This window comes from Duganella sp. 1224, assembly GCF_013408245.1.
GTDB lineage: Bacteria > Pseudomonadota > Gammaproteobacteria > Burkholderiales > Burkholderiaceae_D > Rugamonas.
In genome coordinates, this window is sequence record NZ_JACBYS010000007.1 from 170,675 (window position 1) to 227,106 (window position 56,432).

51 protein-coding genes and 1 tRNA gene (2 of these 52 running past the window's edge) are annotated in these 56,432 nt (G+C 65.3%); 16 read left to right on the forward strand and 36 right to left on the reverse strand.

The annotated features are described in order from the left end of the window. Nucleotides 1–425 carry the 5' portion of a YqaA family protein gene (locus FHW58_RS23470; protein WP_179675703.1) on the reverse strand. It extends 67 nt beyond the left edge of the window, so the window shows 425 of its 492 coding nt (coding positions 1–425); its start codon is at nt 423–425; its stop codon lies off the left edge, out of view. 255 nt (nt 426–680) lie between these two features. On the opposite strand from FHW58_RS23470, the gene ilvA reads away from it, so the two are divergent. From ilvA to queF, 3 genes are all read left to right on the forward strand, one after another. Beyond that, the gene (gene ilvA, locus FHW58_RS23475; protein WP_179675606.1) at nt 681–2,216 is read left to right on the forward strand and encodes a threonine ammonia-lyase, biosynthetic; all 1,536 of its coding nucleotides are present in this window, start codon (nt 681–683) and stop codon (nt 2,214–2,216) included. 76 nt (nt 2,217–2,292) lie between these two features. Then, entirely contained in the window at nt 2,293–2,943 is a 651-nt protein-coding gene (locus FHW58_RS23480; RefSeq protein WP_179675607.1) for a zinc ribbon domain-containing protein, read from the forward strand. Nucleotides 2,944–3,026: 83 nt separating this feature from the next. Continuing rightward, nucleotides 3,027–3,860, forward strand: coding sequence for an NADPH-dependent 7-cyano-7-deazaguanine reductase QueF (queF, locus tag FHW58_RS23485; RefSeq protein WP_179675608.1), 834 nt, complete (start codon nt 3,027–3,029; stop codon nt 3,858–3,860). A gap of 17 nt (nt 3,861–3,877) precedes the next feature. Here the strand turns inward: queF and FHW58_RS23490 are convergent, their stop codons facing one another. Continuing rightward, nucleotides 3,878–4,714: an SDR family oxidoreductase gene (locus tag FHW58_RS23490; RefSeq protein WP_179675609.1), complete on the reverse strand. Its 837-nt coding sequence runs from the start codon at nt 4,712–4,714 to the stop codon at nt 3,878–3,880. A gap of 91 nt (nt 4,715–4,805) precedes the next feature. On the opposite strand from FHW58_RS23490, the gene FHW58_RS23495 reads away from it, so the two are divergent. From FHW58_RS23495 to rapZ, 4 genes are all read left to right on the forward strand, one after another. Further along, nucleotides 4,806–5,723, forward strand: a complete 918-nt coding sequence (locus tag FHW58_RS23495) for an AraC family transcriptional regulator (protein WP_179675610.1) — start codon at nt 4,806–4,808, stop codon at nt 5,721–5,723. A 285-nt stretch (nt 5,724–6,008) separates the two neighbouring features. Continuing rightward, nucleotides 6,009–6,491, forward strand: a complete 483-nt coding sequence (locus tag FHW58_RS23500) for a PTS sugar transporter subunit IIA (protein WP_179675611.1) — start codon at nt 6,009–6,011, stop codon at nt 6,489–6,491. A gap of 55 nt (nt 6,492–6,546) precedes the next feature. Continuing rightward, nucleotides 6,547–7,482 carry an HPr(Ser) kinase/phosphatase gene (gene hprK / locus FHW58_RS23505; RefSeq protein ID WP_008444515.1) on the forward strand — a complete coding sequence of 312 codons (936 nt, stop codon included), beginning with the start codon at nt 6,547–6,549 and terminating at the stop codon, nt 7,480–7,482. Nucleotides 7,483–7,752: 270 nt separating this feature from the next. Next, a complete protein-coding gene (rapZ, locus tag FHW58_RS23510) occupies nt 7,753–8,613 on the forward strand; it encodes an RNase adapter RapZ (RefSeq protein WP_179675612.1) in 861 nt (286 codons plus the stop codon). Nucleotides 8,614–8,746: 133 nt separating this feature from the next. Here the strand turns inward: rapZ and FHW58_RS23515 are convergent, their stop codons facing one another. The 10 genes from FHW58_RS23515 to FHW58_RS23560 form a co-directional block, all read right to left on the reverse strand. After that, on the reverse strand, nt 8,747–9,811 hold the full coding sequence (locus FHW58_RS23515) for an enoyl-CoA hydratase/isomerase family protein (RefSeq protein ID WP_179675613.1): 1,065 nt from the start codon (nt 9,809–9,811) through the stop codon (nt 8,747–8,749). A gap of 10 nt (nt 9,812–9,821) precedes the next feature. Continuing rightward, nucleotides 9,822–10,727, reverse strand: coding sequence for an alginate lyase family protein (locus tag FHW58_RS23520; RefSeq protein WP_179675614.1), 906 nt, complete (start codon nt 10,725–10,727; stop codon nt 9,822–9,824). Nucleotides 10,728–10,737: 10 nt separating this feature from the next. Next, a complete protein-coding gene (locus FHW58_RS23525; protein WP_179675615.1) occupies nt 10,738–13,632 on the reverse strand; it encodes a TonB-dependent receptor in 2,895 nt (964 codons plus the stop codon). Nucleotides 13,633–13,831: 199 nt separating this feature from the next. Next, nucleotides 13,832–14,188: a ribosome hibernation-promoting factor, HPF/YfiA family gene (gene hpf, locus FHW58_RS23530; protein WP_179675616.1), complete on the reverse strand. Its 357-nt coding sequence runs from the start codon at nt 14,186–14,188 to the stop codon at nt 13,832–13,834. 76 nt (nt 14,189–14,264) lie between these two features. Further along, entirely contained in the window at nt 14,265–15,737 is a 1,473-nt protein-coding gene (locus FHW58_RS23535) for an RNA polymerase factor sigma-54 (protein WP_179675617.1), read from the reverse strand. Between the two features lie 7 nt (nt 15,738–15,744). Beyond that, on the reverse strand, nt 15,745–16,497 hold the full coding sequence (gene lptB, locus FHW58_RS23540; protein WP_179675618.1) for an LPS export ABC transporter ATP-binding protein: 753 nt from the start codon (nt 16,495–16,497) through the stop codon (nt 15,745–15,747). A 1-nt stretch (nt 16,498) separates the two neighbouring features. Then, complete coding sequence (gene lptA / locus FHW58_RS23545) at nt 16,499–17,095, reverse strand: lipopolysaccharide transport periplasmic protein LptA (protein WP_308937282.1); 597 nt, start codon at nt 17,093–17,095, stop codon at nt 16,499–16,501. Nucleotides 17,096–17,108: 13 nt separating this feature from the next. After that, a complete protein-coding gene (lptC, locus tag FHW58_RS23550; protein WP_179675619.1) occupies nt 17,109–17,702 on the reverse strand; it encodes an LPS export ABC transporter periplasmic protein LptC in 594 nt (197 codons plus the stop codon). A gap of 15 nt (nt 17,703–17,717) precedes the next feature. Beyond that, complete coding sequence (locus tag FHW58_RS23555) at nt 17,718–18,245, reverse strand: HAD family hydrolase (protein WP_179675620.1); 528 nt, start codon at nt 18,243–18,245, stop codon at nt 17,718–17,720. Further along, complete coding sequence (locus tag FHW58_RS23560) at nt 18,245–19,234, reverse strand: SIS domain-containing protein (protein ID WP_179675621.1); 990 nt, start codon at nt 19,232–19,234, stop codon at nt 18,245–18,247. Before FHW58_RS23560 ends, FHW58_RS23555 begins: the two co-directional genes overlap by 1 nt. Before the next feature lie 127 nt (nt 19,235–19,361). On the opposite strand from FHW58_RS23560, the gene FHW58_RS23565 reads away from it, so the two are divergent. Continuing rightward, nucleotides 19,362–21,338 (forward strand): monovalent cation:proton antiporter family protein, encoded by a 1,977-nt coding sequence (locus FHW58_RS23565; protein ID WP_179675622.1) that lies wholly within the window; start codon nt 19,362–19,364, stop codon nt 21,336–21,338. Nucleotides 21,339–21,482: 144 nt separating this feature from the next. Here the strand turns inward: FHW58_RS23565 and FHW58_RS23570 are convergent, their stop codons facing one another. The 4 genes from FHW58_RS23570 to FHW58_RS23585 form a co-directional block, all read right to left on the reverse strand. Continuing rightward, complete coding sequence (locus FHW58_RS23570; protein ID WP_229265473.1) at nt 21,483–22,601, reverse strand: major royal jelly family protein; 1,119 nt, start codon at nt 22,599–22,601, stop codon at nt 21,483–21,485. 104 nt (nt 22,602–22,705) lie between these two features. Continuing rightward, nucleotides 22,706–23,875 (reverse strand): diguanylate cyclase, encoded by a 1,170-nt coding sequence (locus FHW58_RS23575; protein WP_179675624.1) that lies wholly within the window; start codon nt 23,873–23,875, stop codon nt 22,706–22,708. Nucleotides 23,876–23,942: 67 nt separating this feature from the next. Then, nucleotides 23,943–24,794, reverse strand: a complete 852-nt coding sequence (locus FHW58_RS23580; RefSeq protein ID WP_179675625.1) for an MOSC domain-containing protein — start codon at nt 24,792–24,794, stop codon at nt 23,943–23,945. A 4-nt stretch (nt 24,795–24,798) separates the two neighbouring features. Beyond that, nucleotides 24,799–26,394, reverse strand: a complete 1,596-nt coding sequence (locus tag FHW58_RS23585) for an NYN domain-containing protein (protein ID WP_179675626.1) — start codon at nt 26,392–26,394, stop codon at nt 24,799–24,801. Between the two features lie 240 nt (nt 26,395–26,634). On the opposite strand from FHW58_RS23585, the gene FHW58_RS23590 reads away from it, so the two are divergent. Both FHW58_RS23590 and FHW58_RS23595 read left to right on the forward strand, forming a co-directional pair. Continuing rightward, entirely contained in the window at nt 26,635–27,405 is a 771-nt protein-coding gene (locus tag FHW58_RS23590) for an alpha/beta fold hydrolase (protein ID WP_179675627.1), read from the forward strand. Nucleotides 27,406–27,432: 27 nt separating this feature from the next. Further along, complete coding sequence (locus FHW58_RS23595; RefSeq protein ID WP_179675628.1) at nt 27,433–28,239, forward strand: acetoacetate decarboxylase family protein; 807 nt, start codon at nt 27,433–27,435, stop codon at nt 28,237–28,239. 154 nt (nt 28,240–28,393) lie between these two features. On the opposite strand, the gene ychF is transcribed toward FHW58_RS23595, so the two are convergent. Beyond that, complete coding sequence (ychF, locus tag FHW58_RS23600) at nt 28,394–29,485, reverse strand: redox-regulated ATPase YchF (RefSeq protein WP_179675629.1); 1,092 nt, start codon at nt 29,483–29,485, stop codon at nt 28,394–28,396. Nucleotides 29,486–29,629: 144 nt separating this feature from the next. On the opposite strand from ychF, the gene FHW58_RS23605 reads away from it, so the two are divergent. Together FHW58_RS23605 and FHW58_RS23610 are read left to right on the forward strand one after the other, a co-directional pair. Continuing rightward, the gene (locus FHW58_RS23605) at nt 29,630–30,067 is read left to right on the forward strand and encodes a thioesterase family protein (protein ID WP_229265474.1); all 438 of its coding nucleotides are present in this window, start codon (nt 29,630–29,632) and stop codon (nt 30,065–30,067) included. Between the two features lie 76 nt (nt 30,068–30,143). Beyond that, entirely contained in the window at nt 30,144–31,958 is a 1,815-nt protein-coding gene (locus FHW58_RS23610) for a DUF885 family protein (protein ID WP_179675630.1), read from the forward strand. A gap of 15 nt (nt 31,959–31,973) precedes the next feature. On the opposite strand, the gene FHW58_RS23615 is transcribed toward FHW58_RS23610, so the two are convergent. The 8 genes from FHW58_RS23615 to FHW58_RS23650 all read right to left on the reverse strand — a co-directional run bounded on the left by FHW58_RS23615 (nt 31,974) and on the right by FHW58_RS23650 (nt 39,256). Next, complete coding sequence (locus FHW58_RS23615; RefSeq protein ID WP_179675631.1) at nt 31,974–33,242, reverse strand: amidohydrolase; 1,269 nt, start codon at nt 33,240–33,242, stop codon at nt 31,974–31,976. A 9-nt stretch (nt 33,243–33,251) separates the two neighbouring features. Further along, on the reverse strand, nt 33,252–33,833 hold the full coding sequence (gene pth / locus FHW58_RS23620; protein ID WP_179675632.1) for an aminoacyl-tRNA hydrolase: 582 nt from the start codon (nt 33,831–33,833) through the stop codon (nt 33,252–33,254). Nucleotides 33,834–33,998: 165 nt separating this feature from the next. Then, nucleotides 33,999–34,589: a 50S ribosomal protein L25/general stress protein Ctc gene (locus FHW58_RS23625; RefSeq protein ID WP_179675633.1), complete on the reverse strand. Its 591-nt coding sequence runs from the start codon at nt 34,587–34,589 to the stop codon at nt 33,999–34,001. Between the two features lie 134 nt (nt 34,590–34,723). Then, nucleotides 34,724–35,674 (reverse strand): ribose-phosphate pyrophosphokinase, encoded by a 951-nt coding sequence (locus tag FHW58_RS23630; RefSeq protein ID WP_179675634.1) that lies wholly within the window; start codon nt 35,672–35,674, stop codon nt 34,724–34,726. A 150-nt stretch (nt 35,675–35,824) separates the two neighbouring features. Continuing rightward, nucleotides 35,825–35,901: transfer RNA gene (locus tag FHW58_RS23635), tRNA-Gln, on the reverse strand. Nucleotides 35,902–35,977: 76 nt separating this feature from the next. Then, entirely contained in the window at nt 35,978–36,847 is an 870-nt protein-coding gene (gene ispE, locus FHW58_RS23640) for a 4-(cytidine 5'-diphospho)-2-C-methyl-D-erythritol kinase (protein WP_179675635.1), read from the reverse strand. A gap of 9 nt (nt 36,848–36,856) precedes the next feature. Continuing rightward, complete coding sequence (locus FHW58_RS23645; RefSeq protein ID WP_179675636.1) at nt 36,857–37,456, reverse strand: outer membrane lipoprotein LolB; 600 nt, start codon at nt 37,454–37,456, stop codon at nt 36,857–36,859. Further along, nucleotides 37,457–39,256 carry a tetratricopeptide repeat protein gene (locus FHW58_RS23650; RefSeq protein ID WP_179675637.1) on the reverse strand — a complete coding sequence of 600 codons (1,800 nt, stop codon included), beginning with the start codon at nt 39,254–39,256 and terminating at the stop codon, nt 37,457–37,459. A gap of 123 nt (nt 39,257–39,379) precedes the next feature. Here FHW58_RS23650 and mutM point away from each other — a divergent pair, with 123 nt between their 5' ends. The 3 genes from mutM to mutY are packed head-to-tail and all read left to right on the forward strand — an operon-like array spanning nt 39,380 to nt 43,299. Beyond that, a complete protein-coding gene (mutM, locus tag FHW58_RS23655; protein ID WP_179675638.1) occupies nt 39,380–40,213 on the forward strand; it encodes a bifunctional DNA-formamidopyrimidine glycosylase/DNA-(apurinic or apyrimidinic site) lyase in 834 nt (277 codons plus the stop codon). 13 nt (nt 40,214–40,226) lie between these two features. After that, nucleotides 40,227–42,155: a dynamin family protein gene (locus tag FHW58_RS23660; RefSeq protein ID WP_179675706.1), complete on the forward strand. Its 1,929-nt coding sequence runs from the start codon at nt 40,227–40,229 to the stop codon at nt 42,153–42,155. A gap of 13 nt (nt 42,156–42,168) precedes the next feature. Continuing rightward, the gene (gene mutY, locus FHW58_RS23665; RefSeq protein ID WP_179675639.1) at nt 42,169–43,299 is read left to right on the forward strand and encodes an A/G-specific adenine glycosylase; all 1,131 of its coding nucleotides are present in this window, start codon (nt 42,169–42,171) and stop codon (nt 43,297–43,299) included. Here mutY and FHW58_RS23670 read toward each other — a convergent pair. The 11 genes from FHW58_RS23670 to FHW58_RS23720 all read right to left on the reverse strand — a co-directional run bounded on the left by FHW58_RS23670 (nt 43,296) and on the right by FHW58_RS23720 (nt 54,378). Next, nucleotides 43,296–43,547 (reverse strand): hypothetical protein, encoded by a 252-nt coding sequence (locus tag FHW58_RS23670; RefSeq protein WP_179675640.1) that lies wholly within the window; start codon nt 43,545–43,547, stop codon nt 43,296–43,298. The two genes, mutY and FHW58_RS23670, sit on opposite strands and share 4 nt — an antisense overlap. Before the next feature lie 88 nt (nt 43,548–43,635). Then, the gene (locus tag FHW58_RS23675) at nt 43,636–43,899 is read right to left on the reverse strand and encodes a hypothetical protein (protein ID WP_179675641.1); all 264 of its coding nucleotides are present in this window, start codon (nt 43,897–43,899) and stop codon (nt 43,636–43,638) included. A 9-nt stretch (nt 43,900–43,908) separates the two neighbouring features. Then, nucleotides 43,909–44,190: a hypothetical protein gene (locus FHW58_RS23680; RefSeq protein ID WP_179675642.1), complete on the reverse strand. Its 282-nt coding sequence runs from the start codon at nt 44,188–44,190 to the stop codon at nt 43,909–43,911. A gap of 90 nt (nt 44,191–44,280) precedes the next feature. Beyond that, on the reverse strand, nt 44,281–45,417 hold the full coding sequence (locus tag FHW58_RS23685) for a deoxyguanosinetriphosphate triphosphohydrolase (RefSeq protein ID WP_179675643.1): 1,137 nt from the start codon (nt 45,415–45,417) through the stop codon (nt 44,281–44,283). 11 nt (nt 45,418–45,428) lie between these two features. After that, entirely contained in the window at nt 45,429–47,072 is a 1,644-nt protein-coding gene (gene aroKB / locus FHW58_RS23690; protein ID WP_179675644.1) for a bifunctional shikimate kinase/3-dehydroquinate synthase AroKB, read from the reverse strand. 13 nt (nt 47,073–47,085) lie between these two features. After that, nucleotides 47,086–49,257 carry an Ig-like domain-containing protein gene (locus FHW58_RS23695; protein WP_179675645.1) on the reverse strand — a complete coding sequence of 724 codons (2,172 nt, stop codon included), beginning with the start codon at nt 49,255–49,257 and terminating at the stop codon, nt 47,086–47,088. 25 nt (nt 49,258–49,282) lie between these two features. Beyond that, nucleotides 49,283–51,472: a type IV pilus secretin PilQ gene (gene pilQ / locus FHW58_RS23700; RefSeq protein ID WP_179675646.1), complete on the reverse strand. Its 2,190-nt coding sequence runs from the start codon at nt 51,470–51,472 to the stop codon at nt 49,283–49,285. After that, nucleotides 51,469–52,014 carry a pilus assembly protein PilP gene (locus FHW58_RS23705; protein WP_179675647.1) on the reverse strand — a complete coding sequence of 182 codons (546 nt, stop codon included), beginning with the start codon at nt 52,012–52,014 and terminating at the stop codon, nt 51,469–51,471. The genes pilQ and FHW58_RS23705 overlap by 4 nt, the downstream gene beginning before the upstream one ends. Further along, a complete protein-coding gene (locus FHW58_RS23710) occupies nt 52,011–52,685 on the reverse strand; it encodes a type 4a pilus biogenesis protein PilO (RefSeq protein ID WP_179675648.1) in 675 nt (224 codons plus the stop codon). Before FHW58_RS23710 ends, FHW58_RS23705 begins: the two co-directional genes overlap by 4 nt. Next, the gene (locus FHW58_RS23715) at nt 52,685–53,302 is read right to left on the reverse strand and encodes a PilN domain-containing protein (protein ID WP_179675649.1); all 618 of its coding nucleotides are present in this window, start codon (nt 53,300–53,302) and stop codon (nt 52,685–52,687) included. The genes FHW58_RS23710 and FHW58_RS23715 overlap by 1 nt, the downstream gene beginning before the upstream one ends. After that, a complete protein-coding gene (locus FHW58_RS23720) occupies nt 53,302–54,378 on the reverse strand; it encodes a pilus assembly protein PilM (protein ID WP_179675650.1) in 1,077 nt (358 codons plus the stop codon). The genes FHW58_RS23715 and FHW58_RS23720 overlap by 1 nt, the downstream gene beginning before the upstream one ends. Before the next feature lie 328 nt (nt 54,379–54,706). Here FHW58_RS23720 and FHW58_RS23725 point away from each other — a divergent pair, with 328 nt between their 5' ends. Further along, a protein-coding gene (locus FHW58_RS23725; protein WP_179675651.1) for a penicillin-binding protein 1A crosses the window boundary here: on the forward strand, nt 54,707–56,432 show its 5' portion. Its footprint extends 641 nt past the window's final position; only the first 1,726 of its 2,367 coding nucleotides appear in the window; the start codon lies at nt 54,707–54,709; its stop codon lies off the right edge, out of view.

The following is a 56,432-nucleotide window of genomic DNA, read 5'->3' on the forward strand; positions in this document are numbered from 1 at the left end:
GTGAGGTAGCGCAGGCCCTTGCCGATGGCCATGTAGGCCACGCTGGGCCAGAACGGCAGGCGCAGCCAGCCGCCCAGCGTGCACAGCGGATCGCCGATGCCGGGCAGCCAGGCCAGCAGCATGGTCTTGGCGCCATAGCGCTCCAGCCAGTGGAACCAGCGGCTCTGGCGCTCCTTGGCGAAGGTCTGCTTGGCCTGCCAGCCCATGTAGTAATCGATGGCGCCGCCGATGGTGTTGCCGAGGGTGGCCACGGCGATGACGCTCCAGAACAGTTCCGGATTGGCCTTGATGACGGCGAACACCGCCGGCTCCGAACCGAGCGGCACCAGCGTGGCCGAGACCAGGGCGATGATGAACACCGACGTCAGCCCCACCTCCGGCGCGGCGAGGAGGTGCAGCAGCCAGGCAATTGCAGATTCGATCATCGGTGTGTTGGGGATACGGAAAGCTGCCATTATAATGATCCGCACACCGCACGATTGAACAGTCCGGTCCCGGCCCATCCCGCCGCGACCAGCGCCCTGCTCCACCCGGTCACCCGCCGGCTAGTTAGCATCGAAGATCCGGGGTCAGGTCCGCCATTTCTACACGGGCTCTGCTGTAGCCATGGCTACAGCAGAGCCCGTGTAGAAATGGCGGACCTGACCCCGGAGTTGCCCGATTCACTTTGCTTGCATACCATGACGACCGACTATCTGAAGAAAATCCTGACCGCCCGCGTCTACGACGTGGCTGATGAAACCCCGCTGGAACTGGCGCCGACGCTGTCGCAGCGCTATGAGAACCGCATTTATTTCAAGCGCGAGGACATGCAGAGCGTGTTCAGCTTCAAGATTCGCGGCGCCTATAACAAGATGGCCCACTTGAGCGACGCGCAACGCAAGCGCGGCGTGATTTGCGCCTCGGCCGGCAACCACGCCCAGGGCGTGGCGCTGTCCGCCGCCAAGCTTGGCTGCCGCGCGCTGATCGTCATGCCGACCACCACGCCCCAGGTGAAGATCGACGCCGTCAAGGCGCGCGGCGGCGCCGACGTCGAGGTGGTGCTGCACGGCGAGTCCTATACCGACGCCTACAACCATGCGCTGACCCTGGAGAAGGAGCAGGCGCTGACCTTTGTCCACCCGTTCGACGATCCCGACGTCATTGCCGGCCAGGGCACCATCGGCATGGAGATCCTGCGCCAGCATTCCGGCCCGATCCACGCCATCTTCGTGGCCATCGGCGGCGGCGGCCTGATTTCGGGCGTGGCCGCCTACGTCAAGGCGATCCGCCCCGACATCAAGATCATCGGCGTGCAAACCCTGGATTCGGACGCCATGGCGCGCAGCATCAAGGCCGGCCAGCGCGTCACGCTGACCGATGTCGGCCTGTTTTCAGATGGCACGGCGGTGCGCCTGGTGGGCGAGGAAACCTTCCGCCTGACCCAGCAATACGTGGACGACATCATCATCGTCGACACCGACGCCATCAGCGCCGCCATCAAGGATGTGTTCACCGATACCCGCAGCATCCTGGAACCGGCCGGCGCGCTGGCCATCGCCGGCGCCAAGGCCTATGTCGAGCGCGCCGCGCTGACCAAGGATCCGATCAGGAACGAAACGCTGATCACCATCGCCTGCGGCGCCAACATGAACTTCGACCGCCTGCGCTTCGTGGCCGAGCGCGCCGAGCTGGGCGAGGCGCGCGAGGCGTTGTTTGCCGTCACGCTGCCGGAGCAGCGCGGCAGCTTCAAGCGCTTGTGCCAGCTGGTGGGCGCGCGCAACGTCACCGAGTTCACCTACCGTATCTCGGACAAGGACGACGCCCACGTGTTCTGCGGCGTGCAGATCGCCGACCGCAACGAGTCCGGCGCCCTCGCCCGCCGTTTCGAGGAGCACGGCTTCAAGGCACTCGACCTGACCCACGACGAGCTGGCCAAGACCCACCTGCGCCACCTGGTCGGCGGCAAGAGCCCGCTGGCCCACAACGAGTTGCTGTACCGCTTCGAGTTCCCCGAGCGGCCGGGCGCGCTGATGCGCTTCCTCGATTCGATGGCGCCCAACTGGAATATCTCGCTGTGCCATTACCGCAGCCAGGGCGGCGACGTCGGCCGCATCGTCATCGGCCTGCAGGTGCCGCCGGAGGAAATGAGCGATTTCGCCCAGTTCCTGGCGACGCTGGGCTACCGCTATTGGGACGAAAGCAGCAATCCGGTCTACCAGCTGTTCCTCGGTTGAGCACCGCGCACGGTTGAAAACGGCTCCCTCGAAAATTAATATAATTGCATGTTGATTATGTTGGGGCGGGGGAGCCATGTCGACCGAAATGCAGTTTTCCAGCAATTACGCAGATCTCAGCAATTCTTCCGGCGTCGATGCCGGGTTCCAGTTCGAGTTTTACTGCCAGCGCTGCAACGACCGCTGGCGCACCCGTTTTGAGCCGTATCGCAGCGGCCAGGCGTCCGGCTGGGTGCAGAAAGGCGCCAGCCTGTTCGGCGGCCTGCTGGGCAGCGCCAGCAGCGTGCTGAACGGCGTGGCCGAGGCCGGCTGGCACAGCGCCCGCGACGAGGCCTTCACCAAGGCCGTGGCCGACGGCAAGGCGCACTTCAACCGCTGCGGCGATTGCCACCGCTATGTGTGCGGGCCGTGCTTCGACGGCGCCAACGGCCTGTGCTTCCATTGCGCGCCCAACGTCAACGTCGCCATCACGCAGGCCCGCGCCCAAGGCGAGGTGTACGCCGCGCGCGAGGCGGCCACCGAGGAAGGCCGCGCGCGCGGCGCCCAGCGCCCGGTCACGCAGGCGATGCAGCTGGTCTGCCCGCAGTGCCGTACCGAAACCCACGGCGCCAAGTTTTGCCCCGAGTGCGGCCACAAGATGGCGCAGCAGGTGGCGTGCGGCGCCTGCCAGACCAGGCTGGAGCCCGGCACCCGCTTCTGCACCGAGTGCGGCCAGCGGCAGACCTGACCGGCAGCGCACGGCGCGGCGCGGCGGCGGGCCCGGCCCGCCCGCGTTACAATGGCGCTTACTTCATCTCCGTCCCACGCACCATGACCAATACCGCCGACCAGTCCCCGCTGGGGAAAACCTCCGCCTACCGCACCGATTACGCGCCGGAACTGCTGTTCCCGATTCCGCGCCAGGGCAAGCGCGATGAGCTCGGTCTGAGCGGCACCATGCCGTTCTTTGGCGTCGACATCTGGAACGCTTACGAAATCTCGTGGCTGAACCCGCGCGGCAAGCCGCAGGTGGCGATCGCGCGCGTCACCTTCCCGTCCGATTCGCCCAACATCATCGAGTCGAAGTCGTTCAAGCTGTACCTGAACTCCTTCAACCAGACCAAGCTGGACAGTGTGGTGGCGCTGAAGGCCTTGCTGCGACAGGACCTGTCGGCGGCGGCCGGCGCCAACGTCCACGTCACGCTGACCCAGCCGGAAGAGTTCGGCATGATCGCCATGGGCGAGCTGGACGGCCTGCTGCTGGACCGCCTGGACATCGAGGTCGACAACTACAGCCCATCGCCGGACATCCTGAAGGCCGCGCACGACGAGGAGCCGGTCGAGGAAAAACTGGTGTCGCACCTGCTGAAGTCCAACTGCCTGGTCACCGGTCAGCCGGACTGGGCCAGCGTGCAGATCCACTACAGCGGCCCGCAGATCGACCAGGAAAGCCTGCTCAAATACCTGATCGGTTTCCGCGAGCACAACGAGTTCCACGAGCAGTGCGTCGAGCGCATCTTCGTCGACATCCTGCGCCAGTGCCAGCCGCAGCAACTGGCGGTGTACGCGCGCTACACCCGCCGCGGCGGACTGGACATCAATCCGTGGCGCAGCAACTTCAGCACCGCGCAGAAACCGCCCAATCTGCGCGGCGCGCGCCAGTAATCACGCCACGCGGTCGGTCAGGCCGCGCAATCGGTCGAAAACGCCGCGTCCTTCTGCGCCTCCAGCTCGGCCAGCCGCGCCGCCAGGCTGCGCTGCATGGCGGTCCACGCGTCGCTGCCCAGCGCCAGCCGTTTCGGCGCCGGCTGCTGGTCGACGCTGGCGATCATCAAGGCCACCATCCGGGCCGGATCGCCGATCGGCACCGCCGTGCGCTCTTCCAGCATGCGCCGCGCCATGCTGGCCGGCGTGCCGTCATACGCTGCCATGCGCGGACCCAGCTGCGAGCCGCCATAACGGAATTCGGTACGCGCGCCGCCCGGCTCGACGATCGTAATGTCGATGCCAAAGCCCGCCACTTCCTGCTGCAAGGCGTCCGCAAAGCCTTCGATGCCCCACTTGGACGCGTGGTACAGCGACGCGCCGGGAAACGCCGCCTGCCCGCCCACCGTCGATAGTTGCAGGATGCGGCCGCCGCCCTGGGCGCGCAGATGCGGCAGCGCCGCCCGCGCCACCTGGATCGAGCCGATCAGATTGGTCTGGATCTGCCGCACGATCTGCTCATCGGTCACCTCCTCCGCCGCGCCGAACAGGCCGTAGCCGGCGTTGTTGACGACCACGTCGATGCGGCCCAGCGCGGCGAACGCGGCGTCCACGGTGCGGCGCACGGCGGCGGTGTCGGTCACGTCCAGCTGCGCCAGCCACAGCTGGTCGCCGTAGCGCGCCTTGAGGTCGTCGGCGGCCGCCAGCTTGCGCACGGTGCCAGCCACGCGCTCGCCGCGCGCCAGCAGTTGCTCGCTCATGTGACGGCCGAAGCCGCTGCTGATGCCGGTGATCAGCCAGGTACGTTGGGTCATGTTGCGCTCCTTTCAAAACCACCACGATAGCGGCCTGCTTCTGGATTTTGAATACTTGAACGTCTGCTTTTCATGCGCAATAATCTGAGGCATGAGCGATCCTTTATCCGATGTACTGCGCCTGGTGAGCGCCCACTCCGTCGTCTCCGGCGGGCTGGTCGCGGGCGGCGCCTGGGCGATGGCCTTCCCGGCGGTCGGCACCATCAACTTCTTCGGCATCCTGCGCGGCGAGTGCTGGCTGATCGACCAGGACCGGCCGCCGCAGCGCATCGGCGCCGGCGATATCTTCCTGCGCTCCGCCCACCGCCAGCTGATCCTGTGCAGCGACCTCGACACCACGCCGGTCGACCTCTACACGGTGGTCGCCGACAAAAAGAACGGCCTCAGCCATATCGGCCAGGGCGACGAATTCTTCATGCTGGGCGGGAAAGTGGCGCTGGACGCGGCGGCCGGCAAGTTGCTGCTGGACGCGCTGCCGGCCACGCTGCGCATCCCCGCCAGCTCGCCGCACGCGGCCGGCATGCAATGGCTGCTGCGCCAGATCGTGCACGAACAGACCTCCGCCCTGCCCGGCACACAGGCCGCCTCGTCGCAACTGGCGCACCTGCTGTTCATCCAGATCCTGCGCGCCTATCTGGAGCAGGCCGGGCCGGAAGCGGCCGGCTGGCTGCGCGCCGCCAGCGACCGGCGGCTGGCGCCGGTGCTGGGCCTGCTGCACGCGGAACCGGGACGCGCCTGGCAGCTGGGCGAACTGGCGGCGGCGGCCGGCATGTCGCGCGCCAGCTTCGCCGCCTACTTCAAGGCGGTGGCCGGGGTCGCGCCGCTGCGCTATCTGGCGCAGTGGCGCATGCGCCTGGCCGAGCGGGCGTTGCGCGGCGAGGCGGTGACGCTGGCGGTGCTGGCGCAGCGGCTGGGCTACGGCTCCGAAAGCGCCTTCAGCAACGCCTTCAAGCGGGTCACCGGCATGGCGCCCAAACACTACCGCCACGCCGCCCAATCAGGCGTATGATGTGATCTACAACGTCTGTTGCCACGCTGTTTAGTCCGCTCTGGCGCGAAAACGACAAAAAACGGCAAAACGCCCCCGCTTCTAGCGAAAAACCGGCATTTTTCCGGATTTGTAAGCAGAAATAGCGATTCTTTTCTTTGGTGCATTTTTATCAGCTGACGGATGGGTCCGGGACGGGCGCAAACGCAACGGCTGTGCGATCGATTTCATGTTACATGGCGCGCAAACCAGCCTATAATTCTGCTCGCATGCCACCCTTGTGCGATGCAACATTACCTTCGTATTATGAATAACCTGAGCAAAATACTGTCGCTGGAGAATGTGCAGCTGGATCTGGAAGTCTCCAGCAAGAAGCGCGCTTTCGAGCAAGCCGGCCTGATTTTCGAAAACAACTGCGGCATCGCCCGCTCCACCGTCTCGGACAATCTGTTCGCGCGCGAGCGCCTCGGTTCGACCGGCCTCGGCCATGGTGTTGCCGTGCCACACGGCCGCATCAAGGGCATGAAGAGCCTGAAGACGCCGCTGGCCGCCTTCGTGCGCCTGGCCGAGCCGATTCCGTTCGAGTCGCCGGACGGCAAGCCAGTCAACCTGCTGTTCTTCCTGCTGATTCCCGACCACGTGACCCAGCAGCACCTGGAAATCCTGTCCGAGATCGCCGAGATGTTCTCCGACGACGCCTTCCGCGCCGCGCTGAGCACCGATCCCGATCCGAAATCGGTCCATTCGCGCATCATCAACTGGCTGCCGAGCCTGCAGGCCGCTGGCTGAGCGACACCGATAGGGTTACACTTAGGTTAGATCAACTAACCGGGTGAACTGTTCCATGCTGCAAACTCCGCTGACGATACAAAGGCTTTACGACGACAATCGCGAAAGTTTGCAGCTTGGGTGGTTCGCCGGTTTTCCCGGCGGCGAGCGCCTGATCTCCGGCGACGTCGCCTCGGCCGCCGACCAGGTGGGCCACCTGAACACCATCCACCCGGGCCGCATCCAGGTCTTCGGCCACCAGGAAATCAACTACTACCAGCGCCTGAAGTCGCTCACGCGCGCGCACGTCATCGGCGAGCTGATCGCCGGCGGGCCGCCGGCGCTGATCATCGCCCAGGGGCTGGAAACGCCGCCCGACATTCTCGCCATCTGCGACGAGAAAAACATTCCGCTGTTCTCGACGCCGCTGCCGGCGGCGCAGGTGATCGACTTCCTGCGCGTCTACCTGTCCAAGAAGCTGGCCCAGCGCATCATCATGCACGGCGTGTTCATGGACGTGCTGGGCGTGGGCGTGCTGATCACCGGCGATTCCGGCCTCGGCAAGAGCGAGCTGGGCCTGGAGCTGATCTCGCGGTCGCACGGGCTGGTGGCGGATGACGCGGTCGAGTTCTCGCGCATCGCGCCCAATATGATCGAGGGCCGCTGCCCGGCGCTGCTGCAGAATCTGCTGGAGGTGCGCGGGCTGGGGCTGCTGGACATCAAGGCCATCTTCGGCGAGACGGCGGTGCGCCGCAAGATGCGGCTCAAGCTCATTGTGCACCTGGTGCGGCGCGGCGCCGCCGACGAGGAAGTGGAGCGCCTGCCGTTCCAGTTCCCGACCGAGGACGTGCTGGGCCTGCCGATCCGCAAGGTGGTGATCCCGGTGGCGGCCGGCCGCAACATCGCGGTGCTGCTGGAAGCCGCCGTACGCAACACCATCCTGCAACTGCGCGGCATCGACACCTTGCAAGAATTCATGGAGCGGCAACGACAAGCCATGAGCGGGGACTAGCCCCGCCCACGGCTTCATGTTGCCAAGGAACCGCGCCTTGCAAGGCGCGGCCGTTCCGCGGGCGCGGCGCTGCGCACCGCGAATTCCCCGCTCCACCAACGACAAGCCATGAGCGGGGACTAGCCCCGCCCATGCCTTCATGTTGCCAAGGAACCGCGCCTTGCAAGGCGCGGCCGTTCCGTGGGCGCGGCGCTGCGCACCGCGAATTCCCCGCTCCACCAACGACAAGCCATGAGCGGCGACTGACTACCGATGGTATCATCGGCGATTATGCGCATCGTCCTCATTACTGGTATCTCCGGTTCCGGCAAATCCGTCGCCCTCAACGTCCTCGAAGACACGGGGCATTATTGTGTCGACAACCTGCCGCCGGCCCTGCTTTCCCACCTGGTCAGCACGCTGACCGACGAAGGCCTGCAGGCGCTGGCGGTGGCGGTGGACGCCCGCAGCGCCGAGTCGCTGGCCTCGCTGCCGGGCGACGTCCAGCGCCTGCGCGAGCAGGGCCACGACGTCAAGGTCATGTTCCTGACCGCCAACACCCATTCGCTGGTGGCGCGGTTCTCCGAGACGCGCCGCAGCCATCCGCTGTCGCACGAGCTGCGTCCTGGCCAGAACCCGGCCGCGCGCCGCACGCTGATCGAATGCATCATGGAGGAGCGCGAGCGCCTGTCGGCGATCGAGCAGCTGGGGCATGTGCTGGATACGTCCGAACTCAGCGCCAACAAGCTGCGCGCCTGGGTCAAGGATCTGGTGCTGACCGCACACGCGCCGCTGACCTTGTTCTTCGAGTCCTTCGCCTTCAAGCTGGGCGTGCCGATGGATGCGGACTTTGTGTTCGACGTGCGGGCGCTGCCGAATCCGTATTACGACCTGGCGCTGCGTCCGCTGACCGGGCGCGATGCGCCAGTGATCGAGTTCCTCGACGCCCAGCCGAGCGCGGGCGAAATGCTGAACGATATCCGCGCGTTTGTGGAGAAATGGCTGCCGTCGTTCAAGAGCGATAACCGCAGCTATCTGACGGTGGCGCTGGGGTGTACTGGCGGGCAGCACCGGTCGGTGTATATGGCGGAAAAACTCGCCGCTTACTTCAACCCCACGGAACGCGTGGTGTTGCGCCACCGCGAACAATAGCGGGGTGGCGACCGCGCGGCGTGTTGGCGGACGCGTCTCTTCAATGCGTGCTTTCACCCCCAAGCGGCGCGCCGCCGTCGGGGTCTGACCCCGTACGGGGTCAGACCCCTTTGTGGCCCTGCGGGGTGCGGCGTCAGAGGTGTCGCAACGGGTGCGCGTAGTCGGGCCAGACGGGCTGGAACATGGCCTGCACCATCTCCTCCGTGACTTCCGCCAGACTGGCGGGCCGCCATTGCGGCTGGTTGTCCTTGTCGATGACCAAGGCGCGGACGCCTTCGATGACCTCGCCATGTTCAAAGTTGCGCCGCACCAGCGCGCGTTCCATGCGCAGGCAGCCGGCGACGTCCAGCCCGGCACCGCGCTTGATCAGTTCGTGCGTGACACACATCATCAGCGGCGAGCGCGTGGCCATCACCCGCAACGTCTTGGCCGCGAAGTCGCCGCCGTCAGCTTGCAGCGAGGCGACGATGGCCGGCACGGAACCGGCGCTGAAGTGCCGGTCGATGGCGGCGCGGTCGGCGGCCAGCTGGCTGGCGCCGGCGTCATGCGCGCCGGCGTAGCGGGCGATGGCATCACGCAGCTGCGCGCCGGACGTGGCGGCCAGCAAGCCGTCCAGCGCAGCCCGGTCAGACAACGGCGCATAGTGATCAGCCAGGCCGGCATACAGCGCATCCGCCGCGCCGATCGTCACGCCGGTCACGCCGAGGTAATAGCCCAGCGCGCCCGGCGCCCGCGACAGGAAATAACTGCCGCCCACGTCCGGAAACAGGCCGATGTTCACCTCCGGCATCGCCATCCTGGTCTTGTCGGTAACAATCCGCACGCCGCCCTGCGCGATGCCCATGCCGCCGCCCATCACCACGCCATCCATCAGCGCGATATACGGCTTGGGATAAAAATGAATCAGGTGATTCAGCGCATATTCCTCGGTGAAGAAATCCTCCACCAGCGCGCTGCCGCCCTGCGGCGTCGACCGCCCCGTCTCGTAGAAAAAGCGGATGTCGCCGCCGGCGCAAAACGCCTTCTCGCTGCTGCTGCGCACCAGCACGGCGGCCACGCGCTGGTCGTCGCGCCAGTCCAGCAGCGCGCGGGTGAGCGCGCGCACCATGTCGAGGGACAGGGAATTCAGGGCTTTCGGCCGGTCCAGCACGATCACGCCCGTGCCGTCGCTCACGCTGGTATGGATGGTTTCGCTCATGCGAACTATTCTACTGCAGATGCTCCAGCGGGTTCGGCACCTCAAGCGATCCGCCCAGGCGCGGTTGCCACAGCGCCTTGCCGGCCGGCGGCGGCGCCTTGCCGACGTGGCGGTTGTAGATGGTCGTCACCTCGCGGCTGCCCACCGGCTCCTGCTCGACACCGGTCCGTTTGGCGATGCCGGACGGGTCCGCCGAACCGGCCACGGTGAACGCCACCAGCGTGTCCAGACGCGGATCGCGCACGTCCAGAATCGAGGCCATCATCACCAGCGGCGTGGCCGCGTACACCTGGTAGTGCAGCGCCTTGCCGGCCCGCTCCATTTCGGCCGGCAGCGCCCCATCCGCCTCCATCTGTCCCAGCGCGTGCTGCAGCACCTTGCGGCCCCAGTCCAGATAGCGCGCCTCGCCGGTGACGCCGCCCACCGCCGTCACTGCCACGCCTTCCCAGTAGTAGTGGTTGTTGCGCGTGCCGGTCTTGGCGTCCGAGTGCGCCATGGTGGCGTCCGCCAGCGCCTTGAACCAGCCCTCGATGACAACGCGTTGCGCCGGCGTCGCCTGCGGCTGCACGCGCGCGTAGTTGAGCGCCATGCCGCTCAGCGTCCACTTGCGCACGTAATACGCCTGCTCGCTGGACATCTTGCCCAGCATGGCTTTCTGCTCGCCCCAGCTGGCCAGCCAGGTCAGCGCGCAGGCGGCGTCGCGGCCGTTGGCGTCCTGCGCCACGTGCGACAGGAAGTCCTCGATCGGCTTGGTATTGGCGATGTTCTGCGCCCGCTTCACCGGATCGATCACCGAATGGTGCTTGTCCGAGTAGTAGCTGTTGGCTTCAATGTCGCTGCGCGCCGGCGGCGGCGCGTCGCAGGCCTGGGCCAGCGGGACCGCCAGCGCCAGCAATAACGGTATCCATGATTTCATGATGCTCCTGTCAGAAAGTAGTGCTCAGCTTGATCTGGTAAGTACGCCCATCCACGTCCAGCCGACGCGGCTTCAGGTACGATACCTCGTATTCCTCGCGCACCGCATTGGTCATATTGAAGGCGTCGAAGGAAATCTTGATGTTGTTGGTGAAGGTGTAGCTGGCCGACATGTCCAGCTGGCCGCGCGCCTTGACCGAGCGCGCCGCGCCGTTGAAGGTGCCGCCGGCCGCCAGATCGTAATCGTCGCGGTAGTTGTACACCGCGCGCACGCCCCAGGCCTTGGTCTCATAGTAGGCGATCAGGTTGTAATTGTTGCGCGACACGCCGGGCAGCGTCGCCGCCGAGCCATCATCGTTCTTGCCCTTGATGGTGGTGTAGGCGTAGTTGAAGGCGCCGCCCAGGTTGTTCCACGGCGCCGGCAGCCAGTCCAGGTTCTGCTGCACGTTGAATTCCACGCCCTGCACCTTGATCTTCTGCTGGTTGGTCTGGCCGGTGATGACCACGCGCGCCGGCTGCAGCGACGGCGCCTCCGCCGTGCCGACGTTGACCAGGATGTCGCTCAGGCAGTTGCTGCCGACGATGCTCAGGTGGCCCAGTCCCAGCGCCGTGGCGTCAGCCGGGCACAGGCGGTTGACGTCGCGCACCGGACCGACCAGGCCCTTGACGTCTTTCTGGAACACGGTCAGCGCCACCAGCCCGTTCGGCCGGTTGTACCACTCCAGCGCCAGGTCGAAGGAATTGGCGGTGTACGGCTTCAGGTCGGCGCTGCCCAGCACCACGTTGTAGGTCGGCGTGGCGGTGCCGGTGGCCGGCTCGGTCACCACCGTGGACGGCGTGATGTCGCGCGGCTGCGGCCGCACGAAGGTACGGTAGGCGGCGCCGCGCAGCGCCAGCTTGTCGCTCAGGTCGGCCTTGGCCACCAGCGACGGCAGGAAGTTGCGATAGCTCTGTTCGAACGTGCGCGGCGTCTTGGTGGTGACCACCTTGGTGCCGCCGGGGATGGCGACGGTGAGGTTGCTGGTGTCCACCGAGTCCACGGTTTCGCGCGTGCTTTCGTAGCGCGCGCCCAGATTGCCCTTGAGCGGCACGCCCCACACGCTGGTGCCCCAGATGCTCGACACGTAGCCGGAGGCGATCTTGTTGCGCACCGCAAAGTTATACGACGAAAAGCCCGGATCGGCGTCGTTGTTGACCAGGCCGTATGGCGTCAACGTCTGGCCTGGCAGCACCGTCACCGGCTTGACCGCGTTCAGCACGGCCGGAATGTCCACCGCCACCCAGTTCTTGGTGTAGCCCGGAATGTAGCCGCCGCCAAAGGTGTCCAGGTAAGGATTGGCGATCGCCAGCGAGGGCTGGATGGCGGCGAAGTTGATGCCCTGCGCGGTGTTGCGCGTGCCGCTCGACACGAAGTCGTTCGTCTCGGCGCGCAAGCCAGCCTTGACCGACTTGAAGAAGCCGTCCTCGAAGCTGCGCTCGGCGAAGGCCTGCACCGCGTCCACCGAGGTCAGCGCGCGGCCGTTGGTGCCGGTGACGCCAAAGCGGTCGTTGCCGTTGTTGCGCGCCTGCGTGACCGAGGTACCGGGGCGCTGGTCGTAAGGCCCCGGATTGATGTGGCTGGTGGTCGGCGTGAACAGCGTTAGCACTGACTGCGCCAGGTCGGTGCCGCCCGAGTAGTAGTGACCGTAGGTGCCGTTGGAGCCCGGCAGCGTGCGCGCCGATTGCACAATGTCGATCGACAACTGGTCCTGGCGGTTTTCCGCGCGCGAGCTGTGCACGGCGCCGTTGAAGTGCCATTCGTCGTTTTCCCAGTCGACGTCCGCCGTCAGGCCGTGCGTGCGCTGGCGTTGCGGCGCCGAGCGCAGCGAGTCGGTGATGCTGGCGTTGGCGTAATCGTAGGAATTGATCATCGCCTGCTTGCCGGTCGGCGTGTCGATGGTGAAGATCGGCCCGAGGTTGGTGATCGGCGAATTGGCGGTCGGATCGATATAGTTCAGGTACTGGTTGGACGAGCCCAGCTTGCGATCGCTGTAATAGCCGGTCAGGTTGAAGCGCGTTTCGCCGTTCATGCGCCAGCCGACGCCGGCGGCGGCGCTGTGCGTGTCGCCGGTATTGGCGGTGACGGTCTGGCGGATCTGGCCGGGGAACAGGATGCCCTTGGCATAGTCCGCCTTCGGATAGCGCGCGTCGAACTGCGCCTGCGTGATGCCGAGGTTGGCGGCGGCCAGCTGATCGTAATCCTGCACCTGCGTCGAGTCGCGGCGGAAGTCTTCCTTCTTGTACGCGTAGACGCCGAACACCGCCAGGTCCTTGCCGAAGTGCTTGTTCCACGAGGCGCTGGCGTTCGGCGTGCTCAGGCGGCCCAGCTCGTCGTACTCGTCGCCGATGGAAATGCTGCCGCCGTCCTTGCGCGCCAGCGCCGAGGTGATGCGCAAATCGATGTTGCCGCTCAGGCCGCCCGGCTGCTCGGCCGCCGTCGGGCTTTTCAGCACGGTGATGGCGCTGAAGATGTCCGAGTTGAAGGCGCCCAGCGGCGTCGAGCCGTTCAGCACCGGCTGCGCGAACGACATGCCGTTGATGGTCGTCAGCGCGAAGGTGCCGGGCAGGCCGCGCAGGTTGATGGTGGCGTTGCGCGAGCCGGCCTCGCGGTTCAGCTGCACGCCGGGGATGCGCTGGATCGCCTCGCCCACGTTCAGGTCCGGGAAGCGGCCCAGGCCGTCGGAGGAAATGCTGTCGGTGATTTCCAGCGTGTCGCGCTTCATGTTGACGGCGTCGGCGTAGGATTTGCGGATGCCGGACACCACCACGGTGTTGGCGTCGGCGGGCGCTGCATCCTGGGCCCAGGCATTGCTCAGGCACAGCAAGGCAATGGCCGCGCTGAGCGGCCGGATGGTCAGCTTGTTCATGTGGTGTCTCTCTTTATCGTTATTTGGAAAACGTTTAACTATTACAATTAAATCATTTCCGCTTCAAGAGCACTACATGGATCTACGGCATGTTGCGTTAACGCCAACGCAGCTTGCGCATTTTTAGGAAATCGTTTATCAAGCCAGGGGCAAAAAAGGGCGCCCTCATGCGCCCTTTCGTTGCGGCTGCGGCCGGTTATCAGGCGGCGGCAGCGGGTTCGAAGCTGTCGGGGATGTGTTTGATCGCGTCGCGATCATGGCCCTGCACCTTGGCTTTGTATTTCATGACCTGCCGATCCAGCTTGTCGATCAGGGTGTCGATGGCGGCGTACAGGTCTTGCGACAGGCTCTCCACGTACACGGTCTTGCCGGACATGCGCAGGTTGATTTCAGCCTTCTGGCGTTTCTCTTTCTCTTTAAGGTTATCTACGGTCAGGATGACAGCAATATCAATCACTTGATCAAAGTGGCGGATGACCCGTTCCAGCTTGTTCTGCACGTATTCGCGAATCGCTGCGGTCACTTCGAGATGATGTCCACTGATGGTGAGATTCATACACACTCCTAAAGATAAGTCGCTTCTGACGGTTAGTGCGGTGCCCATTGCGGCCGGGCGCGCAGGAACCAAGTAACTACAAAGACTTGCGGAGGCTGACTGGCGGAATCTTGAGGGCTTCGCGATATTTGGCAACAGTCCGTCGCGCAATCACCATGCCCTGTTCTCCCAGCATGTCCGCAATCTTACTGTCGGATAAAGGATTTTTCGGGTCTTCAGCTCCTGTGAGTTGCACTATCAAGGCACGTATCGCCGTCGAACTTGCTTCCCCGCCAGCTTCGGTGGCGACATGGCTACCAAAGAAATATTTCAACTCAAACATGCCGTGCGGGGTCAGCATATATTTTTGAGTTGTTACGCGAGAAATTGTGCTCTCGTGTAAACCCAGTGTATCAGCAATTTCGCGAAGCACAAGGGGCCGCATGGCTACCGCGCCGTGCGAGAAAAAGTTCTTTTGTCGTTCTACTATCGCCTGCGCCACGCGCAAAATGGTGTCGAAGCGCTGGCGCATATTCTTGATCAGCCACTTGGCTTCCTGCAGTTGCGCGCCCATCGCGCCCTCGCCCTTGCCCTGCTTGAGCAGGTTGGCGTACATGGCGTTGACGCGCAGGCGCGGCATGACGTCGTTGTTGAGGCTGACCTGCCAGCCATTGCGCGACTTCTTGACGATCACATCCGGCACCACGTAGTCCGACACGTCCGACGCGAAGGCCGCGCCCGGATGCGGATTGCACTGGCGGATCACGGCCTGCGCCTCGCGCAAATCCTCGTCATCGCACACCAGGGCTTTTTTAAGCTTGTTGAAATCGCGCTGCGCGAACCAGGCCAGGTGGTGTTCAACGATGGCCAGCGCCATGCGCCGCGTCACCAGCGGCACGCCGGGCAGGCGGCGGATCTGGATCGCCAGGCACTCGGCGGCATTGCGCGCGCCCACGCCCACCGGGTCGAAGCTTTGCAGCAGCTTCAGGGCCGTCTGCAATTCTTCGATTTCCACATCGAGCTCCGCCGGCAGGCGCGCGTGGATCTCTTGCAGCGATTCCTCCAGGTAGCCGTTCTCGTCGAGCGCGTCGATGATCAGTTCCACCAGCGCGCGGTCGCGCGTTTCCAGCACCGTCACGCGCATCTGTTCCATCAGATGGTCGCGCAGTGTGCAGTGGTGCGCCTCCAGCTGCGGGCGCGCTTCCTCGTCGTCGTTGTTCTTGCTGCGGCCCGAATCGCCCCAGTCGATGTCGGCGTCGGGCGTGGTGCTGTCGGTGTCGGCGGCGGGCGCGTCGTAGCTGTCGGCCTCGGCGGCGGGCGCCTCGGCGGCAGGGCCTTCGGCCGGCGCTTCCCCGGCCGGCGCCTGCTGGCTGATGGCGCCGTCCGCCAGCAGGCGCAGCGAATGATCCAGCGGATCGTCGAGACGCTCCAGCAGGGGGTTATCAATCAGCAGCTGTTCCAGTTCCTGATGCAGCTCCAGCGTCGACAGTTGCAGCAGCCGGATCGACTGCTGCAGTTGTGGCGTCAACGCGAGATGCTGCGACGTGCGCAGTTGCAAAGACTGTTTCATGTAAGGCTTACATACGGAAGTGTTCACCCAGGTAAACGCGACGCACCGATTCGTTGGCGATGATGTCGTCCGGACGGCCTGATGCCAGCACCGAGCCCTGGTTGATAATGTAGGCGCGGTCGCAGATGCCCAGCGTCTCGCGCACATTGTGATCGGTAATGAGGACGCCGATATTGCGTTCCTTGAGGAAGCGCACGATGCGCTGGATCTCAATCACGGCAATCGGGTCGACCCCGGCGAATGGTTCGTCGAGCAGCACGAAGCGCGGGTTGGTGGCCAGCGCGCGGGCGATCTCCACGCGGCGGCGTTCGCCGCCGGAGAGCGACAGCGCCTGGTTCTCGCGCAGCTTCTCGATTTGCAAATCGGCCAGCAGGGTGTTCAGCCGTTCTTCTATGTCAGCCTTGGATAAAGGCTTGCCGTCCACTTTTTGAATTTCGAGGACGGCGCGGATATTTTCTTCCACCGTCAGCTTGCGGAACACCGACGCTTCCTGCGGCAGGTACGACAGGCCCAGCGAGGCGCGGCGGTGGATCGGCAGCGACGAGATGTCGGTGCCGCTGATGTCGATGCTGCCGGCGTCCGACGGCACCAGGCCAACGATCATGTAAAACGAGGTGGTCTTGCCGGCGCCGTTGGGCCCCAGCAGGCCGACCACTTCGCCGCACTCGACCTGCAACGACACGTCATGCACCACCTGGCGCTTGCCGTAGGTCTTCTGCAAGCCTTTGACGATCAGGGTGCTACCGCAGGATGGCTCCATCTTATTTCCCCGGTGCTGGCTGGGTGGTCGGGACCGGCGCCGGCGCGGCCTGCTTGTTGGATGGCTGGATCACCATCGTGCTCTGGCCGCCGCCGACCTTGCTGTCGCCGCTGGACGTGTTCTTCACCGCGAACATTTCCTTGCGGCTGTCGTAGGAAATGAATTCGCCATCGACCTGGCTGGCCACCTTGGCTGCCTCCAGCTTCTTGATCTGGGCCTTGGAAAACAGCTTGACCAGCTCGGTCTTGCCGTCGTATTCGATGCGGTCGGCCTTGCCCTCGACCCACTGGTCGCCCGGGCCGTCCAGCTTCTGGCGGAAGTTGGCCTGCACCCCGGCGCCGCTGGTCAGCACCACGTACTGGTAGCCCTCCGGGTCCTCGGTGACCACCGCCTTCGGCGACTTCATCAGCAAGGTGCCGCGGGTCAGCACGACATTGCCGGTGAAGGTCTTGATCTGCTTGACGTCATCGGCGTCCAGCTGGTCGAAGGTGATCTGGGTCGGCTTGCTGGAGTCGGCTTTTTCGGCGTGGGCCGCGCCGGCGGCGGCCAGCAGCAGCGTGGCGGCCAGCATCAGTTTGTTCATCTTGAATGCGTTCATGTTTCTCGTTCCTTCAATGTGCCGCGCGCGGCGGCAGCGTAATTGTTCCGCGGCCGCCCAGCGTGATCTGGCGGGTGGCGTTGTTGGCCGTCATGCCGGTGCCGGTGGCGGTCGAGCGGCCGGACAGCATGTCCACCTTGGCGGTGGTTTCCATCCGTTCCTCGTCCGGGTACACCGTCAGCGTGCTGGTCTTCAGGCGCAGTTCCTGCGCCTGTTTGGTGGCGGGCCGCACCACATCGACGTTGCCGGTCAGCTTGACGCGCGTATTGCCCTGGTCGATAAACCCGGTGTCCGCGTGGATATTCATCGGCGGCTGTTCGCCGCCCAGGCTGTGCACGTACGGCTTGTCGATCAGCGACGAATCATCGGTGGGATGGTGGGTCAGCTTGTCGCCGGACACGATGTACGACGGCTGGCCCTTGTCATTCATGCGCACCAGGCTGAAGCGGTCGATGATGTAGTCCGGCTCGTCGCGGAACTTGTCGGCCTGCGCCTGCTGGCCGGCCTGGTCCACCACCTGCACCAGCCAGAAGCTGCCGACGGCCACGAACACGCCGACCATCATGATCAACGTCAGTTGCCAGCGGTGGGCTGTTCTTTTACGCATGACTGAAATCCTCGTTCAAACCAGGAATTGTGCCATCACGCGCGCGTAGCTGCCTTGCGCATGCATCAGCAGTTCGCACACTTCCCGCACAGCGCCCTTGCCGCCGTAGGCCACGGTGGTGTGGTGCGCCAGCTCCAGTACTTCCTTGCGGCCGTTCGGCACCGCCACCGCAAAGCCGACCCGCTTGAGGATCGGCAAATCGACCACGTCGTCGCCGATGAAGCCGACCTGCTCGGCTGTCAGGCCGGTCTTTTCCAGCAGCGCGTTGAACGGCGTCAGCTTGTCGTGGCCGCCCTGGTGCAGATGGCTGATGCCCAGGTCGGCCGCGCGGCGTATCACCTGCGGCGACGTGCGCGCGCTGATGATGGCGGTCTGGATGCCGGCTTCCTGGATCAGCTTGATGCCCAGGCCGTCCTGCACGTTGAACGTCTTCAGCGCCTCGCCGTCGGCGCCGTAGTGCAGGCTGCCGTCGGTCAGCACGCCGTCGACGTCGAAAATCATCAGCTTGACGCGCGCCGCGCGTTCCAGGTACGTCATGCTCATCAGATCACCTTGGCGCGGGTCAGGTCGTGGATGTGCAGCGCGCCCACCAGCTTGCCGTCGGCGTCGGTCACCAGCATCTGGTTGATGCGGAACTGCTCCATCACGGCCACCGCGTCCACCGCCATTTTCTCAGGCGAGATGGTGCGCGGGTTGGCGTGCATCACATCGCCGATGATTACCTTGCTGAAGTCCTGCACTTTTTCGATCATGCGGCGCAGGTCGCCGTCGGTGAACACGCCGATCGGCTTGTGGTCGGCGTCGACGATGGCGGTCATGCCCATGCCCTTCTGGGTGATTTCCAGCAAGGCGTCGGTCAGCTTGACGTCGGCGCTGACGCTCGGCACGGCGTCGCCGCTGCGCATCACGTCCTTGACGTGGGTCAGCAGGCGGCGGCCCAGCGCGCCGCCGGGATGCGAGCGGGCGAAATCTTCTTCCTTGAAACCGCGCAGGTCCAGCAGCGCCACGGCCAGCGCGTCGCCCAGCGCCAGCGTGACGGTGGTCGAGGTGGTCGGCGCCAAATTCATCGGGCAGGCTTCCTTGGCCACGGCCACGTTCAGGTGAACGTCGGCGATGGTGGCCAGGCTGGAGCCCGGCTTGCCGGTGATGGCGATGACCTTGCTGCCCATGCGCTTGACGACCGGCAGGATGGTCATCAGCTCCGAGCTTTCGCCGGAATACGAAATGGCAATAAACGCGTCATCGGCAGTCACCATGCCGAGGTCGCCGTGCGCGGCTTCGGCCGGGTGCACGAACAGCGCCGGCGTGCCGGTCGAGGCCAGCGTGGCGGCGATCTTGCGGCCGATGTGGCCGGACTTGCCGATGCCCGACACCACCACGCGGCCGGTGCAGTTGAGCAGCAGGGAAATGGCTTGCACCACGCTGTCGTCGTCCGCCAGGCGGGCATTCAGCGCATTGATGGCGTCCGCTTCGTTTTGCAGCGTGTCTTGGGCAAGCCGCAGTGCCGTTTTTGCATCAAAAACTTTCAGCATTGTTTTTTCATGGGTTACACTCATGCCCAAGTATAGCCGAATTGGGAAAGCAAAAAACTTGCCAGTCACAACATAACGCGCCAAAGCGCACCGCAAACAACGAACTTCACTCACTGGCGCCGTTGAAATGACGTTTTCACCCCTCGAATTAACATTGTTGCTGCTGGGAAGCGCCGTGCTCGGCGTGGTGGCGTTCCGCATGCTGCATTTGCCGCCGATGCTGGGCTACCTGACGGTCGGCATCCTGATCGGCCCCCACGCGCTCGGCCTGGCCGAGCAGAGCGAAACCACGCATGGCCTGGCCGAGTTCGGCGTGGTGTTCCTGATGTTCTCCATTGGCCTGGAATTCTCGCTGCCCAAGCTGAAGGCCATGCGCAGCATCGTGTTCGGGCTGGGCATGGCGCAGGTGGTGCTGACCATCATCGCCACCATGATCTTTGGCTGGACGCTGGCCACCCAGTTGCCGCCCAATCTGCACATCAGCTGGCAGGCCTCGTTTGCGCTGGGCGGCGCGCTGGCCATGTCCTCCACCGCCATCGTCTCCAAGATGCTGACCGAGCGGCTGGAGCTGGAAAGCGAACATGGCCGCAAGATCATCGGCATCCTGCTGTTCCAGGACCTGGCGGTGGTGCCGCTGCTGATCCTGATCCCGTCGCTGGGCGAGCGGCCCGAGGCGCTGGCCGAGACGCTGGCCTGGGCCAGCCTGAAGGCGGTGGTGGTGCTGGCCCTGCTGTTCGTGGTCGGCCACAAGGTCACGCGCCGCTGGTTCACCATCGTGGTCAAGCGCCAGTCGCAGGAATTGTTCATGCTGAACCTGCTGCTGGTGACCTTGAGCGCGGCCTGGATCACCGAGCGCGCCGGTCTGTCGCTGGCGCTCGGCGCGTTCGTGGCCGGCATGCTGATTTCCGAAACCGAGTTCAAGCATCAGGTGGAAGAGGACATCAAGCCGTTCCGCGATGTGCTGCTGGGCCTGTTCTTCATCACCATCGGCATGCTGCTCAACCTGCGCATGGTGCTGGACAACTGGTGGCTGGTGCTGTTGCTGCTGTGCGCGCCGGTGCTGCTGAAGTTTGCGCTGATCGCCGGCCTGGCCAAGGTGTTCGGCTCGTCGGATGGCGTGTCGATGCGGGTCGGCCTGGCGCTGGCGCAGGCGGGCGAGTTCGGCTTCGTGCTGCTCAACCTGGCGGCCGATCATCATCTGATGGAGTCCTACCTGGTGCAGGTGGTGCTGGCGTCGATGGTGCTGTCGATGCTGCTGGCGCCGTTCATCATCGCGCAGTCGGACAAGATCGTGATGAAGTTCTCCAGCAACGAGTGGATGATGCAGTCGCTGCAATTGACCAAGATCGCCAGCCGCGCGATGTCGACCAACAAGCACGTGATCGTGTGCGGCTTCGGCCGCAGCGGCCAGCGCCTGGCCACCTTGCTGGCCGAGGAAAAGATCGATTACCACGCGCTGGACATGGACCCGGAGCGGGTGCAGGAGGCGCAGACGGCCGGCGCGCAGGTATCGTACGGCGATGCCGGGCGGCGCGAGAGCCTGGTGGCGGCCGGCATCTACCGCGCCAGCGCGGTGGTGATTTCGTATGCGGACACGGCGTCGGCGCTGCGCGTGCTGCGCCAGGTGAACGAGCTGACGCCGGCCATGCCGGTCATCGTGCGCTCGTATGACGATACCGATCTGGACCGGCTGAAGGCGGCCGGCGCGGCCGAGGTGGTGCCGGAGATCATGGAGGGCAGCCTGATGCTGGCCTCGCACGCGCTGGTGATGCTGGGCGTGCCGCTGCGGCGCGTGGTGCACCGGGTGCAGGCGGCGCGCGAGGAGCGGTATGCGTCCTTGCGCGGGTACTTCCCGGGCATGACGGATGTGGAGGAGGAGACCGATCCCGAGCGGCTGCACACGGTCACGCTGACCGGCGGCGCCGGCAGCGTGGGGCGGTCGCTAGGGTCGCTGGATCTGGACGGGGCCGAGGTGGCCAGCATCCGCCGCGGCAAGGGCGGCGTGGAAGTGGCGCCGGAGACGGTGCTGCAGGCCGGCGACGTGGTGGTGCTGCGCGGCGCGGCCGACGCGGTCAACCGCGCCGAGCAGCGGCTGTTACGCTGACGCTCAACCCCGCAGGGCCACAAAGGGGTCTGACCCCGTACGGGGTCAGACCCCGGCGGCGGCGCGCCGGTTGGGGGTGAAAGCAAGCGACCAAGTTGGCGCCAACGCCGCGTTGTTCCGCATGCTGTCACCCCGACAGTCACGCTACCGGGTTGGCGCCGGCCTGGCATCAATCTTCACGCGGAACAAGCCATACGTTTTCTCGCGCAAGTCCCTGCCGCCATGGAAGCCGGCCTGCCGGTGCAGCTGGTTGGCCGTGAAGTACAAATACCCGTCCGGCCCGATCGACAGGGTATCCGGCCACAACAACCGCCCATCGCTGGCCAGCGTGCTCCAGCTGCCGTCCGGCGCGCGCTTGCGGATGCTGTTGTGCTCGTAATCGCTGGCATACACCGCGCCATCCGCATCCGCCTCCAGCCCGTCCGACGCGCCCTTCTCGCCCAGATCCTTGACCGCCGCCGCCAGTTGCGCCTCGCTCACCGCCGGATCGCGCAGCAAGGCGGTCGGCACCGCATACAGATGCCGGCTGGACAGCGCGCTGTAATACAGGGTCTTGCCGTCCGCCGACAAGGCGATGCCATCCGACGCCACCGTGAACGGCTGCGTGCTGCCATCCGCATTGCGCACCTGCATGCTCTCGCCCTCCACCACCGGCACAAACGCCGGGTCCGGCGACGTCGACGCATGCCCGCTCAAGCGCCGCAGCGCCTTGCCGCTGGCCAGGTCCAGCACGATGATGGCGCCCGGCCCGCTCAGCGACGAGTCGGTCACATACGCGGTGCCGGTGCGGAAATCAAAACGCACGTCATTGACATAGGTGGTCGGCAAGATCACGTTGGACGGAAACACCACCGTCCGCGCCACCTGGTTGGTCTTCAGGTCCACCGCCACCAGCTTGGGGCCGCCTGGCTTGGGCGCCGCGAAGCCCGGCGCCGCCGTGTCCAGCACCCACAGCTTGCCCTGGCCATCGGCCACCACGCTCTGCACGCTGAGGAAGTCGCGGTTGGCCTCGGCGCTCGGATAGGCGACCACGCGGCCATCGCGGATCTCGCCGACGCCGAACGGCACCTCATCGCCCCACTGCGGGAAATTGACGAAGATGCGGCCGGTCTCGGAGACGCTGACGCCGGTCGGCATGGCGCCGGTGAACGCGAACACGCGCTCGGCGTGGCCGATCGGCCGTTGCTGCGGCACCGGCTCGGCGGCGTGGACATGGAGGGAAAAAGCCAGCGCAACAGCGGCGGCAAGGCGGAGGGGGTTCATGGCATGCCTTTCAAGAAGTGAAGTTGCAGCCATGTTATTGCCTGGGTTAATGCAGATAAAGCACCCGCATGCATTAACTCTTTCAACGAAATCCAGAAAATCGCCTAGGCGGCGCGGTAGCTGACCACCCGGTTGCGGCCGCCTTCCTTGGCGTCGTACAGCAAGCCGTCGGCGCGTTCGATCAGGTTGCGGCCGATGGCCTCGGGCTCGCCGTCGGCCGTGCCCACCTCCAGGCAGGCGACGCCGATCGACACCGTGACCGACAACTGCAATTCCGGCGACAGCGCGATCATGCTGCCGGCCACGCTGGCGCGGATGCGCTCGGCCACGAAGGCCGCGCTTTCCAGGTTGGCGTCGATCAGCAGCACGACGAATTCCTCGCCGCCGAAGCGCGCCAGCGCGTCCGACGCGCGCAGCTCGTTCTTGATGCGCGCCGCCACCTCGCGCAGCACTTCGTCGCCGCCGCCGTGGCCGACGGTGTCGTTGACGCGCTTGAAGTGGTCGATGTCGATGTACATGAAAGAAATCGGATACTGCTGGCGGCGCGCGCGGGCGATCTCTTCCAGCAGGCGGCGGTCGATATAGCGGCGGTTGTAGACGCCGGTCAGCGAGTCGGTCAGGCCGATGTACTTCAGCATCTCGTTGCTGATGACGTTTTCCAGGCAGATGGCGATGATGGACGCCATGTGCTCGATGAAGTCGGTGCCCAGGCTGGGCGTGAAGCGGGTCGGATCGCAGCTGCCCAGGTTAAGGCTGCCGATGATGCGCTTGTTGCGCAGCAGCGGCACCAGCGCCACGCTCTGCAGCCCGGCCGGGGCGTGGGGGAAGGACGGCGCGTGGCGCAGCTTGTCGTACATGCCCAGCAGCGGCTTGGGCGTCGGCGAATAGGCGCTGCGGCGGCCGAGGTCGAAGCCCAGCTCGTCCAGCCCCTCGACGAAGATCAGGTCGGGGAAGTCCTCGAACACCACGTCCAGCTTCAGCATCACGGTGCGGATGTCGGCGTCCTCGTCGACCAGCGTCAGCGTCACGCTGTCGAGCTCGGAGATGACGGGCAGTACGCGGAAGATGGTGCCGATCAGCTCGGGGAAGTTGCTGGCGCCGACGATCTCCAGGTCGAACGCCTGGTGCCGCGTCATGATCGAATGGTTGCGCTCGGCCTGCTCCAGCAGGTAGGCCATGCGGGCACGCAGAGCCCGGTTTTCGGCCGCCAGATCATGCGCCGTGGCGGCGTGATCGTTCTGGGGCGGAAGTTTTCCGGTGGCGGTCTGCGTCATGAGTGGCCTTTCGTGCGTACTCCGTCACCTTACGCCAAGTTGCGCCGCTTGGGAATGCTTTGGCGTGTCAAAACGCCAAGGGAACTTCAATTTCTTGTCCGACGCGCACAACTTGATCCTCTCCGGCAATCAAAATGGCATTCATGCCGAAGCACAGCGCGCCTTCCACCTCGGGCTTGGCGCGGTAGCTTTGCATGATGTCCATCGGATCGGGGCCGATCTGGCCGGTGGCCTGGTCGATCGACGGCATCGGGCAACGCGGACAGGGCTTGACCGGCTTCAGCGTCACCGCGCCGATCTGGTAGCTGTCGGCGTAGTCCTCCTCGAAGGCCTCGATGCCGTCGATGACCAGGTTGGGACGGAAACGGTTCATCGGCAGCGCCTGGCGGCCGGCCGCCACCAGTTTCTGGTTCAGGTCGTCCAGCGAGGCGGTGCTGGCCACCAGCACCGGGTAGCCGTCGGAAAACATGGTGCTGGCCTGGACGCCGCCGGTCCACTTGGTGCTGACCGGGCGCTCGGCGTGGGCGTGGAAGCGCACCAGGCGGCACGGCACGCCGATAAATTTGCTGAACCATTCGGCGGTCAGCCCGTCGCAGTCGTAGGCCAGCACGTGGTCGTCCCAGATGTGCGTGGTCAGCGCCGGCGCGGTGGCCGGGTCCGGCAGGCCGAGCGGGATTTCCAGCCGCAGCATGCCGGGCGCGTGGACTTCCAGCGTGGCGGCCTTCAGCGTGGGCTGGATCAGCGCCATGCGCGGATGCTCACGCTGGGTCAGGCAGGCGCCGTTGGCGTCCACCACCATCCATTCGCGATCGTAGATCTGCTCGGTCATCAGGCCGAGCGTGGTCAGCGTAACCTGCTGCAGTGACAGGCCGGCGCAGGACTTGATCGGATATAGCGTGATGGCGGACAGCGTCGGCATCGGCTTACTCCTCGCTGACCGGCGTCGCTTTAGGCGGACGCGGCGCGCGTGGCGCGGCCGGCTTGCGCGGCGTGTTTGCCGCGGCCGGCTTGCGTGGCGGGTTTGCCGGGACCGGCTCGGCGGCTGGCTTGGTGGCCGGCCTGGCCTTGGGCTTGCCTTTGGCGGCGGCCTTGGCTGGCTTGGCCGACTTGGCAGCGCCCGCGTCCGCAGCGGCCGACGCCTCTGCGGCCGGCGCGGCGCCGGCAGCGCCAGCAACGGCCCGCACCTCGACGCCAGGCGCGGCGGCTGGCGCAAGCGGCGCGACGTCTGCGGCGGCCGTGGTATCGCCGTCCGCCGCCTGGCCCTTCTTGGCAGCCGTCTTCAGCTTGCGCGCAGGCGGCTTGGTGCCATTCTTTTTCCTGGCCGGCGCCGCAGCGCTCGCGGCCGACGCGGCTGCTTCCACCGGCAACTCGACGGCCGGCTCCAGCACGACCGGCGCAGCGTTGACCGGCGCGTTATCCGCCAGCGCAGCGTTGACCGGCGCGTTATCCGCCAGCGCAACGTCAACCGGCGCGACCTCAGCCAGTTCATCGGCAACCACCTGCTCGCCCGCCGCATCGGATGCGGACTGCGCCGGGCGCTGCTGCTGCGCCAGACGCTGTGCCTGACGCTCGGCAAACCGCTCCGCCGCCGTACGGCCACGATTGCGGCTGCGGCGCGACTCCTGCTGTCCACCTTCCGGCGCGGCCACCGGCGCCACGCCCTCCACGCCCACCGGCGCCTCGCTGACCGGCTGCGGCACACCGCTGCCACGATACACATACGCGCCCGACTTCTCGTCGCGGCCAAACTCCAGGTGGCCGCGCGCCTTGCACTCCTCGATCAGATTGCCGAAGGTGCGGAAACCGTAGTACGACTCGCTGAAATCCGGCTTGCGGCGCTTGATCGCCTCCTTCAGCACCGAGGCCCAGATCTTGCCGCTGTCGCCGCGCTCCAGCACCAGCGCCTCGAAGGTATTGACGGCGATCTCCACCGCCTGGTTGCGGCGCTTCTCCATCTCCTCGCGGCGCGCGCGTTCCTCCTCCGGCGTGCGCTTGACCTGCGTCTTGTTGTCGGCACTGGCCTCGCGCTTGACGCGGCGGCTCTCGCGCACCAGGTCATCGTAGAAGATGAACTCGTCGCAATTGGCCACCAGCAGATCGGACGTCGACTGCTTGACGCCGACGCCGATCACCTTCTTGGCGTTCTCGCGCAGCTTGGACACCAGCGGCGAAAAATCGGAATCGCCGGAAATGATGACGAAGGTGTCCACGTGCGACTTGGTGTAGCACAGGTCCAGCGCGTCCACCACCATGCGGATGTCGGCCGAATTCTTGCCCGACTGGCGCACGTGCGGAATCTCGATCAGCTCGAAGTTAGCCTCGTGCATCGACGCCTTGAAGGACTTGTAGCGGTCCCAGTCGCAATAAGCTTTCTTGACCACGATGCTGCCCTTGAGCAGCAGGCGCTCCAGCACCGGCTTGATATCGAACTTGTCGTAGTTAGCGTCACGCACGCCGAGCGCCACGTTCTCAAAATCGCAGAACAGCGCCATGCTGACGTTTTCGTTGGAAGAAGCCATGAAGAGTATTTTCTATGTAGAGGTAAGGCAGGCAATCCGGCGATTATACCTTGCCGCGCGGCGCCGCCCGCGCCCGCCTTGCAGCCGGGGCTCATACCAAAGTATCAGGCACCGTACCGACGTATGATTTCGCCAATAACCCTGATGGACTACGCTGGGATCTGCCATCTCGGCGTTGTCGGCACGGCCGGCAACATTCACGTAGCGCAACCTGGAAGGATGTCCATCATGAAACGCCGCATGTTTACCTCCGCCCTTGCCGCCAGCGCGGCAACCCTGCTGGTGTCCGTCACCAGCTTCGCCCAGACCACGCCGGTGCAGAAAGCCAGCACGGTCGCCCACAACGTCGTGCTGGTGCACGGGTTGTACGCCGATGCCTCCAGTTGGTCCGAGGTGATCCCGCTGCTGCAGAAAGCCGGCCTGCACGTGACCGCCGTGCAAAATCCGCTGACCTCGCTGGCCGACGACGCCGAGGCCACGCGCCGCATCCTGGCGCTGCAGGACGGCCCCACCGTGCTGGTGGCGCACTCCTACGGCGGCATGGTGATCAGCCAGGCCGGCATCGATCCCAAGGTGACGGCGCTGGTCTACGTGGCGGCACGCGGCCCCGACGCCGGCGAAGACTACGGCGCGCTGGCCGCGCGCTTCCCGGCCGCGCCCGCCAGCGCCGGCCTGATCAAAACGCCCGACGGCTTTGCCCAACTCAGCGAAAAAGCCTTCCTCAACGATTTCGGCGGCGACCTGCCCACCGCCCGCGCGCTGAGCCTGTACGCGGTGCAAGGCCAGGCCTCGCAATCGATCTTCTCGGCCCGCACCACCCAGGCCGCGTGGCGCGTCAAGCCGACGTGGTACGCGGTGTCGACCCAGGACCGCACCATCAACCCCGACCTGCAACGCTTCATGGCAAAGCGCATGGGCGCCCAGACCATCGAACTGGACTCCAGCCACCTGTCGCTGATTTCGCATCCGCAGGAAGTCGCCAACCTGATCCTCAAAGCCGCCGGCATGTAAGGCCAACCTCACCTCAAGGAACGCATCATGCTACAAGGCTTTCACTATCCGCGTACTCCGGGCGGCATCGCCTCGCTGAACCAGGCGCCGCCGTGGCACTACTCGTCCGACTTCCTGGCCATCGAATTCTGGGCCGATCCGGCGCAGGTGGCCGCCCTGCTGCCGCCGGGCCTGGCGCCCGACACGCAAGCCAACGGGCGCGCGGTCGGCTACTTCTACGACTGGCAGTTCACCGGCGAGCACGACGAATTCCTCGACCCGGCGCGCTACCAGTACCGCGAGTTTTTCATCCTGGTCGACGCCCTGCTGGATGGCCAGCCGGTGTCCTACTGCCCCTACATCTTCGTCGACAACGACGCCGCGCTGGCGCGCGGCTGGTCGCAAGGCTATCCGAAACGGCTGGGCCAGGTATTCCAGACGCGCCTGCACGCCGCGCCCAGCAAGGCGGCGCCGCAACTGGTGGCGGGCGCGCGCTTCGCCGGCAGCATGAGCGCCAACGGGCAGCGCCTGGCCGAAGGCGTGGTGACGCTGGCGCAGGAGTTGACCAATCCGGCGGCGCTGGAGCAGCGCCCGGTGGTCAACCTGCTGTACACGCCGCGCCTGGCGGCCGGCCAGCATGATCAGCCGGCGGTGAATGAACTGGTGATGAATGTGCCGCGCGATGTCCACATCGCGCAGGCCTGGGTCGGCCAGGGCACGCTGCGCCTGCCAGCGGCGGCGGGCGAGGAAATGTCGGCGCTGGCGCCGCTGCGTTGCGGCACCGGCATCCGCGCTTCGATGTCGTACATCGTCGACGACCTGCGCACGGTCAAGCCGCTGAAACCCACGGCCTGAAACAACCAGGCCCGCAGTGGCGGAATACCGTTCAGTCAGCGTTTGATCTGTCATTCCGGCGCAGGCCGGAATCCATACGCCGCATGTGTCATGGCTTGCAAGCGTTCTATGGGTTCCGGCCTACGCCGGAACGACATGCTTCACTGAAGTGTTTTTACACGTTGAACAGGAAGTTCAGCACGTCGCCATCCTTGACCACGTACTCCTTGCCCTCGGCGCGCATTTTGCCAGCTTCCTTGGCGCCGGCCTCGCCCTTGTACTGGATGTAATCGTCGTAGGCGATGGTCTGCGCGCGGATGAAGCCGCGTTCGAAGTCGGTGTGGATCACGCCGGCCGCTTGTGGCGCCGTGTCGCCGATGTGGATGGTCCAGGCGCGCACTTCCTTCACGCCGGCGGTGAAGTAGGTTTGCAGACCCAGCAGCTTGTAGCCGGCGCGGATCAGGCGGTCCAGGCCCGGCTCTTCCATGCCCATGTCGGCCAGGAAGGCGGCCTTGTCGGCGTCGTCCAGGTCGGCGATCTCGGCCTCGATGGCCGCGCAGATGGCCACGATCGGCGCGTTCTGGGTGGCGGCGTAGGCGGTCAGCTGGTCCAGCAGCGGGTTGTTGGTGAAGCCGTTTTCCGCGACGTTGGCCACGTACATGGCCGGCTTGGCAGTGATCAGGCACAGCGGCTTGATCAGCAGCATCTCGGCCTCGTCCAGGCCCAGCGAGCGCACCGGCTTGGCTTCGTTCAGGTGCGGCACCAGGCGCTCCATCAGCGCCACCAGCTTGATCGCGTCCTTGTCGCCCGAGCGGGCTTTCTTCTGCTCGCGGTGGATGGCTTTTTCCACGGTGCCGAGGTCGGCCAGCGCCAGCTCGGTCTGGATCACCTCGATGTCGTCCAGCGGGCTGACCTTGCCGGCCACGTGGATCACGTTCTCATCCTCGAAGCAGCGCACCACGTTGACGATGGCGTCGGTTTCGCGGATGTGCGACAGGAACTGGTTGCCCAGTCCCTCGCCCTGCGACGCGCCCGCCACCAGGCCGGCGATGTCGACGAATTCGACAATGGCGTTGACCAGGCGCTCCGGCTTGACGATCTCGGCCAGCTTGGCCATGCGCGGGTCCGGCACTTCGACCACGCCAACGTTCGGCTCGATGGTGCAGAACGGATAGTTCTCGGCCGGGATGCCGGCCTTGGTCAGGGCGTTGAACAGGGTGGACTTGCCGACGTTAGGCAAGCCGACGATGCCGCATTGGAGACTCATGAAAAACCTTTAAATATCAATATGGCCGGCAAGCGGCTGGTGAAAACGGCCGCGGGGGGCGTTTTTGGGTATTCTTGCTGTTTACAGCGTTCAAGGGTCCATTGTACCTCCCTTGCCCAGACTCTTCAAAAAACAGGAGACAGCATGACGGTGCGCGACGCCGGGCGGGACCAGTTCCGCCACTTCCTCACCATCCCGACCCGGTGGATGGATAACGACATCTATGGCCATGTGAACAATGTTGTCTATTACTCGTACTTTGATACGGCGGTGAACCAGTTCCTGATCGCGGCGGGCGTGCTGGACATCCACAACGGCGAGGTGGTGGGGTTTGTGGTCGACAGCGGCTGCGCCTACTTCGCGCCGATCGCGTTTCCGGACACGGTCCACGCCGGCATCCGCGTGGCCAAGCTGGGCAACTCCAGCGTGCGCTACGAGATCGCCCTGTACCGCAACACCGATCCCCTGCCGGCCGCCGCCGGCCACTTCGTCCACGTCTACGTCGAACGCGCCGGCAACCGCCCGGTGCCGATTCCCGATGCCGTGCGCAAGGTGCTTTCCGCCCTGGTCATCAGGCCATGACATCCCGGCAAGCTGATGTTGCAGATGACTTGTTTGGTGCTAGACTCTTTCGCCATCACATCTTTCAGGAAAATTTATGTCTCGTCTGCGTACTTCGGTTCTGATTGCCAGCCTGATGCTGGCGGGTGCTCACACGTTGCCGGTGCAGGCGAAGGCGCCGGTGGCGGCGGCCAAGGCCGGGCAGGCGCAGAAGCAGCTGGCGAAGATCGCGGCGGCCTTCCACACGGCCCGCTGCAAGTTCGATCCGCTGCTGTTTGCCACCGCCAACGGCGACAGCCGCTACGATGACCAGCTCGGCCTGGCGATTTCGCCGAAGGTGCGCGCGGCGCAGTTCACGCTGTACCGCACGATGCAGAAACAGCTGATGGCGGTGCACCGCGACCAGCTCGGCGCGCAGGATCAGCTGACCTACGATCTGCTGACCTATGAGCTGAACAACGCGATGCAGATGGAGTCCTTCCCCGAGCATCTGCTGCCGCTGAACCAGTTCGACAACGTGCCGAGCACGCTGGCCAATTATGCCGGCGGCACCGGTTCGCAGCCGCTGCAAACGGTCAAGCAATACCAGGCCTACCTGAGCCGGCTGAACCAGCTGCCGGGATGGATCGACCAGGCCATCGCCAACATGAAGGAAGGCATGCGCAGCGGCCTGGTGCAGCCGAAGGCGATCACGGTTGCCATGCTGCCGCAATTCCAGAACCTGCGCGCGGCCACGCCGGAAACCAGCGTCTATTATTCGCCGGTGACGCGCTTCCCGGCCTCGTTCTCGGACGCCGAGAAAAAGCAACTGACCGCCGGCTACCTGAAGGCGGTGGACAAGGGCATCGCGCCGGCGCTGACGCGCCTGGTCAACTTCCTGCAGAACGAATACCTGCCGGCCAGCCGCGCCAGCACCGGCTGGAGCGCGCTGCCGAACGGCGCCGCCTGGTACGCGGCCCACATCAAGGACAGCACCAACCTGCCGTTGTCGGCCGACGAGGTGCATGCGCTGGGCCTGAAGGAAGTGGCGCGTATCCAGCAGCAACTGACCGTGCTGGGCCCCAAGCTGGGCTTCGACGGTCCCGAGAAACAGCTGCCGCAGTGGGTCGGCGCGCAGACCAAGTACAACATCTTCACCACCGACGAGCAGGTGCTGGACGCGTACCGCGCCATCTATGCGCAAGTGCAGGCCAAGCTGCCCACCTACTTCAGCCTGATCCCGAAAGCCAAGCTGGAGCTGCATCTCGAGCCCGAGCTGACCCGTGCCACCGCTTCCGACCATTACACGCCGCCGGCGGCCGACGGCTCGCATCCGGGCGTGTTCTGGCCGGTGGTCAACGATCCGAAGAAGTACAGCCGTGTCGACATGGTCAGCCTGTTCCTGCATGAGGGCGTGCCGGGCCACCACCTGCATGCGGCCTTGCTGAAAGAGTTGGACCTGCCGGACTTCCGCAAGTTCAGTACCGAAAATCAGAACAGCGCCGCCTATACCGAGGGCTGGGCCTTGTATTCGGAAACGCTGGGCAAGGAGATGGGCCTGTACGATGACCCGGTGGCCTACTACGGCCACTTGAACGCGGAGATGCTGCGCGCCGCGCGGCTGGTGGTGGACACCGGCATGCACGCCAAGGGCTGGACCCGCGAGCAGGCGATTGCCTATCTGGCCGATACGCTGGGCTGGCCGGAGGCGCGTGCCCGCAATCAGGTCGAGCGTTACATGGTGTGGCCGGCGCAGGCGTTGAGCTACAAGATCGGTTCGCTGAAGATTCTGGAACTGCGCGCGCGGGCGCAGCAGGCGCTGGGCGACAAGTTCAGCTACCAGAAATTCCACGAAGTCGTGATCGGCGATGGCACCTTGCCGCTGCCGATTCTGGAGCAGCGCGTCGACCGCTGGATTTCTAGCGCCAGATAACCGCGCGGCGCCAGCTTAAGGCTTGGCGGCTGCTGCGCTCATCACGTTCAGCACCGCCAACGTCATCGCCTGAGCAGCGGTCTTGATCGACGGTTCCGGCACCGGCGCGTAGTACGGCGAGTGGTTGAAGGCGACCGGCTTGCCGCCCTTGTCGGCCGCCGCCACGTCTTGCGGAGCGTACACGCCGGTGAAGAAGAACATGCCCGGCACGCCCTGGTTGACGTACTGCGAGAAATCCTCGCTGGCCGTCATGGCCGGCATGCGCGAGACGTTGGCGTCGCCGAAGGCTTGCTTCAGCACGCCCTCGGTGCGCGTCACCAGCGCGTCGTTGTTGTCGATGGCGAGGCCGCCCGGAATCAGTTGCACGTCCGGCGCCGGCGCGTCGGCCATGGCCGCCGAGGCATTGGCGACGCGGCGTACGCCGGCCAGGAGCTTTTCGCGCACCGCCGGGCTGTAGCTGCGGATGGTGCCGCGCACCCTCACCGTGTCCGGAATGATGTTGCCGACCGTGCCGCCGTTGATGGCGCCGATCGTCACCACGCCGAATTCCTTCGGATCCTTTTCGCGGCTGATGACGGTCTGCACGTCGACCACGAAGCGCGCGGCGATGGTGATCGGGTCCAGCGCCTTGTCCGGCGCCGAACCGTGGCCGCCCCGGCCCTTGAAGGTGATCTCGATCGCATCGGAATTGGAGGACACCGCGCCGCTGTTGTAACCGATGGTGCCGTAGGCCAGCGGCCACGAGTGCAGCGCGAAGGCGTAATCGGGCTTGCCGCCGAAGCGCTGGAACAGGCCGTCATCCAGCATGGCCTTGGCGCCGGACACGGTTTCCTCGGCCGGCTGGCCGATGAACATCAGCGTGCCCTTCCACTGCGATTTGAGCGCCACCAGCGCGCGCGCGGCGCCCAGCCACGCGGTCATGTGGACGTCGTGGCCGCAACTGTGCGCGGCGCCGTTCTTGCTGGCATACGGCAGGCCGGATTTTTCGTCCATCGGCAGGCCGTCCAGCTCGGTGCGCACCAGCACCATCGGGCCGGCGCCGTTCTTGTAGATGGCCACCACGCCGGTCTTGCCGACCTTTTCCGTGACCTCAAAGCCGATCTTGCGCATTTCCGCGGCCAGCCTGGCGGCCGTGCGCTCCTCCTGGAAGGCGATCTCGGGATGCGCGTGCAAGTCCTTGTAGATCGCCTCCAGTTGCGGATACATGCCGTTGATGAGGGTGCCGGCGTCCTGCGCGTGGGCGGCCGCAGCGGCCAGCAGTGCAACGATCGGTATGCGTTTCATCGGATCCTTTCAGTCGGTGTGCAGCTTCATGGTGGCGTTGGGGAACTCCCCTTTGACGATTTGCGGCATGACCAGCAGCGATTTGTCGATGGCGCGTTCGATCAGGTCCTGGTCCTCGCGGCGCGGGCGGTGCAGCACGAAGTCGGCCACCTGCTGCGCCAGGTTCAAGGTGCGCGGATGGCCGATGCCCAGGCGCAGCCGCCAGTAGTCCTGCGTGCCGAGCGCGGCGGTGATGTCCTTCAGGCCGTTGTGGCCGCCCGAGGAGCCGCCTTTTTTCAGGCGGGCGATGCCGGGCATCAGGTCCAGCTCGTCGTGGACGACCAGCACCTCGTCGGCGGTGATCTTGAAGAAGCGGCACAGCGCGCCGACCGACTGGCCGGAGCGGTTCATATAGGTCAGCGGCTCCAGCAGATAGACTTCCTGGCCGGCGATGCTGGCCTTGGCGAACATGGCGTTGTACTTGCTCTCGCGCTGCAGGCGCGCGCCGCAGTCGTTGGCAAGGTTGTCGACCAGCCAGAAGCCGGCGTTGTGGCGGGTTTGTTCGTATTCTGGCCCCGGATTGCCGAGGCCAACGATGAGACGGATGGGCATGGGAATGCAGTCAAATAAACAGCATTATCGCAAACTTTTACCCCGCACTGCGGCCCCAAGGGGTCTGACCCCGTACGGGGTCAGACCCCAGCCTCTGGTTGGGGGTAGACGCACTCAAAAAAAAACCCGCCAGAGGCGGGTTTCTTCGTCAGAGAGCGAAATCTCTTATTCAGCGGCAGCGGCGTCAGCCGATACCTGGCCAGCTGGCACCGACGCGGTGGCGATGGTCAGGTTGTTGCCGTGGGTAACAGCGGTCACGCCTTTTGGCAGTGCCAGGTCGGCAACGTGCACCGAGTGGCCAACGTCCACGTTGGTCAGGTCAACGGTGATGAACTCTGGCAGGTCGCCTGGCAGGCATTCGATTTCCAGTTCGTTGGCCACGTGGCTGATGGTTGCGCCGTGCAGTTTCACCGCTGGCGATACGTCAGCGTTGACGAAGTGCAGGGCCACTTTGGCGTGCAGCTTCTTGTTGGCGTCGACGCGCTGGAAGTCAGCGTGCAGAACCAGTTGCTTGAATGCGTGCATCTGGAAGTCGCGCAGCAGCACTTTCTCTGCCTTGCCGTCGATTTCCAGGTCCAGGATCGACGAGTGGAACGCTTCTTTTTTCAGAGCGTGGAACAGGGCGTTGTGGTCCAGGGCGATCGCTACCGGGGCTTCGGTGCCACCGTAGATGATGCCAGGGGTCTGGCCCGAATTGCGCAGGCGGCGGCTCGCTCCGGAACCCTGCAGTTCGCGTTTGAAGGCTACTACTTTCATGTGATACTCCAATAAATAACAGGACTTGCGTCCCGTGTTAGGAAGCGCCCCGCGACCAGGCGCGCTTCGGGAAAAACGGCGCGCCCGGCAAAAACCGGGCGCGCCGCCTGAAAAAACGGTGTGTCGCCGACTGCTTAGTCGACGAACAGGGAGATCACGGAATCGCCCTTGATGATGCGCTTGAACGTCTCTGCCAGCAGCGGTGCGCAGGTCAGTTGACGGATCTTGGTGCACTGCTTGGCCGCTTCCGACAGCGGAATGGTGTCGGTCACCACCAGTTCGTCCAGCGACGAGCTGTTGATGCGGTCGATCGCCGGGCCGGACAGCACAGCGTGGGTGCAATACGCCACCACTTTCTTGGCGCCGCGCTCTTTCAGCACTTCAGCGGCCTTGACCAGGGTGCCGGCGGTGTCGACCATGTCGTCCATGATCACGCAGTTGCGGCCTTCGACGTCACCGATGATGTTCATCACTTCGGACACGTTGGCTTTCGGACGGCGCTTGTCGATGATGGCCAGGTCGCAGCCCAGGCGTTTCGCCAGCGCGCGCGCGCGGACCACGCCGCCGACGTCCGGCGACACGACCAGCAGGTCTTCATTGTGTTTCTTTTGCAGGTCACCCAGCAGGATAGGCGATGCGTAAATATTGTCCACCGGGATGTCGAAGAAGCCCTGGATCTGGTCCGCGTGCAGGTCCATGATCAGGACGCGCTCGACGCCGGCTTCCTCCAGCATGTTGGCCACGACTTTGGCCGAGATGGCCACGCGCGCCGAACGCGGGCGGCGGTCTTGACGGGCATAACCAAAGTAAGGAATCGCGGCGGTGATACGGCCAGCCGATGCACGTTTCAGAGCGTCAACCATCAGGATCAGTTCCATCAGGTTGTCGTTGGTTGGCGCGCAGGTCGATTGCAGAACGAAGACGTCTTTACCGCGGACGTTTTCGTTGATTTCAACCATGACTTCGCCGTCCGAGAATTTCGAAACGTTCGCTTTACCGAGGGGGATGCCGAGATTTTTTGCGACTCCCTCTGCCAACGCAGGATTAGCGTTGCCGGTAAAAACCATCAGGTTTTCGTAAGCCATTGGGATTCCAGAGAAGTTGTAGAAGATTCTTTGAAGAGCTCGCGCAAGCGGCGCGACACTGAACTAAAAGGAATGAGGCGCATCGTGCGCCTCACTTTTTGCTCTATCTGGCCGGAGACTAGTGCCTCGACGGTTCCAGATACAAACGAATGGCAGGGGAACAAGGATTCGAACCTTGGTATGCCGGAATCAAAATCCGGTGCCTTAACCAGCTTGGCGATTCCCCTACGCAACTGACTGCTCGTCGTTACAGGCCGATATTATACAGCCTTTTTTACGCTTCGCAAAATCTTTTTTGCCGCCTCACAACTTCGCGGTGAACATCGGATGCCGTTGCAGCGCTTTGGCTTTCCAGGCCTTCCACTTCGTCGGCACTTTTGCAAGTACCGCGTCGGCGTCCGCCTCGGTTGCTACCGCACTGAACACACATGCACCGGAGCCAGTCATCCTGGCATCACCGACAGCCCCGAGCCATTCTACCGCTTCTGCTACCGGCGGGAATAACTTCGTTGCTACCTGTTGCAAGTCGTTCCTTCCAAACCCCGCTGTTATGGAGTGGCTGGAAAAGTCCGCTATATTAACCAGCGGCGTGTTCCTTGTCAATTGTTCCGAGCCAAAAATTGCGGCGGTCGGCACCATGACGCCCGGCTCGATAACCACATACCAACATTCCGGCGTCGCCACCGGCTGCAGCGCCTCCCCCACGCCCTCGGCAAACGCGTTGTCGCCAAAGAGGAAAAACGGGATGTCGGCGCCCAGCGGCAGGCCCAGGTCCATCAGCTCCTGCTTGCTCAGGCCGGCGTTCCACAGCCGGTTCAGCGCCAGCAGCGTGGTGGCCGCGTCGGACGAGCCGCCGCCGACGCCGCCGCCCATCGGCAGCACCTTGTCGATGGCGATGTCGACGCCGCGCGGCAGGCTGCCGCTGCGGCGCAGCACCTCGGCCTGCAGCAGCTTCGCGGCGCGGATGATCAGGTCACTCTCCTCCGGCACGCCGGGCAGGTCGGTCACGCGGCGCAGCGCGCTGTCGTCGCGCAGCGTGAAGTGCAGCGTGTCGCCGTGGTCGATCAGCTGGAACACGGTCTGCAGCAGGTGATAGCCGTCGGCGCGGCGGCCGGTCACGTGCAGGAACAGATTGAGTTTGGCCGGCGCCGGGCAGTTTTTCAGTTCGTTCATGCCGGCATTTTACTGGTCGGACGCGGCGATGACGATGCGGATATTCACATCCTCCACCGCCTCGCCCAGCGTCAGGCGGGTGACGTCGATGCGCTTGGGCCGGGGCACGGCGGCTTTCTCGTCCTGCCAGTCGATGTACTCCAGCTTCCAGCCATCGCGCGTGACGACGGTGTCGTTGGCCGGCGAGGCCACGAACGGCTTGCCGTTGCTGTCGGTGGCGTGGCCCTGCAGCCACTCGCGCAGGCCGGACACCGGCAGCGTCCAGCCGAGGATTTGCCGGGTCAGCGTGTCGACGTCGGGCGCGCTCTGCGCCTGCTTGCCGCTTTCCGTCAGCGTGGCCAGGCGCGGCGTGACCTTGATCACCGCCACCGTCTGCCCGGTCGGCGAAATCAGCGTGATGCTGGTGTTGTCCTTGTCCTGCTGCCAGTCGTAATTGACGGTCGACGATTCCTTCTTGCCGTCGTGGCTGTAGTTGATGCTGAGGCGGCCATTCAGCTCGATCTTGTCGCTGTACGGCGCGACCACGGCGGTGGAACGCGGGCCGGAGGTGGTGGCGCAGCCGGCCAAGGCGGCCGACAGGGCGGCGGCCATCAGGAGGTGTCGTATCATTTATATGCTTTGGTTAAGGCGCGCCAGTGTGCTCTTCAGCGCGTCGTTTTTCGGATCCTTGGCCTGGGCTTCCTTCCACAGCTTCTGCGCGCCGGCCACATCGCCCTTGGCGAACAGCACTTCGCCCAGGTGCACGGCGATTTCCGGATCGGCGCGCAGCGCGTAGGCGCGGCGCAGGAAGGATTCGGCCTCGTTCAGGTTGCCCATGCGGTACTGCACCCAGCCCATGCTGTCCATGATGAACGGATCGCCGGGCGCCATCTGCATCGCCTTGTCGATCAGCGCGTAGGCTTCCGGCAGGCGCTCGTTGCGCTCGGCCAGCGAATAGCCCAGCGCGTTGTAGGCGTGCTGGTTATCGGGCGCGGCGATCATCACCTGGCGCAGGGCTTTTTCCATCAGCTCGGTGTTGCCCAGCTTTTCCGCCACCAGCGCGAAGTCGTACAGCAGGTCGGGATTGTCCGGATAGCGCTTGAGGGCGTTTTCCAGCACCTGGTAGGCGGCGCGGTGGTCGCCGGCGTCGCGCAGCAGCTGGGCGTCGGTCTGGAACACCTGGGCCTGGTCGTTGGGATCGGCCGGCGTCAGCTCGGCCAGCTGCTTGCGGGCGCCGTCGACGTCGCCCTTGCGGGCGGTCAGCACCGCCATCTTCAGGCGCGCGGCGAGATAGATTTTGGCGTCGCCGCTGTCGACCTTCTCCAGCCAGTTGTAGGCCGCGTCCAGGTCGCCGCGTTGCTCGGCGATCTGCGACAGGATCACCAGCGCCTTGGACGGGTCGCGCTCGTCGTTCGGATGCTCGCCCAGCACGGTGACGAAGCGGGTGAAATACTTTTCCGCGTCCGGCAGGTTGTCGGCCTGGGTCGACATCACGCCCAGCGCGTACAGCGTGGCAATGTTGTCCGGCTGGTCTTTCAGCAGGATCAGGAACTGCTTGCGCGCCTCGTCGAACTGCTTGTTGTCGACCAGGATGCGGGCGTAGGCGGCGCGCACCTCGGTGGCTTTCGGGTACTTGTCGAGGAAGCCGGTCAGCAGCTTGATGGCCGCGTCGATGTCGCCCGACACCTGGGCGTTGGTCAGAATGGCCAGTTCCGAATCGGGCTTGATGGCCAGCGCCCTGGCCGACTCGGCGCGGGCGCGCGCCAGATCGTTGAGGCCGAACGCGCTTTGCGACAGGATCAGGTGGGCTTCCAGCGTGTCGTCGTACGGCAGCAGCACGCGCTCCTGCAGCGCGAAGGCGGCAGCCTTGTCCTTGGCGCGCAGCAGGTATTGCTGCATCTGGAACATCACCAGCGGCCGCGCGGCCGGCTGGGCTTTTTTCAGCCGTTCCTCGAACACCGCCTCGGCCTCGCCCAGGTCGTCGCCGGCAACGGCGAAGCCGAGGAAGAATTGCGCCGCCTCGTCCGAGTCCGGCGCCAGGCTGCGCCACAGGCGGATGGCCGACATGGCCTCGCCGTTCTGCTTGGCGGTCAGCGCCATTTCGGCGGCGCGGCGCGCCAGGCGCGGGTCGCGGGTCTGCTGCGCCAGCGCCATCATCGTGATGTACGGGCCCTGCCACTGGCCTTTCTTGAATTCCAGCTCGGCCTTGGTGATGCGGTACAGCAGGTCGCCCGTCAGTTCGTTATTCGGCAGCACTTCCGGCGGCGGCGCCGGCGTGTCGGCGACGGCGGGCTCGGCCGCTTCCGGCGCGGCCGCCTCGGCAGGCTTGGCGGGCTGCGGCGCGGCGGCGGGCTCGTCCTGCTTGGTTGGCGCGACAGCACACGCCGACAGCAAGGCAGACAGGGTTACAATGGCGAAAGCGTTTTTCAAGGGCAGATCCTGGTCAGCAAAGTACGGTCAGATTTTACGCCGATCGCAACACGGGCGGAGTTTGACTAGTGTAACCAAATATTCCGCTACGGCCAGCATTGCCCCCTCACCCAGACGAGACAGATGCCAGAATTACCAGAAGTCGAAGTTACCCGGCGCGGCGTCGCGCCCCATATCGAAGACCGCGTGGTGCGCCAGGTGGTGCTGCGCCGCGATGGCCTGCGCTGGCCCTTCCCGGCCGCGCTGCCGCAGCTGCTGGCCGGCCGCAAGGTGCTCAAGACCGGGCGCCGCGGCAAGTATTTGCTGATCCATTTCGAGCATGGCACGCTGATCATCCACCTCGGCATGTCCGGCCACCTGCGCATCATGCCGCCAGGCATCGAACCGGAGAAGCACGATCACTTCGATTTGCAGGTCGAGGGCCCGGACGGCCCGCAGGTGCTGCGCATGAAGGATCCGCGCCGCTTCGGCGCGGTGCTGTGGCACGACGCCGCCGATGGCGAGTTGGAACACCACGAGCTGCTGCGCGAACTGGGCGTGGAGCCGCTGGAAGCGGGCTTCAGCGGCAAATTGCTGTACGATCAGACCCGACAGCGCAGCGCGCCGGTCAAGCAGGTGCTGCTGGCCGGCGATATCGTGGTCGGCGTCGGCAATATTTATGCATCGGAAAGCTTGTTCCGTGCCGGCATCAATCCCAAGACGCCGGCCAGGCGCATCAGCCTGGCGCGCTACGAGAAGCTGGCGCAGGTGGTGCGCGAGGTGCTGGCCGAGGCCATCGTCCAGGGCGGCAGCACGCTGCGCGACTTTATCGCGGTGAACGGCCAGTCCGGGTATTTCCAGCAGACGTATTTCGTCTATGATCGGGCGGGAGTGCCGTGCCGCGTGTGCGCGGCGCCGATACGCCAGATCAAGCAGGGCCAGCGTTCCACGTTCTATTGTGTGAATTGCCAAAAATAAGGGCAGACAGATGATGGTCAGGGATTTCGAACAGTACAGCGCCTGGCGCCAAGGCGTGGTCACCGCGCTGAAGAATTACCAGGCGTGGCTGGCTGGCGCGTCCCTGACCGACGCCGCCACCGACCAGCGCATCGTGCGCACACTGGCGCGGCTGGCGGACGACAAGCTGTCGGTGGCGTTTGTGGCCGAATTCTCGCGCGGCAAATCGGAACTGATCAACGCCATCTTCTTTGCCGAGTACGGCCAGCGGATTTTACCGTCGGCGGCCGGCCGCACCACCATGTGCCCGACCGAGCTGCTGTGGGACCCCAGCCTGGCGCCGTCGATCCGCCTGCTGCCGATCGAGACGCGCGCCGACAACCTGTCCACCAGCGACTACCGCGAGCAGCCGGCCGCGTGGACCGTGCTGCCGCTCAACCTGGACGCCGGCGCCGAGATGCACGAGGCCTTCAAGCAGGTCAGCAAGACGCGCTACGTGCCGGTGGAGGAAGCCAAGCGCTACGGCCTGTACGACGAGGACGACCCCGACATGCCGGCCACGCTGGACGACCGCGGCAACGTCGAAATCTCGCTGTGGCGCCACGCCATCATCAACTTCCCGCACCCGCTGCTCAAGCAGGGGCTGGTGATCCTGGACACGCCGGGCCTGAACGCCATCGGCACCGAGCCGGAGCTGACGCTGAACCTGATTCCGAACGCGCACGCGGTGCTGTTCATCCTGGCCGCCGACACCGGCGTGACCAAGAGCGACATCGAAGTCTGGCGCAACCACATCGGCGCCGGCGCCGGCCGGCTGGTGGTGCTGAACAAGATCGATTCCATGTGGGACGAGCTGCGCAGCGAGGACGATGTCAACGCCGAGATCGCACGCCAGCAGGATCACGTGGCGCACATGCTGTCGCTGGAGCCGCGCCAGGTGTTTCCGGTGTCGGCGCAGAAGGCACTGGTGGGCAAGATCAACCACGACGTCGCGCTGCAGGCGCGCAGCCGCCTGCACGCGCTGGAGGGCGCGCTGTTCAACGAGCTGATACCGGCCAAGAAGGACATCGTGCGCAAGCAGTTGGCCGAGGAGTTGCAGGCGCTGAACACGGCGCAGCTGGGCATGCTGAACGCGCGCAGCCGCGGCATCGTCGAGCAGTTGCACGAACTGCGCAGCCTGCGCGGCAAGAACCAGAGCGTGATCGCCCACATGATGCGGCGCATCGACGTGGAAAAGAAAGAGTTCGACGCCAGCTTGTTCAAGCTGCAGGCCACGCGCGCGGTGTTCACCCGGCTGTCGACCGAGCTGTACACCTGCATGGGCATGGACATCGTCCGCGACGACATTGAACTGGTGCGCGAAGAGATGCAGCGCAGCCGCTTCTTCACCGGCGTGCGCGAGGCGGTGCGCGGCTACTTCGAGCGCACCCGCGCCAATCTCGACGCGGCCGAGCGCAAGACGCTGGAGATCAGCGAGATGATGGGCGTGATGTACCGCCGCTTCTCGACCGAGCACGGACTGACGCTGGCGCTGCCGATGCCGTTTTCGCTGGAGCGCTACCGCGAGGAGCTCGCCAGCATCGAGGCGATTTATTACAAGACCTTTGGCACGGCCACGCTGATCACCACCAGCCGCGTGACGTTGATGGAGAAATTCTTCGACACCATCGCCTCGCGCGTGCGCGGCTGCTTCCGCTCGGCCAACAACGATGCCGAGGCCTGGCTGAAGGTGATCATGGCGCCGCTGGAGGCGCAGATCCGCCAGCACAAGGATCAGCTGAAACACCGGCTGGGCTCGATCCAGCGCATCCACGATGCGACCGACAGCCTGGAACAGAAGATTGACGCATTCGAGCGCGGCCAGCAGGAGCTGGAGGCGCAACGGGTGCGACTGAATGAACTGGCGGACGCGATCGGCGTCGCCATCAACGCGGAATTTGTGGCGCTGGATGCCGCCGCCTGAACCTGGGAACAGAATGAAAGTTGTAGCAGTAGAGAATTTTGCGGATTCCGGCTTTTCGGCCGATCTGATCGGCTGGCAAAAAGTCCATGGGCGCCATGCGCTGCCCTGGCAAAACACCCGCGATGCGTATCGGATCTGGCTGTCGGAAATCATGTTGCAGCAGACGCAGGTGTCGGCGGTGCTGGGGTATTACGCGCGCTTCCTGGCGCGCTTCCCTACCCTGCGCGACCTGGCGGCGGCGCCGGTCGAGGAGGTGATGGCGCAGTGGAGCGGCCTGGGCTACTACACGCGGGCGCGCAATCTGCACAAGTGCGCGCAGCGGGTGGTGGCGGAGTATGACGGCGTGTTCCCGTCCGACCCGGTGTTGCTGGCCGAGCTGCCAGGCATCGGTCGTTCGACGGCGGCGGCCATCGCGGCGTTTTCCAGCGGCCGGCGCGCCGCCATTATGGACGGCAACGTCAAGCGCGTGTTTGCGCGGGTGTTCGGCATCGACACCTATCCGGGCGAGAAGAAGACCGAGGAAGCGATGTGGCGACGCGCCGAGGCGCTGTTGCCGGAGGAAGGCATCGAATCGTACACGCAGGGCTTGATGGACATGGGCGCGACCTTGTGCACGCGCAGCAGTCCGTCGTGCGAGCGTTGCCCGATGCAGGTGCGCTGCGTGGCGTTCAATACCGGCCGCACCAAGGATCTGCCGGTGCGCAAGCCGAAGAAGACGACGCCGGAAAAGCATGCGGTGATGCTGGCGATCGTCGACAAGGGTCAGGTGCTGCTGGAGCAGCGGCCGCCGACCGGCATCTGGGGCGGGCTGCTGTCGCTGCCTGAATTGGACGGCCACGTGGCGACCGAGGATGACGAAGCGCCGGCAGAGGATCACGACGCCATGTCGCTGGCGGTGAGCAGGTTTGGCGAGATGGAATCGTACCAGCGCCTGTCGACGGTGACGCATGTATTCACCCACTACAAGCTGCACATCGCACCGTACCGCGTGACGCTGACGCGGCTGCTGCCGCTGGCGGCCCAGTCCAACCACGTGTGGCTGGACGCCGCCCACATCGCCGACGCCGCCCTGCCGGCGCCGATCAAGAAGCTGTTGCTGGAACTGCTGGGCGACAGCCGCGACGCGCAGCAACGCATGTTCTAGAGATATTTGATCACGGCCACCACCAGCGCGGCAACGCTCAGTTGCGACGCAAACATCCACTTCAACAAGGTGGCTGTTTGCCGGTCTATCCTGGCTTCGACCTGGGCGAACTTTGTGTCGACCTGAGCGAAGCCGACACGGAGCTCCGTTCGCAGGTCGGCAAACTCGTCCCTGCGGACATAGTTGGACTGCATCACAGCGACATCCGTTTCCAATCTGCCGACCCGCTCGCTAATTTGTTCATTCATGATGTCCCCCTCTGATCGCGCGAGCCCAGCGGCATCGATGCGTTGGCGCGGCTCCCCGCGACCGCTGCAGCGCGTGGCAACACATGTTCTAGAGATATTTGATCGCAGCGATAAACAACCCTGCCACACTCAGTTGCGAAGCAAGCATCCACTTAAGCAAGGTTGCTGTTTGGCGGTCTATTCTGCCGTTTGATTCTTCGCGCAGCATGTCGATCTTGGCCGCCGTTGTCGCAAAGCCGACGCACATTTCGGTGCGCAAGTCGGCAAACTCGTCCCGCCGCACGTAGTTGGACTGAATGACAGCAACATCGGTTTCCAATGTGCCGACCCGCTCGCTGATTTGCTCATTCATGGCACACCTCTAGGAAAGATAACGGGCGATCGCCAGCGAGATGGAGGCGTTGGCCAGGATGATCGCGACGAACCATTTCACAAGCCGCGTTTCCATGGCGGACATGCGCGCCTCAAGTCTGGCGATCTCGGTGTGGGTGTGAGCGATCGCGACGTGCGTATTCGCGATTTCGACATGGATGCTCGCGATGGCGGTATGCACTTTGCCAAACTGCACGGCCACCTCTTCCCGAAACGCCATCAGCTCGACCTTGGTGGCGCAGTACTTTTCGATGTGTTCTTGCAGCTCCATGGCGGCTCCCGGCGAAGTGCGGCGTGCACTTCCATCATCGGCCGCGCAAGCGCTCGGGTCAAGCTGAACGCTTGCGGTGCTTGAGGCGGATCAGAGTTCGTCCAGCGAGAACAGCCGGCGGTGTTCGCGGATCGCGTAGCGGTCGGTCATGCCGGCGATGTAGTCGGCAATCTTGCGCGCCTGCTTGTTCACGTCGCCCGACTTGTCCTGGTAATCCGGCGGCAGCAGCACCGGCTCGGCCATGAAGGCCTCGAACAACTCGCGCACGATGCGGCTGGCCTTGACCCGCATGCGGTTGACCTTGTAGTGGCGGTACAGATTGGCGTGCAGGAAGCGCTTGAGCTCGGTCGCATCCTTGCGCATGCCCTCCGAAAAACGGATCAGCGGCGGCGACCGGCGCACGTCGTCGATTGACTGCGGCGCGGCCTCGGCAATGCGCGCGCTGGAGGTGACGATCAGGTCGTCCGCCAGCGCCGTGATCAGCCGGCGCAGGGTCTCGTAAATCGCGCGCCGGCCGGACAGGCCCGGAAACGCCTGCTGCACGTCGCGCCACAGCCGGGCAAAGAAATCCACCTGCTCCAGCTGGCTGATCGAAATCAGGCCCGAGCGCAGGCCATCGTCGATGTCATGGCTGTTGTAGGCGATCTCATCGGCGAGGTTGGTCAGCTGCGCCTCCAGCGACGGCTGGGTGCGGTCGATGAAGCGTTGCGCCACCGGCCCCAGCAATTTCGCATTGTTCAGCGAGCAGTGCTTGAGGATGCCCTCGCGCGTTTCAAACATCAGGTTGAGGCCGTCGTAAGCGCCGTAGTGCTCTTCCAGCTCGTCCACCACGCGCAGGCTCTGCAGGTTGTGCTCGAAGCCGCCGTAGTCGTGCATGCATTCGTTGAGCACGTCCTGGCCGACGTGGCCGAACGGCGTGTGGCCGAGGTCGTGCGCCAGCGCAATCGCCTCCACCAGGTCCTCGTTCAGGCGCAGGTTGCGCGCCAGCGAGCGGCCGATCTGCGCCACCTCCAGGCTGTGCGTCAGGCGCGTGCGGAACAGGTCGCCCTCATGGTTGAGGAACACCTGGGTCTTGTACTCCAGCCGGCGGAAGGCCGACGAGTGGATGATGCGGTCGCGGTCGCGCTGGAACTGGCTGCGCGAGGCGTGCGCCGTCTCCGGGTAGCGGCGGCCGACGCCGCCCTCGGAATGGGCGGCGTACGGCGCGAGGTAGTCTTCCGGCTGCATGACGAGGCTCCTCAGACGCAGGCGGCCAGCGTGGCCAGCAGCAACTCGCGCGGCGCGGTGGTGATCTTCGACGCGCCCAGCGGATGCATCAGGATGAACTTGATGTCGCCGCCCTCGTTCTTCTTGTCGACCGCCATCGCCTCCAGCCATTGGTCCACGCCCAGGTCCGGCGCTTTGACCGGCAGGCCGGCCGCCGCCACCAGCTGGCGCACGCGCGCCACCGTGGCCGCGTCGATCAGGCCCATGCGCTGCGACAGATCGGCCGCCATCACCATGCCGCAGCCGACCGCCTCGCCGTGCAGCCAGACGCCGTAGCCCATGCCGGCCTCGATCGCGTGGCCGAAGGTATGGCCGAAATTCAGGATGGCGCGCAGGCCGCCCTCGCGCTCGTCCTGGCGCACCACGTCGGCCTTGATTTCGCACGAGCGGGCGATGGCGTAGGCCAGCGCGCCCTTGTCGCGCGCCACCAGCTTGCCGATGTTGGCCTCGATCCACTCGAAGAACGCCAGGTCGATCACGGCGCCGTACTTGATCACTTCCGCCAGGCCGGCCGCCAGCTCGCGCGCCGGCAGCGTCTCCAGCGTGGCGGTATCGGCGATCACCGCGCGCGGCTGGTAGAAGGCGCCGATCATATTCTTGCCCAGCGGGTGGTTGATGCCGGTCTTGCCGCCGACCGACGAATCCACCTGCGACAGCAAGGTCGTCGGCACCTGGATGAAATCGACGCCGCGCATGTAGCTGGCGGCCGCGTAGCCGGTCAGGTCGCCGATGACGCCGCCGCCAAGGGCGATCAGCGTGGTCTTGCGGTCGGCCTTGTTCTGCAGCAGCGCGTCGAAGATCTGCATCAGGCTGGACCAGTTCTTGTGCTCCTCGCCATCCGGCAGGATCACCGTCGTCACCTGTTTGCCGGCGGCGCGCAGGCCGGTTTCGATGCGCTCCAGGTATAGCGGCGCCACGGTGGTGTTGCTGACGATGGCCACCTTGCCGCCGTGCACGTGGCGCGCCAGCAGCGCGCTGTCGTTCAGCAGCGCCGGGCCGATGGCGATCGGGTAGCTGCGCTCGCCCAGTTCTACGTTTAACAGGATGTTGGATTGTTCGTTCATCGATGGTTCGGCTTGGGTGACGCAGTCGGGCGCGGCCTGGCAGGCCATGGTGTCCAACTGCGTCAGGATGGTCTGGACCATCGATTGTACGTTAGGTCGGCCGGTATCGATGATCAAATCGGCAATTTCCGTGTACAAAGGATCACGGACCGCCATCAATTCTTCGAGTTTCTTGCGCGGATCGGCGGTTTGCAGCAGCGGCCGGTTCTTGTCGTGCGCGGTGCGCTGCAGGATGCTGTTGACGGTGGCGCGCAGGTAGACCACGGTGCCGCGCGCCTTCAGCAGGGCGCGGCTGTCGGCGTTGAGGATGGCGCCGCCGCCGGTGGCCAGCACCAGGCCGTCCTGGCCGCACAGTTCGCGGATGACGTCGGCCTCGCGGCGGCGGAACGCGGCCTCGCCCTCGATTTCAAAGATCCACGGAATCGAGGCGCCGGTGCGCGCCTCGATTTCGTGATCGGAATCAACAAACTTCAGTCCCAGCTTGCGGGCCAGGATGCGGCCGATGGTGGTTTTTCCTGCCCCCATCAGGCCGACTAGAAACACATTTTGCATGCACGATCCAGATTTATAACGGGTTACTGCACGTCGTCGACACCCCGTAAGGACTGGTCGCGCCGGGCGGGCGGACGGTTTGTGAAGAATAATCGCCGCTCAATCCTATCAAGTGTACCAGAGAGGTGTAGCGCGACTCCGTGCCTTGGGTGCTGCCCTGGATGATCAGATTGACGTCCAGCCAGTACACGCGGTCGCGCGGGTACACCAGCGACACGGTGGCGCGGCCGGTGCTGTCGGTGGTCACGGTGGGCGTGACGGTGACCGGAATGCCCGGATCGAGCACGCCGTTGCCGTTGGCGTCCTCGCCCGGATCGAGGATGCCGTTGTTGTTGACATCCTCGTTGGCGCAGGCGGTGCGGGTGACCGGCTCCCACGGGCCGGTCGGCAGCGTGTAGCCCAGCGCGCCCTTGTAGTAGGTGGTCGGCAGCACCGCCGCCGTCAGCTTGACGCCGGACACCGCGTTGCCGGCGGCGTCGGTGACGATCACCGCGTAGTCCATCTGGTAGGTGGTGGTGCTCGGTGTGCCCACGGTGTTGCCGGTGCCGGCGCTGATGAACAGCGACTTCTGCGCCACCGTCAGCGTGGCGCTGGCGGCGGCGTTGGAGCCGCCCACCAGGCGCGCCTGGATGCGCACGCCGTCCTTGGCGCTGACCGAACTGCCGGAGATGAAACTGGTGGTGGCCGAGCCGTCGGCGCCGGTGGTGACCACCGACGGTTCGGTCAGCCTGCCGCCGCTCGGGTCGCTCAGAATGGAAAACGCCACCGTGGCGTTCTTGACCAGGTTGTTCTGGGCGGTGCCGTCGCGCACCACGGCGCGCAGCGTGGCCTGCTCGCTGGTGGCGCCGGCGGTGTTGGTGCCGATGGTGGCCGGATCGATCTGCAGCGTGATGGTCGACGAGCCGGTCACCGGCGCGTAGAACTCCAGCGTGGTCTGGGTGGTCTGGCCGCCGGCGTTGGCGGTCAGCGTGGCCACGCCGGGGCCGGTGGCGTTGACGTAGGCGCTGGCGGCGCCGCCCGACAGCGCCAGCGCGCCGCTCAGCGGCACGGTGCAGCTGGCGTTGCTGTAGACGGTGCCGCGCGAGCTGCTGATGGTCACGCTGGCGCCCGGCGCGCTGGTCACCGCCACCTGCTGGCAACCGCCGATCGGCGCGCTGGCCTCGACGTTGCCGGCGCCGTCCAGCACGCGCACGGCGAAGGTCGACGAATTGATGGCGATGCCGGCCGAGGCCAGCTCGCCCATGGCCTTGACGGTGATGACGTCGGCGCTGCCGCCGCTGGCCGCGTAGCTCAGCACCAGCTGGCCGGCCGAGTTGGTGACGGCCGCGCCGCCGCCCTTGACGGTCAGCGTGTTGGCGTTGGCACTGTAGCTGACCGCCTTGCCGACCAGCGGATTGCCGGCCGAGTCGACCAGCTTGACCGTGACGTCGGCGCTGGCGCCGACGCTGATGGTGGGCGCGGCGCTGATGGTCAGCACATTGCCGCTGACGCGCACCACGATCGGCGTGGCGCTGGCGCCGGTCACGCTGGCGCTGACGGTGATGTCGCGCGAGGTGGCGTCGCCGCCGATGCCCAGCGTGCCGGTGACCACGCCCTGGGCGTTGGTGACCGGGTTGCTGACGGTCAGGCTGCCGGAATCCGATTTGAGGTTGACGGTCACGTTCGGCACGACGTTGTTGTTGGCGTCGCGCACCAAGGCGGTGACGTTGACGGCCTTGGTGCCGCCGGACGGCAGCGTGCCCGAGTCGGCGCTCAGCGTCACGCTCGGCACGGCGTTGACCACCTGCACCGTGATGGTGTTGGACCTGGCGCTGCCGGCGCTGGCGCTGATGGTGATGGTGCGCAGCGACGGGTCGCCCTTGACGCTGAGCTTTTCAACCACCTGGCCGGCGGTGTTGGTGACGCGGTTGGTGCTGGTGATGGTGCCCGAGCTGGCGTTGAAGCTGACCGTCTCGTTCGGCAGCGCGTTGCCGCCGCTGTCCTTGACGATGGCGGTCAGCGTGACCTCGGTGCCGTCCAGGCCGGACGAGGCGATGGTGGTAGCGTCCGCCGTCAGCGTCACGCTGGCGGCCCTGGACGGCGCCACGCCGTTGCTGTTGCTGCCGGGCGACCCGCCGCCGCCGCCGCAGGCGGCCAGCAGGCCGGCGCAGGCAAGCGAGGTCAGCCATCCTGTGATTTTTTTCATGAACACATCCCGTTAGTTGATGAAATCAGCGCGTGGCCGACAGCTTCTCGGCCACGATCTTCGGTGTGATGAACACCAGCAGCTCCGTCTTGTCGTTGGTGCGGGTATTGCTGCGGAACAGGTAGCCCAGCACCGGCACATCGCCCAGCAAGGGCACCTTGTCGGTGGTGCTGCGCTCGGTCAGCTGGTAGATGCCGCCCAACACCACGGTGCCGCCGTTGTCCACCATCACCTGGGTCTTGACGTGCTTGGTGTCGATGGCAAAGCCGGAACGGGTTTCCTGGCCGACGCTGTCCTTGTTGACATCGACGTCGATGACGACGTTGCCGTCCGGCGTGATCTGCGGCGTCACCTCCAGCCGCAGGTTGGCCTTGCGGAACTGGATCGAGGTGGCGCCGCTGCTGGTGGCCACCTGGTACGGCAGTTCGATGCCCTGCTCGATCAGCGCCACCGACTTGTCGGCGGTGATCACGCGCGGGCTGGAGATGATCTTGCCGGTGCCGTCCTCCTCCAGCGCCGACAGCTCCAGGTTGAGGAAGCGGTTGGCGGCCGACGAGAACAGGCTGATCGCCAGGTTGCCGGCCTGCGCGCCGTTGATGTTGGCGGCCGGCAGGTTGACGAACTGGCTGTTGGCGTAGCTGTTGGTACCCACCGCCACCTGGCCGGTGGTCTCGCCGACGCCGGTGATGTTGCCGCCGATGGCGATGCGGGTGTTGCCGTTGCCGAGCTGGTAGCCGGAATCGCCGCCGCGCTGGGTGCGCAGGTCGGTGAAGCCGAGCTTGGCGCCGAGGTTGCGGGTGAAGGTGTCGCTGGCCTCGACGATGCGGGCCTCGATCAGCACCTGCTTGGTGGCGACGTCGGTCTTGGCGATCAGCCGGCGCACGTCCTCCAGCTTGGACGGGATGTCGGTGACGAACAACTGGTTGGTGCGCGGCTCGATGATGGCGCTGCCGCGCTTGGACAGGATGCGGTTCTTGTTGTCGCCGCCGCCATCGAGGCCGAACACGGTCTTGAACGCCTCGGCTTTCTGGTAGTTGAGCTGGAAGATTTCCGACTTCAGTGGCTCCAGGTCGGCGATCTGGGCCTTCTGCTCCAGCTCCAGCTTTTCCTTGGTCAGCAATTCTTCCTTGGGGGCGATCCACAGCACGTTGCCGTTCTTGCGCATGTCCAGGCCCTTGGCCTGCAGGATCACGTCCAGCGCCTGATCCCACGGCACTTCCTTCAGGCGCAGCGTCAGGTTGCCAGCCACGCTGTCGCTGGTGATGATGTTGAGGCCGGAGATGTCGGCGATCGCCTGCAGCGCCGCGCGCACCTCGACGTTCTGGAAGTTGAACGACAGCTTCTCGCCGCGATAACCCTGCGAGCCCTGCGCCAGCTTGTTCGGGTCTTCCTTGAGCGGCTTGATGTCGACCACCAGCTGGGTGTCGCTCTGGTACACGGTCTGTTCCCACAGGCCGCGCGCCTCGATGGTCAGGCGCGTGTTCTCGCCCTGCGGCACGGCGGTGATCTGCGACACCGGCGTGCCGAAGTCGCCGACGTCCAGCTTGCGGCGCAGCTTGTCGGGCACGGCGGTCTTGAGGAAGTCGACCACCACGCCGGTCGGCGTCTGCCGCACGTCGACCGCGACCTGGTTGTTGGGCAGGTCGACCACCACCCGGCCCTCGCCGTTGGCGCCGCGACGGAAGTCGAGATCGCGCAGCGCCTGCTTGCCGGCCGGCGCCGCGGGCCTGGCCACCGGCAGGCCGGCGCCGTCCACCGCCGTGGCCACGCCGCCGGAACCATCGATGGTCAGGATCACGGCGTTGCCATCGATGGCGGTGGCGTAGTTCAGCGAGCGCTTCAGGTTGAACACCAGGCGCGAGCGTTCGCCGGCCTGCACCAGGTTCACGCCACGCAGGTCGCCCTGGTTCAGTTCCAGCACATTCTTGCCGGTGGCGTTGACGGTGGCGCCGAAGTCGAGCGCGATGCGGGCCGGGTTGGAGATGGCAAAGCTGAGCGGCAGCTGCTGCGGCGCGCGCCGCAGCGCGATCCTGACCACCACGTTGGCGCCCTGCTGGTTGGCGGTGATGGATTCGATGGCGTTGCCGGCGGCGACAGCGGCGGTGGCCGGTTCCGGGCTCTGCGCCCGGGCGCCGCCGGTCAGCTGCAGGGACAGCGCCATGGCTGCCCAAGTGGCGGCGGCCAGGATGCGGCGGGCCGTGAAATGAGCGCTCATTTGGTGTTCTCCTTGCTTTCCTGCAGTTCCAGACGGGTCTGGCGCTCGACCCAGTCGCCCGTGGCGTCCTGGACGATTTCCTTGAGGGTGACCGCGTTCTCGCTGATGGCGGTGATGCGGCCGTAGTTCTGGCCCAGGTGCTGGCCCACCACCACCTGGTGCACGGCGCGGTCGACCTGCAGCACGGCGTGCATCACGCCCTTCTTCTCGATGGTGCCGACCATCTTGATGGTGTCCAGCGGATAGGTCTCCAGCAGTTCCTTGCGGCGCTCGGTGTCCGGCCGCAGGCCGTTGCCGCCGCCGGCGGCGGCCTGCTTGGCCAGTTCGGCCAGCAGCTTGTTGGGGTTGAACGGATCGATGTCGTCCTTGTGGGCGTAGGCGAACGGCACGAACACCTTGGGCTCGGCCAGCGGCGGCACCCGCACCTGGGTTTGCGCGTCGACCTGCTGCATCCAGGTGCGCACCTCCTGCACGTCGCTGTCGCCGCAGCCGGCCAGCAGCAGCGTCAGCGTCACGGCCACACCGGTCAGCACGGTCCTCATGATTTTTTGGCCTTCTTCTTGTCGGCCGCGGCCTTGCGCTGCGCGGCCACCTCTTCCGGATCGAGATAGCGGAAGGTCTTGGCCACCGCCTCCAGCGTCAGCACGCCGTCCTTGCCGGTGCTGAGCGCCAGGTTGTTGAGCGTGACGATGCGCGGCAGGTTGGCGATGTCGCCGGTGAAGGCGCCGATGTCGTGGTAGCTGCCGGTGATCTTGATGTCGATCGGCAGCTCGGCGTAGTAATCCTTGATCACCACCTGCTGCGGCTTGAACAGGTCGAACTGCAGGCCGCGGCCGGCGCCGGCCTGGTTGATGTCGGTCAGCAGCGCGGCCATCTCGGCCTTGCTGGGCAGCTGCTTCTGCAGGCGGTCGACGTACAGGTCGACCTGGGCCTTCTGCGCGCGCAGCGCGTCCAGGTTGATCGCCTGCGCGGTCTTGAGCTTGTATTCTTCGCGCAGCCGTTTTTCCAGGGCGGCGCCGGCGTCCTGCTCGTCGAACTGCGAACTCCAGTAGCCGAAGTGGCCGGCCACGCACACCGCCACCGTCACGCCGAGCGCGCACAGCACGCGCGGCGCCAGCGGCCACTGGCCGGGATTGCGGCCGTTGAGGTCGCGGAACTGGCCGGCCAGGCCGGCAAACCAGTCGTTGAGATTGATGTTGAGCCGGGACGCCATCAGCTGCGCTCCTGTGCGCCGGCCTTGCCCTTGGCGCCCGCTGTCGGCGGGTCCTGGTCGCGCGGGCGCTTGATGAAGACATTGAGGTTGAACTCCACCACCTTGCGCGCGGTCTTGCCCTGGCCCAGGCCGGTGGACTTGACCTCGATCAGGTCCGGCCGCTCCAGCCACGGCGAGGCGCCGGCCAGGTTGCGCAGCAGTTCCGACACGCGCTCCTGCGATTGCGCGTAGCCGTTGACGGCCACCTTCTGGCCGTCCTGGCGGAAGGCTTTCAGATACACGCCGGCCGGGGTCTGCCTGACCAGTTCGTCCAGCAGGTAGACCGGCTGGTTGCGGTCGCCCTGCAAATCCTCCACCGCCTGCTGGCGCGCCTTCAGCGCCTCGATGTCCTGCTTCAGCGTGGCGATCTCGGCGATTTTCTTGTCGAGGCTGCTGATGGCGGTTTTCAGCGCCTGGTTGCGCGCGTCCTGGATGGCGATGGCGCGCGCGTTGTAGCCGCCCACCAGCAGCACGATGCCGACGCCGATCACGCCGCCCAGCGCCAGCAGCGCATAGAAGGCCTGCTTCTTCTGTTTGCGTTTCTCTTCGCGGTGCGGCAGCAGGTTGATGCGTATCATCAGCCGAACCTCCGCAGCGCCAGGCCGCAAGCCACCAGGTAGGCCGGCGCGTCCAGCCGCAGTTGCGCCTCGCGCACCGCCGCGCCGATCTGCATGCCCTTGAATGGCGCGATCACCGCGCTGGCGATGCGGGTGCGGCTGGCCACCAGGTCCAGCAGGCCGGGAATCAGCGCGCAACCGCCGGCCAGGTACAGCTGGTCGACCCTGGTGTACGGCGTGGAGGTGTAGAAGAACTGGATGGCGCGCGTGACTTCCAGCGCGGCGCTTTCCAGGAACGGCGTCAGCAGCTCGGCGTGGTAGTTGTCCGGCAGGTCGCCGGTTTTCTTGCGCGCCTCGGCTTCCTCGAACGACAGGCCGTAGCTGCGCACGATGTCCTGGGTCAGCGTGTTGCCGCCGAACGGCTGCTCGCGCTCGTAGACGGTGGCGCCGTCCAGCAGCACCGAAATCTGCGTGACCTGGGCGCCGATCTGGAACAGCGCGATGACCTGGCCGGCGCCGCCCTCCGGCTGCTGCGCCACCACCCGGTCCAGCGCGGCGCGGGCGGCGTAGGATTCGATGTCCATCACGGTCGCCTTCAGGCCGGAGGCCTCGGCAATGGCCACGCGGTCCTCGACCTTTTCGCGGCGCGAGGCGGCCAGCATCACTTCGATGTCATCGGCGGCGTTGGCGGCCGGGCCGATGACGTCGAAGTCCAGGCTGACCTCGTCGAGGGCAAACGGAATGTACTGGCTGGCCTCGGACTCGACCTGCACTTCCAGCTGGTCTTCCGACAGCCCGGCCGGCAGGATGATTTTCTTGGTGATGACCGAGGCCGGCGGCATGCCCAGCGCCACGTGGCGCGCGCGCGTGCCGCTCTTTTTCCAGACGCGGCGCACCGCCTCCACCACCTGGTCCATGTTCTCGATATTGCCGTCGGTGACGGCGTTACGCGGCAGCGGCTCGGCGGCGTAGCGCTCCAGCCGGATGTCGCCCTTGGCGCCCTGCGCCAGCTCCACCAGCCGCACGCTGGAGGTGCTGATGTCGATGCCCACCAGCGGCGGGTTGCCCTGGCCCAGCAGGGCCTTGAAGTCGATCATACGCGTCCCCCGGCGCCATGGCTGGCGCCCGCACCGCAGTGCTTCCGAACAGACTGTGGAACAGTTTGCATAAAGGAACTCGTTTGAAAACCAGCGTTTAGACGGCTTATATCAGCCTGTACATTAAATCGCGTCTATTTAAGTGTAAAGGTATTTCTACTGTGCACAATTGGCGTGGTGTGCGGGTTTCGCCACACTTATTTTTTGCTTCATGGCAGCAAAAACAACTCAGTTGTTTTGTTGCTCACGCAGAAATATTCCTGTCATACGGAACGGCCCCTCGGCTCGCTTATAATGGCTCGCACACATAACTTGACGATGACATTGCATGGCTTCTTCCAATTCGGCACCGCCTCCCACCAACCCGCCCGGCAAAGCTGACGCCCCAGCGCGCAAGGCGTCCGGCTCGTCGCGCTTCTTCCTGCTGGCCGGCCTGTCCGTGCTCGGCCTCGCCGTCACGGGCGTGCTGCTGGTGGTGTTTGGCCTGGCGATGGCCTACCCCAACCTGCCCGAGCTCGACACGCTGACCGACTACCGGCCGAAAATGCCGCTGCGCATCTTCTCCGCCGATAACGTGCTGATCGGCGAGTTCGGCGAGGAGCGCCGCAACCTGGTGCGCATCAAGGACATCCCCGACGTCATGAAGAAGGCCGTGCTGGCCATCGAGGACGACCGCTTCTACGAGCACGGCGGCGTCGACTACACCGGCATCCTGCGCGCCGGCCTGCACAACGCCATCGGCAGCGGCGGCAAGCAGGGCGCGTCCACCATCACCCAGCAGGTGGCGCGCAATTTCTTCCTGTCCAGCGAACAGACCATCAAGCGCAAGGTCTACGAGATGCTGCTGGCGTGGAAGATCGAGAAGAACCTGACCAAGGACCAGATCCTGGAGGTCTACATGAACCAGATCTACCTGGGCCAGCGCGCCTACGGCTTCTCGTCGGCCGCGCAAATCTACTTCGGCAAGAACCTGCGCGACATCACCGTGGCCGAGGCCGCCATGCTGGCCGGCCTGCCGAAGGCGCCGTCGGCCTACAACCCGGTGGTCAACCCGAAACGCGCGCGCACCCGTCAACAGTACATCCTGCAGCGCATGCACGAGTTGGGCTACATCACCGACAAGCAATACGAGACCGCCAAAAACGAGGAATTGAAGGTCAAGACCGACAGCAGCGAGTTCGGCGTGCACGCCGAGTATGTGGCCGAGCTGGCGCGCCAGCTGGTGTACGAACAGTTCAAGGAAGACACCTACACGCGCGGCCTGAACGTGTTCACCACCATCACCAAGGCCGACCAGGACGCCGCCTACCTGGCGCTGCGCAAGGGCGTGATGGACTACGAGCGACGCCACGCCTATCGCGGCCCCGAGGCCTACATCGACATCCCGGCCAACAAGGAGGAGGCCGACGACGCCATCGAGACCGTGCTGGCCGAGCATCCGGACAACGACGACCTGATCGCCGCCGTGGTGCTGTCGGCCACGCCGCAGCTGATCACCGCCGTCACCGCCTCGGGCGAGGAAATCAGGATCAGCGGCGCCGGCCTGGAACAGGGCCGCTCGTGGCTGTCGGATAAAAACCCGCCGAACAAGCGCATCCGCCGTGGCGCGGTGATCCGCGTCATGCAGGAGGGCAAGGACTGGCTGGTGGCGCAGATGCCGGAAATCGAATCGGCCTTCGTGGCGGCCAGCACCAGCGACGGCGCGATCAAGGCCATGGTGGGCGGCTTCGACTACAACCGCAACAAGTTCAACCACGTGACCCAGGCGTGGCGCCAGCCGGGCTCGTCGTTCAAGCCGTTCATCTACTCGGCCTCGCTGGAGCGCGGCCTGTCGCCGGCCACCATCATCAACGACGCGCCAATCTCGTTTGACGCCGGCCAGACCGGCGGCCAGGCCTGGGAGCCGAAGAACTACGACGGCAAGTACGACGGGCCGATGACCATGCGCAAGGGCCTGACCAAGTCCAAGAACATGATCTCGATCCGCATCCTGCACCGCATCGGCGCCAAGTACGGCCAGGAATACGCCACCCGCTTCGGCTTTGACGCCGACA

Excerpts from the sequence above, each read along its gene's own strand:
- mutY (WP_179675639.1), top strand. The coding sequence starts at position 42,169 with ATGAAAGTTGTAGCAGTAGAGAATTTTGCGGATTCCGGCTTTTCGGCC.
- FHW58_RS23610 (WP_179675630.1), top strand. The coding sequence starts at position 30,144 with ATGTCTCGTCTGCGTACTTCGGTTCTGATTGCCAGCCTGATGCTGGCG.
- FHW58_RS23680 (WP_179675642.1), bottom strand. The coding sequence starts at position 44,190 with ATGGAGCTGCAAGAACACATCGAAAAGTACTGCGCCACCAAGGTCGAG.
- FHW58_RS23630 (WP_179675634.1), bottom strand. The coding sequence starts at position 35,674 with ATGGCTTACGAAAACCTGATGGTTTTTACCGGCAACGCTAATCCTGCG.
- FHW58_RS23645 (WP_179675636.1), bottom strand. The coding sequence starts at position 37,456 with ATGATACGACACCTCCTGATGGCCGCCGCCCTGTCGGCCGCCTTGGCC.
- FHW58_RS23590 (WP_179675627.1), top strand. The coding sequence starts at position 26,635 with ATGTTTACCTCCGCCCTTGCCGCCAGCGCGGCAACCCTGCTGGTGTCC.
- FHW58_RS23560 (WP_179675621.1), bottom strand. The coding sequence starts at position 19,234 with ATGCTGAAAGTTTTTGATGCAAAAACGGCACTGCGGCTTGCCCAAGAC.
- FHW58_RS23720 (WP_179675650.1), bottom strand. The coding sequence starts at position 54,378 with ATGATCGACTTCAAGGCCCTGCTGGGCCAGGGCAACCCGCCGCTGGTG.
- FHW58_RS23565 (WP_179675622.1), top strand. The coding sequence starts at position 19,362 with ATGACGTTTTCACCCCTCGAATTAACATTGTTGCTGCTGGGAAGCGCC.
- FHW58_RS23570 (WP_229265473.1), bottom strand. The coding sequence starts at position 22,601 with ATGAACCCCCTCCGCCTTGCCGCCGCTGTTGCGCTGGCTTTTTCCCTC.
- FHW58_RS23490 (WP_179675609.1), bottom strand. The coding sequence starts at position 4,714 with ATGACCCAACGTACCTGGCTGATCACCGGCATCAGCAGCGGCTTCGGC.
- FHW58_RS23685 (WP_179675643.1), bottom strand. The coding sequence starts at position 45,417 with ATGCAGCCGGAAGACTACCTCGCGCCGTACGCCGCCCATTCCGAGGGC.
- mutM (WP_179675638.1), top strand. The coding sequence starts at position 39,380 with ATGCCAGAATTACCAGAAGTCGAAGTTACCCGGCGCGGCGTCGCGCCC.
- FHW58_RS23585 (WP_179675626.1), bottom strand. The coding sequence starts at position 26,394 with ATGGCTTCTTCCAACGAAAACGTCAGCATGGCGCTGTTCTGCGATTTT.
- ychF (WP_179675629.1), bottom strand. The coding sequence starts at position 29,485 with ATGAGTCTCCAATGCGGCATCGTCGGCTTGCCTAACGTCGGCAAGTCC.
- ispE (WP_179675635.1), bottom strand. The coding sequence starts at position 36,847 with ATGAACGAACTGAAAAACTGCCCGGCGCCGGCCAAACTCAATCTGTTC.
- FHW58_RS23675 (WP_179675641.1), bottom strand. The coding sequence starts at position 43,899 with ATGAATGAGCAAATCAGCGAGCGGGTCGGCACATTGGAAACCGATGTT.
- FHW58_RS23500 (WP_179675611.1), top strand. The coding sequence starts at position 6,009 with ATGAATAACCTGAGCAAAATACTGTCGCTGGAGAATGTGCAGCTGGAT.
- FHW58_RS23595 (WP_179675628.1), top strand. The coding sequence starts at position 27,433 with ATGCTACAAGGCTTTCACTATCCGCGTACTCCGGGCGGCATCGCCTCG.
- FHW58_RS23515 (WP_179675613.1), bottom strand. The coding sequence starts at position 9,811 with ATGAGCGAAACCATCCATACCAGCGTGAGCGACGGCACGGGCGTGATC.
- hpf (WP_179675616.1), bottom strand. The coding sequence starts at position 14,188 with ATGAATCTCACCATCAGTGGACATCATCTCGAAGTGACCGCAGCGATT.
- FHW58_RS23670 (WP_179675640.1), bottom strand. The coding sequence starts at position 43,547 with ATGAATGAACAAATTAGCGAGCGGGTCGGCAGATTGGAAACGGATGTC.
- ilvA (WP_179675606.1), top strand. The coding sequence starts at position 681 with ATGACGACCGACTATCTGAAGAAAATCCTGACCGCCCGCGTCTACGAC.
- hprK (WP_008444515.1), top strand. The coding sequence starts at position 6,547 with ATGCTGCAAACTCCGCTGACGATACAAAGGCTTTACGACGACAATCGC.
- FHW58_RS23580 (WP_179675625.1), bottom strand. The coding sequence starts at position 24,794 with ATGCCGACGCTGTCCGCCATCACGCTATATCCGATCAAGTCCTGCGCC.
- queF (WP_179675608.1), top strand. The coding sequence starts at position 3,027 with ATGACCAATACCGCCGACCAGTCCCCGCTGGGGAAAACCTCCGCCTAC.
- FHW58_RS23480 (WP_179675607.1), top strand. The coding sequence starts at position 2,293 with ATGTCGACCGAAATGCAGTTTTCCAGCAATTACGCAGATCTCAGCAAT.
- FHW58_RS23615 (WP_179675631.1), bottom strand. The coding sequence starts at position 33,242 with ATGAAACGCATACCGATCGTTGCACTGCTGGCCGCTGCGGCCGCCCAC.
- FHW58_RS23520 (WP_179675614.1), bottom strand. The coding sequence starts at position 10,727 with ATGAAATCATGGATACCGTTATTGCTGGCGCTGGCGGTCCCGCTGGCC.
- pilQ (WP_179675646.1), bottom strand. The coding sequence starts at position 51,472 with ATGAGCGCTCATTTCACGGCCCGCCGCATCCTGGCCGCCGCCACTTGG.
- lptC (WP_179675619.1), bottom strand. The coding sequence starts at position 17,702 with ATGCGTAAAAGAACAGCCCACCGCTGGCAACTGACGTTGATCATGATG.
- lptA (WP_308937282.1), bottom strand. The coding sequence starts at position 17,095 with ATGAACGCATTCAAGATGAACAAACTGATGCTGGCCGCCACGCTGCTG.
- FHW58_RS23575 (WP_179675624.1), bottom strand. The coding sequence starts at position 23,875 with ATGACGCAGACCGCCACCGGAAAACTTCCGCCCCAGAACGATCACGCC.
- FHW58_RS23710 (WP_179675648.1), bottom strand. The coding sequence starts at position 52,685 with ATGGCGTCCCGGCTCAACATCAATCTCAACGACTGGTTTGCCGGCCTG.
- aroKB (WP_179675644.1), bottom strand. The coding sequence starts at position 47,072 with ATGCAAAATGTGTTTCTAGTCGGCCTGATGGGGGCAGGAAAAACCACC.
- pth (WP_179675632.1), bottom strand. The coding sequence starts at position 33,833 with ATGCCCATCCGTCTCATCGTTGGCCTCGGCAATCCGGGGCCAGAATAC.
- FHW58_RS23660 (WP_179675706.1), top strand. The coding sequence starts at position 40,227 with ATGGTCAGGGATTTCGAACAGTACAGCGCCTGGCGCCAAGGCGTGGTC.
- rapZ (WP_179675612.1), top strand. The coding sequence starts at position 7,753 with ATGCGCATCGTCCTCATTACTGGTATCTCCGGTTCCGGCAAATCCGTC.
- FHW58_RS23535 (WP_179675617.1), bottom strand. The coding sequence starts at position 15,737 with ATGAAACAGTCTTTGCAACTGCGCACGTCGCAGCATCTCGCGTTGACG.
- FHW58_RS23715 (WP_179675649.1), bottom strand. The coding sequence starts at position 53,302 with ATGATACGCATCAACCTGCTGCCGCACCGCGAAGAGAAACGCAAACAG.
- FHW58_RS23555 (WP_179675620.1), bottom strand. The coding sequence starts at position 18,245 with ATGAGCATGACGTACCTGGAACGCGCGGCGCGCGTCAAGCTGATGATT.
- FHW58_RS23695 (WP_179675645.1), bottom strand. The coding sequence starts at position 49,257 with ATGAAAAAAATCACAGGATGGCTGACCTCGCTTGCCTGCGCCGGCCTG.
- FHW58_RS23525 (WP_179675615.1), bottom strand. The coding sequence starts at position 13,632 with ATGAACAAGCTGACCATCCGGCCGCTCAGCGCGGCCATTGCCTTGCTG.
- FHW58_RS23605 (WP_229265474.1), top strand. The coding sequence starts at position 29,630 with ATGACGGTGCGCGACGCCGGGCGGGACCAGTTCCGCCACTTCCTCACC.
- lptB (WP_179675618.1), bottom strand. The coding sequence starts at position 16,497 with ATGGAGCCATCCTGCGGTAGCACCCTGATCGTCAAAGGCTTGCAGAAG.
- FHW58_RS23625 (WP_179675633.1), bottom strand. The coding sequence starts at position 34,589 with ATGAAAGTAGTAGCCTTCAAACGCGAACTGCAGGGTTCCGGAGCGAGC.
- FHW58_RS23705 (WP_179675647.1), bottom strand. The coding sequence starts at position 52,014 with ATGAGGACCGTGCTGACCGGTGTGGCCGTGACGCTGACGCTGCTGCTG.
- FHW58_RS23495 (WP_179675610.1), top strand. The coding sequence starts at position 4,806 with ATGAGCGATCCTTTATCCGATGTACTGCGCCTGGTGAGCGCCCACTCC.